The organism is Nostoc sp. FACHB-888 (assembly GCF_014696655.1).
Taxonomy (GTDB): Bacteria; Cyanobacteriota; Cyanobacteriia; order Cyanobacteriales; family Nostocaceae; genus Nostoc.
Genome location: NZ_JACJQM010000041.1, coordinates 1 through 57671 on the forward strand (window position 1 = coordinate 1; position 57671 = coordinate 57671).

The 57671-nt window shown below is 40.5% G+C and carries 49 protein-coding genes, 5 pseudogenes and 1 CRISPR repeat array (1 of these 55 running past the window's edge); of the genes and pseudogenes, 23 read left to right on the forward strand and 31 right to left on the reverse strand.

Going from position 1 to position 57671, the window contains the following annotated elements; genetic code table 11:
• Nucleotides 1-238: 238 nt before the first annotated feature.
• On the reverse strand, nucleotides 239-1621 hold the full coding sequence (hemN, locus tag H6G26_RS22620; protein WP_190731401.1) for an oxygen-independent coproporphyrinogen III oxidase: 1383 nt from the start codon (nucleotides 1619-1621) through the stop codon (nucleotides 239-241).
• Between the two features lie 78 nt (nucleotides 1622-1699).
• Nucleotides 1700-2378: pseudogene (locus H6G26_RS22625) on the reverse strand (heme oxygenase (biliverdin-producing)).
• Nucleotides 2379-2836: 458 nt separating this feature from the next.
• Here H6G26_RS22625 and acsF point away from each other — a divergent pair.
• The 3 genes and pseudogenes from acsF to H6G26_RS22640 all read left to right on the forward strand — a co-directional run bounded on the left by acsF (nucleotide 2837) and on the right by H6G26_RS22640 (nucleotide 5325).
• Nucleotides 2837-3922: a magnesium-protoporphyrin IX monomethyl ester (oxidative) cyclase gene (gene acsF / locus H6G26_RS22630; RefSeq protein WP_190731444.1), complete on the forward strand. Its 1086-nt coding sequence runs from the start codon at nucleotides 2837-2839 to the stop codon at nucleotides 3920-3922.
• Nucleotides 3923-4031: 109 nt separating this feature from the next.
• Nucleotides 4032-4292, forward strand: a pseudogene (locus tag H6G26_RS22635) (IS1 family transposase); the annotation flags it as partial.
• A 364-nt stretch (nucleotides 4293-4656) separates the two neighbouring features.
• A complete protein-coding gene (locus H6G26_RS22640; RefSeq protein WP_190731402.1) occupies nucleotides 4657-5325 on the forward strand; it encodes a peptidoglycan-binding protein in 669 nt (222 codons plus the stop codon).
• 320 nt (nucleotides 5326-5645) lie between these two features.
• On the opposite strand, the gene wecB is transcribed toward H6G26_RS22640, so the two are convergent.
• Nucleotides 5646-6770, reverse strand: a complete 1125-nt coding sequence (gene wecB / locus H6G26_RS22645) for a UDP-N-acetylglucosamine 2-epimerase (non-hydrolyzing) (RefSeq protein ID WP_190731403.1) — start codon at nucleotides 6768-6770, stop codon at nucleotides 5646-5648.
• 512 nt (nucleotides 6771-7282) lie between these two features.
• Nucleotides 7283-7657: a hypothetical protein gene (locus H6G26_RS22650; protein ID WP_190731404.1), complete on the reverse strand. Its 375-nt coding sequence runs from the start codon at nucleotides 7655-7657 to the stop codon at nucleotides 7283-7285.
• A 733-nt stretch (nucleotides 7658-8390) separates the two neighbouring features.
• Here H6G26_RS22650 and H6G26_RS22655 point away from each other — a divergent pair.
• Together H6G26_RS22655 and H6G26_RS22660 are read left to right on the forward strand one after the other, a co-directional pair.
• Complete coding sequence (locus H6G26_RS22655; protein ID WP_190731405.1) at nucleotides 8391-9665, forward strand: type IV pilus twitching motility protein PilT; 1275 nt, start codon at nucleotides 8391-8393, stop codon at nucleotides 9663-9665.
• 162 nt (nucleotides 9666-9827) lie between these two features.
• A complete protein-coding gene (locus tag H6G26_RS22660; protein WP_190731406.1) occupies nucleotides 9828-10595 on the forward strand; it encodes a circadian clock KaiB family protein in 768 nt (255 codons plus the stop codon).
• Between the two features lie 231 nt (nucleotides 10596-10826).
• On the opposite strand, the gene H6G26_RS22665 is transcribed toward H6G26_RS22660, so the two are convergent.
• The 3 genes from H6G26_RS22665 to aroF all read right to left on the reverse strand — a co-directional run bounded on the left by H6G26_RS22665 (nucleotide 10827) and on the right by aroF (nucleotide 13463).
• Entirely contained in the window at nucleotides 10827-11741 is a 915-nt protein-coding gene (locus H6G26_RS22665; protein WP_190731407.1) for a M23 family metallopeptidase, read from the reverse strand.
• A 216-nt stretch (nucleotides 11742-11957) separates the two neighbouring features.
• Complete coding sequence (locus H6G26_RS22670; protein WP_190731408.1) at nucleotides 11958-12395, reverse strand: hypothetical protein; 438 nt, start codon at nucleotides 12393-12395, stop codon at nucleotides 11958-11960.
• 195 nt (nucleotides 12396-12590) lie between these two features.
• A complete protein-coding gene (gene aroF, locus H6G26_RS22675; RefSeq protein WP_190731445.1) occupies nucleotides 12591-13463 on the reverse strand; it encodes a 3-deoxy-7-phosphoheptulonate synthase in 873 nt (290 codons plus the stop codon).
• Between the two features lie 907 nt (nucleotides 13464-14370).
• Here aroF and H6G26_RS22680 point away from each other — a divergent pair.
• From H6G26_RS22680 to H6G26_RS22700, 5 genes are all read left to right on the forward strand, one after another.
• Nucleotides 14371-14865, forward strand: a complete 495-nt coding sequence (locus H6G26_RS22680; RefSeq protein ID WP_190731409.1) for a hypothetical protein — start codon at nucleotides 14371-14373, stop codon at nucleotides 14863-14865.
• A gap of 180 nt (nucleotides 14866-15045) precedes the next feature.
• A complete protein-coding gene (locus H6G26_RS22685) occupies nucleotides 15046-15738 on the forward strand; it encodes a pentapeptide repeat-containing protein (RefSeq protein WP_190731410.1) in 693 nt (230 codons plus the stop codon).
• A gap of 446 nt (nucleotides 15739-16184) precedes the next feature.
• Nucleotides 16185-17042, forward strand: coding sequence for a DUF72 domain-containing protein (locus tag H6G26_RS22690; RefSeq protein WP_190731411.1), 858 nt, complete (start codon nucleotides 16185-16187; stop codon nucleotides 17040-17042).
• Between the two features lie 359 nt (nucleotides 17043-17401).
• Nucleotides 17402-17842: a hypothetical protein gene (locus tag H6G26_RS22695; protein WP_190731412.1), complete on the forward strand. Its 441-nt coding sequence runs from the start codon at nucleotides 17402-17404 to the stop codon at nucleotides 17840-17842.
• Between the two features lie 394 nt (nucleotides 17843-18236).
• A complete protein-coding gene (locus H6G26_RS22700; protein WP_190731413.1) occupies nucleotides 18237-19484 on the forward strand; it encodes a bifunctional sterol desaturase/short chain dehydrogenase in 1248 nt (415 codons plus the stop codon).
• 120 nt (nucleotides 19485-19604) lie between these two features.
• Here the strand turns inward: H6G26_RS22700 and H6G26_RS22705 are convergent.
• From H6G26_RS22705 to ahcY, 4 genes and pseudogenes are all read right to left on the reverse strand, one after another.
• A pseudogene (locus H6G26_RS22705) lies at nucleotides 19605-19814 on the reverse strand (XisI protein); the annotation flags it as partial.
• Between the two features lie 78 nt (nucleotides 19815-19892).
• Nucleotides 19893-20224: pseudogene (locus tag H6G26_RS22710) on the reverse strand (XisI protein).
• 152 nt (nucleotides 20225-20376) lie between these two features.
• Nucleotides 20377-20706: a XisI protein gene (locus tag H6G26_RS22715; protein WP_190731414.1), complete on the reverse strand. Its 330-nt coding sequence runs from the start codon at nucleotides 20704-20706 to the stop codon at nucleotides 20377-20379.
• A gap of 189 nt (nucleotides 20707-20895) precedes the next feature.
• Nucleotides 20896-22173: an adenosylhomocysteinase gene (ahcY, locus tag H6G26_RS22720; protein ID WP_190731415.1), complete on the reverse strand. Its 1278-nt coding sequence runs from the start codon at nucleotides 22171-22173 to the stop codon at nucleotides 20896-20898.
• 390 nt (nucleotides 22174-22563) lie between these two features.
• Between ahcY and H6G26_RS22725 the strand changes: the two genes are divergently transcribed.
• On the forward strand, nucleotides 22564-24216 hold the full coding sequence (locus H6G26_RS22725; protein ID WP_190731416.1) for a mechanosensitive ion channel domain-containing protein: 1653 nt from the start codon (nucleotides 22564-22566) through the stop codon (nucleotides 24214-24216).
• A gap of 229 nt (nucleotides 24217-24445) precedes the next feature.
• Nucleotides 24446-24989: direct repeats of the CRISPR family, unit length 37 nt; unit sequence GTTTCAATCCCTAATAGGGATTTTGATGAATTGCAAT.
• Between the two features lie 268 nt (nucleotides 24990-25257).
• Here the strand turns inward: H6G26_RS22725 and cas2 are convergent.
• From cas2 to H6G26_RS22750, 5 genes and pseudogenes are all read right to left on the reverse strand, one after another.
• Entirely contained in the window at nucleotides 25258-25548 is a 291-nt protein-coding gene (gene cas2 / locus H6G26_RS22730) for a CRISPR-associated endonuclease Cas2 (RefSeq protein ID WP_190731417.1), read from the reverse strand.
• A gap of 14 nt (nucleotides 25549-25562) precedes the next feature.
• Entirely contained in the window at nucleotides 25563-26567 is a 1005-nt protein-coding gene (gene cas1d, locus H6G26_RS22735) for a type I-D CRISPR-associated endonuclease Cas1d (RefSeq protein WP_190731418.1), read from the reverse strand.
• A 182-nt stretch (nucleotides 26568-26749) separates the two neighbouring features.
• Nucleotides 26750-27342 (reverse strand): annotated as a pseudogene (gene cas4 / locus H6G26_RS22740) (CRISPR-associated protein Cas4).
• 31 nt (nucleotides 27343-27373) lie between these two features.
• On the reverse strand, nucleotides 27374-28219 hold the full coding sequence (cas6, locus tag H6G26_RS22745; RefSeq protein ID WP_190731419.1) for a CRISPR-associated endoribonuclease Cas6: 846 nt from the start codon (nucleotides 28217-28219) through the stop codon (nucleotides 27374-27376).
• On the reverse strand, nucleotides 28209-28829 hold the full coding sequence (locus H6G26_RS22750) for a 2OG-Fe(II) oxygenase (RefSeq protein ID WP_190731420.1): 621 nt from the start codon (nucleotides 28827-28829) through the stop codon (nucleotides 28209-28211). The genes cas6 and H6G26_RS22750 overlap by 11 nt, the downstream gene beginning before the upstream one ends.
• Before the next feature lie 120 nt (nucleotides 28830-28949).
• Here H6G26_RS22750 and H6G26_RS22755 point away from each other — a divergent pair, with 120 nt between their 5' ends.
• Entirely contained in the window at nucleotides 28950-29360 is a 411-nt protein-coding gene (locus H6G26_RS22755) for a hypothetical protein (protein WP_190731421.1), read from the forward strand.
• Here the strand turns inward: H6G26_RS22755 and cas5d are convergent, their stop codons facing one another.
• The 9 genes from cas5d to H6G26_RS22800 form a co-directional block, all read right to left on the reverse strand.
• A complete protein-coding gene (gene cas5d / locus H6G26_RS22760) occupies nucleotides 29361-30068 on the reverse strand; it encodes a type I-D CRISPR-associated protein Cas5/Csc1 (protein WP_190731422.1) in 708 nt (235 codons plus the stop codon).
• A complete protein-coding gene (gene cas7d, locus H6G26_RS22765; RefSeq protein ID WP_190731423.1) occupies nucleotides 30068-31084 on the reverse strand; it encodes a type I-D CRISPR-associated protein Cas7/Csc2 in 1017 nt (338 codons plus the stop codon). Before cas7d ends, cas5d begins: the two co-directional genes overlap by 1 nt.
• A gap of 66 nt (nucleotides 31085-31150) precedes the next feature.
• Nucleotides 31151-34435 (reverse strand): type I-D CRISPR-associated protein Cas10d/Csc3, encoded by a 3285-nt coding sequence (cas10d, locus tag H6G26_RS22770; protein ID WP_190731424.1) that lies wholly within the window; start codon nucleotides 34433-34435, stop codon nucleotides 31151-31153.
• A gap of 17 nt (nucleotides 34436-34452) precedes the next feature.
• On the reverse strand, nucleotides 34453-35472 hold the full coding sequence (locus H6G26_RS22775; RefSeq protein WP_190731425.1) for a PDDEXK nuclease domain-containing protein: 1020 nt from the start codon (nucleotides 35470-35472) through the stop codon (nucleotides 34453-34455).
• The gene (locus H6G26_RS22780; protein WP_190731426.1) at nucleotides 35469-35708 is read right to left on the reverse strand and encodes a DUF433 domain-containing protein; all 240 of its coding nucleotides are present in this window, start codon (nucleotides 35706-35708) and stop codon (nucleotides 35469-35471) included. The genes H6G26_RS22775 and H6G26_RS22780 overlap by 4 nt, the downstream gene beginning before the upstream one ends.
• Before the next feature lie 60 nt (nucleotides 35709-35768).
• Nucleotides 35769-35993: a hypothetical protein gene (locus H6G26_RS22785; protein WP_190731427.1), complete on the reverse strand. Its 225-nt coding sequence runs from the start codon at nucleotides 35991-35993 to the stop codon at nucleotides 35769-35771.
• A gap of 276 nt (nucleotides 35994-36269) precedes the next feature.
• Nucleotides 36270-38438: a type I-D CRISPR-associated helicase Cas3' gene (cas3, locus tag H6G26_RS22790; RefSeq protein ID WP_190731428.1), complete on the reverse strand. Its 2169-nt coding sequence runs from the start codon at nucleotides 38436-38438 to the stop codon at nucleotides 36270-36272.
• Nucleotides 38435-38821 carry a DUF5615 family PIN-like protein gene (locus H6G26_RS22795; RefSeq protein ID WP_190731429.1) on the reverse strand — a complete coding sequence of 129 codons (387 nt, stop codon included), beginning with the start codon at nucleotides 38819-38821 and terminating at the stop codon, nucleotides 38435-38437. Before H6G26_RS22795 ends, cas3 begins: the two co-directional genes overlap by 4 nt.
• Nucleotides 38818-39078 (reverse strand): DUF433 domain-containing protein, encoded by a 261-nt coding sequence (locus H6G26_RS22800; protein WP_190731430.1) that lies wholly within the window; start codon nucleotides 39076-39078, stop codon nucleotides 38818-38820. Before H6G26_RS22800 ends, H6G26_RS22795 begins: the two co-directional genes overlap by 4 nt.
• Before the next feature lie 169 nt (nucleotides 39079-39247).
• Here H6G26_RS22800 and H6G26_RS22805 point away from each other — a divergent pair, with 169 nt between their 5' ends.
• The 5 genes from H6G26_RS22805 (at nucleotide 39248) to H6G26_RS22825 (ending at nucleotide 43834) form a co-directional block, all read left to right on the forward strand.
• Nucleotides 39248-40114: a WYL domain-containing protein gene (locus tag H6G26_RS22805; RefSeq protein WP_190731431.1), complete on the forward strand. Its 867-nt coding sequence runs from the start codon at nucleotides 39248-39250 to the stop codon at nucleotides 40112-40114.
• Nucleotides 40115-40118: 4 nt separating this feature from the next.
• Nucleotides 40119-40307 (forward strand): DUF4160 domain-containing protein, encoded by a 189-nt coding sequence (locus H6G26_RS22810; protein ID WP_242053833.1) that lies wholly within the window; start codon nucleotides 40119-40121, stop codon nucleotides 40305-40307.
• Between the two features lie 75 nt (nucleotides 40308-40382).
• Nucleotides 40383-40676 carry a DUF2442 domain-containing protein gene (locus H6G26_RS22815; RefSeq protein ID WP_190731432.1) on the forward strand — a complete coding sequence of 98 codons (294 nt, stop codon included), beginning with the start codon at nucleotides 40383-40385 and terminating at the stop codon, nucleotides 40674-40676.
• A 746-nt stretch (nucleotides 40677-41422) separates the two neighbouring features.
• Nucleotides 41423-42664 carry an aminoglycoside phosphotransferase family protein gene (locus tag H6G26_RS22820; protein WP_190731433.1) on the forward strand — a complete coding sequence of 414 codons (1242 nt, stop codon included), beginning with the start codon at nucleotides 41423-41425 and terminating at the stop codon, nucleotides 42662-42664.
• Between the two features lie 81 nt (nucleotides 42665-42745).
• Nucleotides 42746-43834 carry a T3SS effector HopA1 family protein gene (locus H6G26_RS22825; RefSeq protein ID WP_190731434.1) on the forward strand — a complete coding sequence of 363 codons (1089 nt, stop codon included), beginning with the start codon at nucleotides 42746-42748 and terminating at the stop codon, nucleotides 43832-43834.
• A 208-nt stretch (nucleotides 43835-44042) separates the two neighbouring features.
• On the opposite strand, the gene H6G26_RS22830 is transcribed toward H6G26_RS22825, so the two are convergent.
• On the reverse strand, nucleotides 44043-44582 hold the full coding sequence (locus tag H6G26_RS22830; RefSeq protein WP_190731435.1) for a hypothetical protein: 540 nt from the start codon (nucleotides 44580-44582) through the stop codon (nucleotides 44043-44045).
• Between the two features lie 227 nt (nucleotides 44583-44809).
• Complete coding sequence (gene xth, locus H6G26_RS22835; RefSeq protein ID WP_190731436.1) at nucleotides 44810-45592, reverse strand: exodeoxyribonuclease III; 783 nt, start codon at nucleotides 45590-45592, stop codon at nucleotides 44810-44812.
• A gap of 457 nt (nucleotides 45593-46049) precedes the next feature.
• Here xth and H6G26_RS22840 point away from each other — a divergent pair, with 457 nt between their 5' ends.
• The 4 genes from H6G26_RS22840 (at nucleotide 46050) to H6G26_RS44295 (ending at nucleotide 48650) form a co-directional block, all read left to right on the forward strand.
• Nucleotides 46050-47120, forward strand: a complete 1071-nt coding sequence (locus H6G26_RS22840) for a glycosyltransferase family 4 protein (protein WP_190731437.1) — start codon at nucleotides 46050-46052, stop codon at nucleotides 47118-47120.
• A 54-nt stretch (nucleotides 47121-47174) separates the two neighbouring features.
• Complete coding sequence (locus H6G26_RS22845) at nucleotides 47175-47360, forward strand: hypothetical protein (RefSeq protein WP_104909358.1); 186 nt, start codon at nucleotides 47175-47177, stop codon at nucleotides 47358-47360.
• Nucleotides 47361-47479: 119 nt separating this feature from the next.
• Complete coding sequence (locus H6G26_RS22850) at nucleotides 47480-48502, forward strand: alcohol dehydrogenase catalytic domain-containing protein (RefSeq protein WP_190731446.1); 1023 nt, start codon at nucleotides 47480-47482, stop codon at nucleotides 48500-48502.
• 43 nt (nucleotides 48503-48545) lie between these two features.
• Nucleotides 48546-48650 (forward strand): hypothetical protein, encoded by a 105-nt coding sequence (locus H6G26_RS44295; RefSeq protein ID WP_347242494.1) that lies wholly within the window; start codon nucleotides 48546-48548, stop codon nucleotides 48648-48650.
• On the opposite strand, the gene H6G26_RS22855 is transcribed toward H6G26_RS44295, so the two are convergent.
• The 3 genes from H6G26_RS22855 to H6G26_RS22865 form a co-directional block, all read right to left on the reverse strand.
• Complete coding sequence (locus H6G26_RS22855; RefSeq protein ID WP_190731438.1) at nucleotides 48637-50256, reverse strand: glycosyltransferase family 39 protein; 1620 nt, start codon at nucleotides 50254-50256, stop codon at nucleotides 48637-48639. The two genes, H6G26_RS44295 and H6G26_RS22855, sit on opposite strands and share 14 nt — an antisense overlap.
• 584 nt (nucleotides 50257-50840) lie before the next feature.
• Entirely contained in the window at nucleotides 50841-52157 is a 1317-nt protein-coding gene (locus H6G26_RS22860) for a recombinase family protein (protein WP_190731439.1), read from the reverse strand.
• A 97-nt stretch (nucleotides 52158-52254) separates the two neighbouring features.
• Complete coding sequence (locus tag H6G26_RS22865) at nucleotides 52255-52614, reverse strand: VOC family protein (RefSeq protein WP_190731440.1); 360 nt, start codon at nucleotides 52612-52614, stop codon at nucleotides 52255-52257.
• 1132 nt (nucleotides 52615-53746) lie between these two features.
• On the opposite strand from H6G26_RS22865, the gene H6G26_RS22870 reads away from it, so the two are divergent.
• Complete coding sequence (locus H6G26_RS22870) at nucleotides 53747-55654, forward strand: adenylate/guanylate cyclase domain-containing protein (RefSeq protein WP_190731441.1); 1908 nt, start codon at nucleotides 53747-53749, stop codon at nucleotides 55652-55654.
• A gap of 160 nt (nucleotides 55655-55814) precedes the next feature.
• On the opposite strand, the gene speY is transcribed toward H6G26_RS22870, so the two are convergent.
• Entirely contained in the window at nucleotides 55815-56987 is a 1173-nt protein-coding gene (gene speY / locus H6G26_RS22875) for a deoxyhypusine synthase (protein WP_190731442.1), read from the reverse strand.
• A gap of 258 nt (nucleotides 56988-57245) precedes the next feature.
• Between speY and H6G26_RS22880 the strand changes: the two genes are divergently transcribed.
• Nucleotides 57246-57671: the 5' end (the start) of a ParA family protein gene (locus tag H6G26_RS22880; RefSeq protein WP_190731443.1), read on the forward strand. It continues 459 nt past the right edge of the window; the window shows 426 of its 885 coding nt (coding positions 1-426); the start codon lies at nucleotides 57246-57248; its stop codon lies beyond the right edge, outside the window.

Genomic DNA, 57671 nt, shown 5'->3' on the forward strand with positions numbered 1-57671 from the left:
GTCTTGCTCAGTCGTCAAGTCTATTTTTTATACAATCTTTTATGCTGATTTTCTGGAATTTGTCAAGTTTTATTTATACCAAATTAGATGAGCTTACCCTGCTTTTTAAAGGGGGTTAGGGGATCTTCCGCAGCAAAATATCACTGACACTAAGCGTATTGAGAAACTACATCCCCTCACCGTTATTTTTAAAGTAGATTGAGGGACTAATCTGTAACGAAGATTTGCAAAACTGATATCAAATAGCGCGGGAAAATTTTGTCTCTCGCGTTCTTGTGTGAGTATCAAAGATGACAGCAATATTTCTTACTAGTAGTCTACCAATATCTGTAATCTGGATATGGTTATTTGATAAAGTGACTAGACCATCGGTTTCTAGTGGTTTTAACGCCTCTAGTTCCTCAAAAAAATATTCATCAAAATTGATATCATATTTGTTTTCAATATCATGCTTATGCAATTGAAAGTGAGACATAATCCCCATAATTACATCCCGTCTAATTATGTCATTTTTAGTAAGCTTGATACCTTTGCTAACAGGTAAATTACTCGTTGCAATTGTCTGATAATAATCCTTTAATTCCTTGTGGTTTTGAGCATAAGCATCTTCTAGCATACTGATGGATGTAGCACCAAAACCAAATAGTTCTGTCTGGGCGTGGGTAGTGTAGCCCTGGAAATTGCGTTTTAGAGTGCCATTGCGTTGAGCGATCGCTAGTTCGTCATTAGTTTTAGCAAAATGATCCATCCCAATAAATAGATATTGATTATTCGTCAATTCTTCAATAGTCATTTTCAGAATTTCTAACTTTTCCTCTGCTGCGGGTAGCGCCTCTTGAGGAATATTTTTTTGTGTAGGTTTGATCCACGGTATATATGCAAAGTTAAAGACAACAATTCTGTCAGGGTCTAACTCAACAGTCTTTTTCAACGTCTCCCGAAATGTTTCGCGGGTTTGATAAGGTAAACCATAAATAAGGTCTACATTCACACTTTCAAACTTAGCTTCTTTAACCCAACTCATGACATCAAATAGCATTTCTTCTGGCTGGACACGATTTATAGCTACTTGAACTTGGCTATTGAAATCTTGAATGCCAAAACTAATACGGTTAAATCCAATTTTTCTCAGAAAGAAAATGTAATTTTTATCAATATAGCGAGGATTAATCTCAATTGAGATTTCTGCTTGTGGATCGATGTTGAAATGGCGATTGATGTTTTTCCATAAAAATTCTATTTGGTCACGATCCAAGTAATTAGGAGTACCGCCTCCCCAGTGGATTTGCAGCACTTTTCTGTCTGGTTCGATTAAAGCTGCGGTGTTTTTAATATCTTGAGCCAAAGACTCCACGTAAGGTTTGGCAATATTCTTGTTGTTGGAAATTACCGTGTTACAGCCGCAGAAGTAGCAAGCACTTTGGCAAAAGGGGATATGGAAATATAAACTCATAGGAGTTTTACGTTGATTCGATGCTGCGATCGCGGCTTTAAAATCACTTTCAGTAAATCTTTCGCTCAACTCTGTAGCAGGCGGGTAACTGGTGTATCTAGGTGCGCGAGTGTCGTACTTTTGAATCAAATCCAGATCAAACTTGACACCAGGTAATAGAAAAACCATTGAGTTGCTTTCCAATGAATGAGTGAGGAGTGGGGAGTGGGGAGTAGGGAGTGGGGAAAAATGACAAATGACTAATGACTAAAGAGTTAGGCTATTAAACATAACTTGACCGAGTGCTTTAATTAAATTTCCTTCTAACTCTTGAGCCATCTGTAAATTGAACCCAAAGGCATTATTAGCTTCTGCAACAATCCGTTCTGCTGTTATATCATCAACGGGCAATTCATTTAATGCCTGACGATACTTATCCTTAAATGCCTTTTTGTCAGGAATTTGCTCAAAATTATAAAAGGATGTGCCTTCATAGCCAGAAAGCTTCAGGGCTGACTGAGCAACTTTTTGTAGCATTTGACCCCCAGAAAGATCGCCCATGTAGCGAGTGTAGGCATGACCTAGCAATAAGACTGGTTCACTAATAGAAATTTCCCGAATGCGGTCAATGTACTTTTGGGCAGCAGGTGAAGGTGTAACTTGCTCTCTCCAATTATCTCCATAATAGAACACCATGTCTTTTTCGAGCGAAGATTGGCGATTAAGTTCGGGGAAATAAACCGCACTAATCACAGGATGCTCTAAATGGCTCTTTAATGCTACTTCTAGTTCGCTGTAGACGTAATACAAGTTGCTTAAGAACTTGGGCGTTGCAGTCTCTATCCACAACTCCTTTCAGAAAACATTTCATAAATCCCACATTTTCTGCTGAGGTGTGGGCTTGTTGAGTTCCAGAGCGCAGTTTGATGGCTAGATTACTACTCATTGTTGCTTCCTTCATGTTCAAGGGCAAGGCTTCTGGGGAGTCATCGACTCAGGATGCCTGCCAGTACCAGCTAAAAGATTGTTATTCTAGGTTTAGAGAGGATCTGCATCGCTCTATGGGAGCAAGTACGACTGCCGATGTAGATCCCAGCTATTTTTATTTCTCCTAAAATTATTTAACTATTAATTTATATATAACTATAAAGATATTAGTATTTATTTAGGTTTTTCTGATTTTCACCTTTAGGCACATCCTACTTGAGTAGTAATAAAACTGATCGCGAAATAGGCATTTAAACTCTCCTAAAACAACAGGTAATAAGTTTATTTCTCACAATTTACTCTCAATAATTTAACTGATGTCTACAAACAACTATTTATGCTTAGATAACTTTTAAAGGATGAAATAATCAAAGGATTCTTATGGTTAAGTCTCTGGAAACCCAACGCCAGTCGCTCATGGGGGAAACCCCCAAGACCGCGCTGGCTCCCGAACCTGAGTTGCTAAAACCAGGTGTAAAAGCGCCTGTTCAAGAAACATTATTAACACCCCGATTTTATACTACTGACTTTGACGCTGCGGCGCAATTGGATATTTCGTCCCAGGAAGCTGAGTTATTGGCAATTGTAGAGGAGTTACGAGCTGACTATAACCGTCATCACTTTATCCGTGATGAAGAATTTCAGCAGTGTTGGGATCACATTGATGGAGAAACACGCGTCGCCTTTATTGACTTTTTGGAACGTTCCTGTACCTCAGAGTTTTCTGGGTTTCTGCTGTTCAAAGAATTATCACGCCGTCTGAAAAACCGCAATCCGATTTTGGCGGATGCTTTTAATTTTATGGCGCGGGATGAAGCACGCCATGCGGGATTTTTAAATAAGTCAATGGCAGATTTTAATCTTTCCCTCGACTTAAGTTATTTAACCAAAAATCGCACTTATACCTTCTTTCCGCCAGAGTGGATTATTTACACAGTCTACCTGTCTGAAAAAATTGGCTACTGGCGCTACATCTTGGTGTATCGCCACATGGAAAAACATCCAGAACACCAAATTTATCCACTATTCCGTAAGTTTGAGAGTTGGTGTCAGGATGAAAATCGACATGGAGATTTTTTCAAAGCGCTGCTGCGATCGCAACCTCAACTATGGAACAATTGGAGAGCTAGATTATGGGTGCGTTTCTTTTTACTGAGTGTTTTTGCTACTCACACATTGACAGTATTTGAACGCGCCACATTTTATCAATCCATTGGGATAGATCCGCGCGAATATAATACCAGAGTCATTCAAGAGACGAATAACACTGCTGCACGGGCATTTCCCCTGATTTTGAATACAAATCATCCAGAGTTCTTCCGGCGGTTGGAAAAGTGTTCTGACCTTAATTTGAAACTAGCAGAGATTAACAACAGCAATCGCTCACCAGTTGTCAAATTCTGTCAAAAATTACCCTTGCTCGCTTCCATTGTTGGGCATCTATTGCAGACTTACCTAATCAAACCCGTTGATGCTGAATCATTGAGAGGGACAGTTCATTAACTAGTAACTGCATACATTAACTGAATCTACAAGTTTTATTTGGGAATCTCTTCACTTGAATTCTATAATCGGCATTGCATAATAGAGGGATGAATTGAGGTATTATACTGTGCAATGTCCATACTGTGCGTCTACTGAGATTAGAAAAAATGGTAAACGAAGAGGTAAACAAAATCACATCTGTGTCAACTGTGGTCGTCCATTTATCGATGTCTATAGCCCAGCAAAAGGATATTCGGATCAGATCAAACAAGAATGTTTAAGATCATATGTGAATGGGATGGGATTGCGAGCAATTGAGCGTGATAAGAGGGTTCATCATACAACGATTATTTATTGGCTAAAACAAATTGGTGAACAACTCCCAGATACGCCACCAATCAACAAGATGTCCTCCAGACTACCGGGAAATGGTGCTAATAATGTTTGAGGATTCGTACAATTGCCGTATTCCTTTCTCCTCAAGGCATTAATTCTTCTTGTCATCCTCAAATGAGCGAACCGACAGTTAGGGGGGATCAAAAGTGCCTAAAGTCACAGCGAAATACTTTTCAAACAACCTCTAAAGGCAGGGAGAGGTTTATCGAACTCACGTTGATTTTATTTTTTCTTAATTTCGCTACCAGCAAAAACCTTTTGACAACACAGGGATATAAAATATACTAAGAGTAAATACAGAGAAAACTGAAATAGTTATCTTTGATTACTCATTTTTTCATATAAAGGGGTGCATTATGGAATATCTTGCTTATTCTCAGATGTTTATTGCTCAAGAAGAGGCATCTCGAAACACCAAATATAATCCGTCTAAATCTCAATTAGATAGCAAAAAACCTCTTACATCTTCTGACATAGTTATTACTAAAGAAAAGACATTTGGAATCACTCAAGCTAAATTCAATTGCAAAAAGCTTCTTAAATCTTCAGCTTGGCTAGCTTTAGCTGGTGTTGGTGTATTACTTATTGCTGCTGCCCAAATTCAAATGAGTTCGGCTGCATTTGTCAGAACTAACGGCAGTTGTTTGCGTATCCGTACAGGCCCAAGCACTAACTACTCATATGTAGGCTGTGTACCAAATGGCACAACACTTCCAGCGATTGAAAGGTATGAAAACGGTTTTGCTAGGCTTTCTACAGGTAGATACGTTTTTGCTCGATGGGTTGGTGATAGACCTTACTATGCTCCTGTGACTAGACCTGGTGGTGTTGGTGGTTCAGTCATTCTTACTCGTGGTTCTAGAGGTCAGCTTGTAAGAAACGTTCAAACAGTTTTAGGTAATCTCAGAGTTGATGGAGTTTACGGCCCAGAAACTGCTAGCCAAGTCCGAAACTTTCAAGCAAGTAGAGGTCTACTTGTAGATGGTGTGGTGGGCCCTCAAACTCGATTGGCTCTAGGTATTTAGTTAAAAGCTACCCTTTGAAAATCTTGTTTCTGAATTCTACATTTTCTTGTGGATGGAGAGAAATTTAAGCTATAGCAATTCTCAGTTGAGTGAAGGTACACCCCCAACCCCCTCCCCGCTCTTGGAGAGGGGGCTATGATCTTATTTGATACGGTTGAGGAAGGGGAATTACGCGATATCGTTAAAACTTCGGAGCGTCTGTCCCGTCTTAAGGCGGACAAAATACACGTCCTATAAGATTTTGAGAAAGGCTAAAAAAAGAAAAACCGGGGCAAAACCCGGTTTTATGCACCCTGAAAAACAGAAATTTTGCATTTTGTTTAAGTTTCTGATGAAAGACCCAGGTAATTTTGTACAATCTGCAAAATGCGCTCTGCTGCATGACCATCCCCAAAGGGATTAATTGCATTTGCCATTGCTGCATAAGCATCTGGATCGCTAAGTAACTCAGCAGCATTTGCAAAAATATTCTCACTCGTAGTGCCTACGAGTTTAGCTGTACCGGCTGTAACAGCCTCTGGTCTTTCGGTGGTGTCTCTTAAAACCAGTACTGGTTTTCCCAAGCTGGGGGCTTCTTCTTGCAAGCCACCAGAATCAGTGAGCAAAAGATGCGATCGCCCAATTGCACCCACTAATTCTCCATAATCTAGAGGATCTGTCAAGAAAATTCGGGGATGATTCCCTAAAAGCTCTTGTAATGGAACTCGCACTGTGGGATTGCGGTGTAATGGTAGCAGCAAAGCAGTATCAGGAAACTTGTCTAAGATTTGTAAAAAGCCTTGAGCGATCGCTAACAGAGGTTCTCCCCAATTCTCCCGACGATGAACTGTTGCTAACAAAACGCGATATGAATCCCAGTCTAAGCCTGGTACATTACAAACGGCTTGGGTTGCAGCTACATTCAACAGCGCATCAATTACCGTGTTACCCGTCATGTGAATTTCACCCAAAACACCAGAACGGTGCAAGTTTTCCACAGCCCAAGGAGTCGGCGCAAAGTGCAACTGAGTAATTTGAGAAATCAACCGCCGATTAGCTTCTTCTGGGTAAGGATTGAAGATATCATCAGTTCTTAACCCTGCTTCTACATGACCAATAGGGATTTTTTGATAAAAAGCTGCCAAAGCTGCGGCGAAAGCCGTGGTAGTGTCTCCCTGCACCACCACTAAATCTGGTTTTTTCTCCTTAAATAATGCTTCTAATCCTTGTAAACTACGGCAGGTAATATCATTTAGAGATTGCTGAACCTGCATAATTTCCAAATCATAATCTGCCTTGATGTTGAACAGCTGCATAACTTGTTCAACCATCTCTCGATGCTGTCCAGTTAAAATTACTTGCGACTCAAAACTTGAAGATTTTTGAAAAACCTGAATCACTGGAGCTAGTTTAATCGCTTCTGGACGAGTACCCAAGATAATGCAAACGCGTTTTTTATTAGTCATTTGTCATTAAGTCATCTGTCATTTGCCAATGGTTATAGTCAATGTTCTATGGTCAATAGTCAATAGTTAGTGATCAATCATCACACAAATCATAAATAGAAGTAATATTATGTCCGCATAATTGGTTATGCTAACCACAGTCATTACACCCCTCCCCGCAAGCGGGGAGGGGAGACAAAGCGTAGCTTTGGCGGGGTGGGGTTCTTCGGGTTTAATAAGCAATCAAGCGGACATGATATAAGTCAACGTAAATAATTATCGTTGGGATAAAGCAGGACGAAAAAGGGTTTGAGTCTTTTCTTCACACAGTTTGTTTTTATTGTGCCGACTTCCTTGAAAGGATAAATCACACAATAAGCATAAAAAAACCCGGCTTAATCGGGCAGATGCACTGTTTATCAAATTTCATCTCTAATGATTACATTTTAATCTCACAAGTAAAATCGCAAAAAGCATGAAAAAACCCGGCTTAACCGGGCAGACGCACTGTTTGTCGTATTCACCTGTAATGACTACATTTTAATCTCACAAGTTAAAGGGCAAGCAGCGTAGACACTCGTCTGCATTTGGTCTGCCTCTCCATGCAGCCAGCTTAACCATTTGATTTCACTAGGATGAACTCCTTTAAGAGTTAGTACACCCGCAGCTAATACAACTGCCATGACATTAAACATTATTAAAGCACCTGCTACAAGCAAAACAGCACTAACAGGCATTACAGATTGCAAGATGATCGACAACAGACATCCGACCGTAGCCATCAATACAACTAGTGGAAAGCCCACAACCAACAAGCATACTGCTAATGTAAAAGTCCATATTAAAAAGCTTTTAATCATCAACAAGGAGTAGGTCTTTCCTTGATTAGAGCTTTGAGCAGAAACCATGACTTTTCCTCCCAAAAATACACAGTGAATTTTAATTTTTCAGTTATATTTCGCTTTTTGCGAGTAAACTGAATCCTTTCTCAGTGAAATTAAGTATATAAAAACTAATTGGGAAAATGAGCATTTAGTTACTAAAGTTTACAGTTAATTTTTTGTAATCGTGAATATAAACTCAAGTTTCTATCTATTAAAAAAACCTGCTTTCTGCATCTATCTTCAGGTATATCAACTCAAAACTATAAGCTTTTAACTTTGATCCCCAGGACATTACTCCTATTCAACTTAACATTTCTTATAAAAAGTAGGAGTCGTTCTCATAATTTATAGATGGGCTGAATAAATGATCTGCTAGTGTTTGTGCTGTTAATTGCTGGCAATTCGTGTCTATGCATGAGAGAAATTTCTCATCTAAAGGCTTAGAATATTTATCTTTTATCAAAAGTACTATAAATCACTAAACAATCTATGTATTTTTTCCGAGGGGTTTTGAGTACTTGCGTGTGTTAAACCATGTTAGATAGGTTAAATAATTTCTCTCAATATTCTGAGTAGTGGAATTTCAGGAAAAAAAGATACAAATTGAGGTGGATGAAATGAATTGACCGTGGTTCTAGAGTTTCAATCGCCTGCCATTACCGCTAGAGCTAGCACGCAAGCATTCTGCAAAAGTCATTGAAGCAAGTGACTTGACTTCTCGTTAATTCAACTTTTTAACTACCAAATGTGAAGATATATGACAGAATCACAGTCTCCATTAAATTCTAACTCTGCTGCCGGACGTAACCTGCCACCAATGCCGCCACCCCCGCCAACCTCTAGTACGCAACGGCAGATGACACAAACATTGGATATGTCAATGGATAGAAGCACCAATGCGCCTGTTGCTGGTCATCGTCCGGGTAGTCCACCGCCAATTCCTAGTTCAGTTCACCCTAAAAACAGCATTCCGCAAATCACTTTAGCGAAGTTAATCAAGGAAGCTTACGATCAGGGATATTCTGACTTGCACTTGGGTGTAGGCGAAGCACCCCGCTTCCGCAACCGAGGAGAAATTCAAACAACGGATTATCCAGAAACAGATAAAGAAACTTTTATGAATTGGTTGCGGGAGGTGATGACTGAGGGGGAAATTCAACGCTTTGAAGAACACTTAGAATTTGACGGAGCAACTCAATACGACTTTGCTCGCGTGCGGATTAATATTTTTGGCTCCCTCAAAGGGCCTGCAATGGTGTTGCGGTTGATTCCGTTGAAAATCTTAACTATGGAACAGTTGAACTTACCCCCAATTTTCCGGGATATTTGCCATCACCATAAAGGTTTAATTTTGGTGACTGGCCCCACTGGTTCGGGTAAGTCCACCACAATGGCAGCGATGATTGACTATATCAATAAGGAGATGGCCAAGCATATCATCACTATTGAAGACCCGATAGAATTTGTTCATCAAAGTCGCAAGTCTTTAGTCAAACAGCGCGAAGTGGGAATGCACACCCGGAAATTTGACAATGCTTTGAAAGCAGCTTTGCGGGAAGACCCAGATTTGATTCTGGTGGGTGAAATGCGGGATAAGGAAACAGTCAACACCGCCCTAAAAGCCGCTCAGACTGGTCACTTAGTTATGGGTACCCTGCACACCAATAGCGCTGTTAAAACCATTGAGCGGATTCTCAACCTCTACTCTGGTGAAGAACAGGATGCAATGCGGGTGGCAATTTCTGAGTCTTTAGTGGCAGTCATTGCCCAAGGTTTATGCCGCACAACTGACGGGAAGCGGGCTGCTTTCCACGATGTCTTGATTAACACTGAGGCTATTAAAGAATGGATCAAAGATGGTAAATATGATGAAATTAGCGAGTTGATGAAACAAGCTGGTTTTGACGGCATGATTACGATGAATCAGTCGTTGCTAAATCTTTATCAAGACGGTCGCATCACTGAAGAAACTGCTTTAGAAATGTCGCCAACTCCTAACGAAATGGCACAGTTTCTCCGAGGTCGAGTTTAAAATTGGGCATTGGGCATTGGGCATTGATTATTCTCCTCTGCTCTTCCCCTGCCCCCTGCCCCCTCATTCCCCAGTCCCAAATATTTTTCTGATCCTGGTTGCGGTTATAGCTAAGGTAAAAGGTAAAAGAGAGAATTTTTTACTTTTAGCTTCCTAGCCTCTGTGAATAACTTAACGACAAACAAACTATCTACACCCCAGTTGTTTAAAGGCATCGCCCTATTTACACCTGGAGGAGATTTAATTTATTGCATCGACCCTAGCAAGCAGGGTCGATGGCACTTGCATTTGTGCTCGGCTTTGCAAGAAATCTTAGATTTGCCAGAGCCACCGCACTTTTTAGTACCTTGTTATACTGCAACTATTGATAACTGGTTAGATCCACGTACTCAAAAAGTCCGAACTTTCGCTGAAGCTTATCCGGCTGTAATTAGAAATCAAGCTTTGCTTAATGCCATTTTTGGCACGGGGGAGTTAGTATGGCAAGCAGCTCCTTGGCAGGATGGGTTGTGCGATCGCATGGTGTTAACAACTTATCGTTCGTCATTCCCGCAGCTTTGGGAGGATCACGATTTAATTGTCCGTCTAGACCTCTCTGAACCTGTACCAAAATACCACCAACCAGTAATAGTACAAAAAAAGGAAGTCATGACACAAGGCTATGTTCTGCGATTGTTTGTTGCAGGACATAGCAGTACCACCGAACGCATTCTCAAAAATTTACACGAATTATTGGAGCGATCGCTAGGACATCCTTATACTCTGAAAGTGATTGATGTTTTAAGTCATCCAGAACAAGCAGAACTCAATCAGGTTTCTGCAACTCCTACCCTTGTCAAGGTTTGGCCTCACCCAATTCGGCGAATCGTTGGAGAGTTGGATCATGTAGAAAAGATTTTACAGATGTTATCTGTTAAAGAGAATTTTTAAGTTTGGACTGGGTTTCAGCTATTTTCGTCTAGCACAATTGCCACTTTTTATATTATCAGAGGTAGCTAAAATTACCCAGAGTGAGTTATTTGGAGAGCTAGAGGCATAAGCTGAATTCCTGCGATCGCATCACAATTCATAATCGGCATAGCAAGATAATTATGGATTCACTTAGCAAATTGATCAACTCAAGCGATCGCTTACAATACAGTCAAATATTAGATGGTAACATTATGGCGATTTTGTTAAATTATAAAATCTATCAGAACGCATCTGAGTGCCATTTCGCCAAACTTCGACTTTCTCAGGACTGACTAAATAATAAAAACTACCATTATCTGCTCGATATCTGCCTTTGCCAATATTCAAAGCCGCTATTTTTATAGGCTTGCTTGGATCTTGTTTCAACTGCCCAATATAAAATAACTCACCCTTTTCTTCGCAAACTTTTACACGAATACTTGCAGTCTCACCCTCAATGATGGTAACTCCATTGCATTTAGTATCAGTGCTAACAGGTGCAAAACTTATTGGAATTGGCTGTGAAGCTGAAACTGGCTTGGCTACTAAAGGTGTTGAGACTGGGGGGTTCGGGTTATCCACTTGCTGGACTTTTGAAGGAGAATTAACACTTGCAGTTAAGGATGTTAACAGACCAAGGGGATCGACTGCTATTCGACCATTTGGATGAACTTCAAAATGCAGATGAGGTGCTGTACTATTGCCTGTAGATCCCATCTGGGCAATAATTTGACTTTGAATGATCTGTTGACCCTTGCTCACCAACAAACGACGATTGTGACCATAAACAGTGGTACTGCCGTCAATATGTTTAATAGCTATGGCATTGCCTAATCCCCAATCATCCCAACCCGCTTTGATAACTGTACCAGACGCAGCAGCAACAATAGGAGTTCCAGATGCCCCTGCAATATCAATTCCTTCATGTTGATATTTGCGGAAGCCTTGAGAAATAAACCCTTGAGTCGGCCAGATTAAGTTAGAAGCAGGAATAGGAGTTTGCCCAATTGGGGAATCGCCTGCTAACTGTGTTAAGGCAGATGTAGTTGTACTTAATACGGTGGTTAAAGATATTAACCCAATTAGTCCATAAGTGCGATATCGATAAACGGTAACTTTTTTCATAAGTTGAAAGTTTATTCAAACAATAATTCAGATAGTTTCTGATTATTTGCTGTTTCAAGCTGACTCGGAAAATATCAGGAAATTTAGTGGATATGGCATCTCCAAACCCCTCGCAAAAACCTTGACCCTACAAGTATATTTATTATCTGTCCCGTATGCCAGCCACCGACGCATCGAACGGTGGCATACGTTATATTGTGATTCTTATCTTCTAGCTCAAGATTTAGTGTAATTATCGATTACTTTGGCTAAGTCTGGCACTGCTTCTTCTACGTGCTTTTTAGCTGAACCGCGAAATTTTTCATAGGTTCCTCGCACGATTTGGCGCTTGGCATTTTTGACTCTAGCATCGGTGACACCTAGTAGCGCGTCTGCTGTCTGAGAGCGATTTGCATTCAGGTATTCAATTGGATCGCCTTTCTGTACGCCTTCACTCCAGATAGGATCAAGCGCTGTGAAGCACTGCGGCAAAATCTGCTCAACGACGTAGGGAATATACCCTGGTTTGACCCCCTTGAGGGCGGCGAAAGCGGTTTTCAAAGCAATACCGCTCATACCTGACTTGGATGCAAGCTGTCCTTCTATCATGTTGCAACAGTCATTTATGACCATAGCTTTTTTGGTCGGGTTCAAAAGTCCCTCACTCAGTCCCATTTTACTTTTCCTTATCTAAGTACTTAATTCTATTCGACTAATTTTTTTAGCAAGCAGGAAATTACAGAAAATGGTATCAGAGTTAGAGGATGTTATGAACATAAGGAATATAGCCCTTTTGTAGAAGGCTACGAAGGCGATCGCTTATATCTTTTGACTGAGACATTTAAGCGATGCCTACGTCTCAACTGAAATTTAAGCAGCACAAAAAATCGGGGCAGGTGACAAACCCGCCCCGATCGCTTCTGGTATACTGCGCCCAACGGCTGTTGCTACAGGCTTTAAACTATCAACTAAATGCACCATATCTTCTAAAGAAAGTGCTTGACGGGCATCAGAAACAGATTTTTCTGGTTCTGGGTGACACTCAATAATTAATCCATCTGCACCGCAAGCGATCGCAGCCCTAGCTACAGGTGCAACTAACTCCCGTTTACCTACGGCATGGGAAGGATCTACAATCACAGGCAGGTGAGTTATTTGCTTGAGTGCCGCTACAGCCCCTAAATCCAAGACGTTGCGGGTGTAATCATCGAAGCTGCGAATACCGCGTTCACACAACACCACATCAGGATTTCCGTGGCTAAGAATGTATTCAGCAGCCATAACGAATTCTTCAATTGTCGCTGCTAATCCACGCTTGAGCAGTATTGGTTTACCAGCTTGTCCCAAAGCTTTGAGCAAGTCGAAGTTTTGCATATTGCGACTACCAACTTGAAGCATATCAGCGTGGGCAGCAACTACTTCAATTTGAGAAATTGACATAACTTCGGTGATAACTGGCATATTGTAATGCGATCGCACCCTTGCCAAAATCTTCAATCCTTCTTCTCCCATACCCTGGAAAGCGTAAGGAGATGTGCGCGGTTTGTAGACACCGCCACGCAACCCTTGCACGGATGCAGTAGATAGCTTTTGGGCGACTATCTCCATTTGTTCTAAGCTTTCGACGGTGCAGGGGCCGCCGATAATTACTAATTTTTCGCCCCCGAAAGCCACTTTTTCTGAAATTTTAACAATTGTTTGGTGGTTGTGATGAGATTGTGCGGCAAGTTTGGCATTAATCATGGCAAGTTTGGCATTAATCATGGTTTTATTCTCCTGAAAATTAAGTATTGGGCACTATTTTGCGATAACAAAAAAGCCCGGAACCTTTGAGAGTTCCGGGCGCGTTCTGATTCATCGACATGACGCTATTTACCCGGAACTTACTCTGGGCCAAAAGTAAAAGCCATAAAACCAGCTACTTAAATAAGTCATGACGATGAAATTCTCCTTAAAACAACAAAAACCGCAGAGTTCGCTCTGCGGTTCACCGGGCGGTTTCCATTAGGAAACTCAATTCACCCCCGGTGAACCACCCTAAACCAAAAATATAAGTAGGAATTTGTGTTAAGCATTTGCGAGGCTTTTGCTGGAAAACTTAATAACTATACCTATGTAATCTAACATTAACAGGAAGAGTAAGCGGTGTCAAGACCCCCACAAACCATAAAAAAGCGATAGACTCAGTACAATTATAGAAGTTAAGACTAGTAACGCTTTGCAAAATTCTAAATTACGCTCTTTTCTGATTGTGTGATGAACTGCTAGTTGCTTGTTTGCGTAAACAACAAAAGCAGCTTGTCATTAAATATCAGCATACTTAATAAGTTTAAAAATATTGTTGTGTCATTAATAATGGGTATCACAGATGATCAAAAATCAATGGTGAAAAATCTAAAAGTTCAGAATATGGCAATTATCTAAAGGAATAGAATACAGCCAAATCAAGGTAATTAGAGAGAACTCTAACACAGTGGCTTCCATCTCTCGGAAGTTTAAGGAGCCAGGATTGAAAAGTTAAAATATATAATTCTCCTGACTTGTGATCTCACCTTGCGAAAGGTGATTACAGACAATTGACGCTCGCCTACATTGTTATTACCCAAGCCCTGATTGACCAAATTAACTTTTTAGCATCATCACTTTCATTATGCCCAGTCCCAAAATCTTAGCCCAATCTTTCGACTATTATGGAGTTTACCCCTGCCCAGTCTGTCGGATAGGTAAGATTTCTCATATGCCATTAATGGAAACTATGGCTTGTGACTTTTGCCAAGAGATTTTTACAGTCAACTTAGAACTACAGCAAATCAAGATGCCTTCTAGGCAACCACCCTTAATTTGGCGTTGGAATGGCTTTAGTTGGGCAGAAGGCCAATTGGAAGGTGTGGAATTAGGTTGGGGTTATGGACTAGCAGCAGCGATTTTTGTGATTCTTCCAACTACTTTAATTGGCATAGTAGCTTACTATTTTCCTGCTGATCTCAAAGAACCCATTACCTGGACGCCATATATTTGGACGATATTAACTTTCTTATCACATTTATCAATTATTGTTTGGATTGTGATTGAAATTTATCAGATTCCAGTTACAGCATATTTGAGAGCGATCGCTCGATGGAGAAATAGGGAAATGAGAAGATGAGAGAGCAGGAGAGGCAGGGAGCAGGGGGACAAGGGGACTTGTGAGAACTTGCAACAAGTCTTTCCCCTTGTCCCCAAGTCCTCTTTCCAATGCCCAATGGCCAATGATCAATAACAAATGATGCAGCGAATAGATAGCTCCATCACTCATAATTAAGTTGATTGTCCACCAAAATATCGTATGAGCGATCTGGAGCACTACTATAGAGTTTTGGAATTAGAGCCTGGGGCGACACTTGACGAAGTGAACCAGGCTTACAAAGATTTAGTCTTTGTTTGGCATCCCGATCGCATTCCCAAAGACAATCTCCGTTTACAGCAGAAAGCACAAGACAAGCTGAAAGCCATAAATGAAGCTCGTGAAAAATTGCGCTCTTTAAAAACCAAACATCAAACCACACATCACTCACCGCCACCTAAACAGGAAAAACCATCTCAAACCACATATTATTCACCCGCACCTAAACAGGAAAAACCATCTCAAACAACCCAGAAACCACCAAAGCAAAATTCAGACTTGAGTGGCAAAGACTACAGCCGGGCAAATTTGAGCAATAAAGACTTATCTGGCAGAAATCTGAGTTATGCCAATTTGAGCGGTGCTAATCTCAGCGATACTTTTATGCACAAAGTCAACCTTAGAGGTGCGAATTTATCTGAAGCAAATTTATTTCGAGCAAATTTACTTTTAGCGGATCTGCGGGAGGCGAATTTACGCGCTGCTAATTTGATTGGAGCGGATCTCAGTGGGGCCGACTTGCGAGGAGCCGACTTGACAGGAGCGCGGATTCGCTCTGGTGAGCGCCTTCTGGTTAAACTAATCGGTACTAACTTAGCAGGGGCAATTATGCCTGATGGTTCAATTTATCAATAACTGAGGCTGCGCTATGACACAGAGTGTATGAATTACTTAAATGAAAAAGCAATCAAGCAGTTCTTGTTTGAATGCAACAGATGGTAAGGGCACAGCATTGCTGTGCCCTTACAAGTGAAGTGATCTGTATTCCAGGCAATTGAAACCGCTATATGCCTGTTTACTTGCCCAAAACACCAAAACGAATACGCGATCTACTGAAATGAGAAAGCAATATGCCTTTTTGCTTGCTGAATCTACTGAAATGAGTAAGCAATCAAGCATTTTGAGAAAGCAATATTCCTTTTTGCTTGCTGAATCTACTGAAATGAGTAAGCAATCAAGCATTTTGAATACAGCCAGAAAGCCCAAAATTAAATCCTTTTGAATTTTGACACTTCGACTCCTTTCGACCCTTACAACCTGACTGTAAAATTGAAGATGATACATTTAGGCTTTTAGGCACTGTGGACTTTTTTATCGGTTGTGCTGTTTGGGCATATAAAGGTTGGGTGGGCGAACTCTATCCCCAAGGCACTCGCACTGCTGATTTTCTGCATCTCTACAGTCGTCGCTTCACCACTGTAGAAGGTAACACCACCTTTTATGCTGTGCCTAATCAAGAAACTGTAACCCGTTGGGTTGCCGAAACCCCAGCAGGTTTTGAATTTTGTTTAAAATTACCGCGAGATATTACCCATCAAGGATTGTTGAAACCTTATATTCCGGCTGCATTAAAATTTCTGGGAGGGATGCGCCCTTTAGGTAAGCGTCTTGGCCCGATATTTGCCCAGTTACCACCCAGTTATACACCTGCATTGTTTGACGATTTGACCAACTTTCTGGAAGCTTGGCCGCGTACAGAAGCACCCCTAGCGTTAGAAGTTCGGCATCCCGACTGGTTCAAGGAACCCCATGCTAGTAATTTGACGACACTTTTAGAAAAGCTAGGTGTGGGAAGGGTACTGTTAGACTCGCGCCCCATCTATACTGGAGATGATGACCCCCAGTTGCAATCAGAACGACGTAAACCCAAATTACCGTTGCAATTGAGTGTTACAGCACCCTTTACTCTGATTCGGTTTATTTCTCATCCAAATTTATCAGTGAATCAGCCGTTTATGGAAGAGTGGGTGAAGCAAATTCAGCAATGGTTACAGACGGGAGTGCGAATTTATTTCTTTGTCCATTGTCCAATAGAAGCGCGATCGCCCAGCACAGCCCGTCACTTTCAACAGCTATTGGAACAAAGTCACACACCAGTTCCACCCCTACCTTGGAATAACCTTGAGCATCCTCCCAATCAACTCAGTCTATGGCCTTGAAAAGCAGGACGCGAGGAGTAGGGGAACTAAGCCTACAGAATGAGATTTCTAATTTTTTAAATTTTACAAAACATCTCATGTTTAGTAATAAAAAAAGAGCGATAATTAGTGTTACGATACTTTTTTGTTAAAGCTTGATATTCCTTTTTGCTTGACAAAAGCGTCCGAGGAAAGCAATCGCATTCCCAATGGATGTAAAGAAACATTTCTGTTTCTTAGAAGAGGTAATAGCCCTCTTTGTAAAATGGCAATGAGGCTTTAGGTGATACATAGATATATCTAACAAAAAATTATTGATTTTTAATGTGAATGTGATTTAAGCGAATTTTTTGAGAGCAGTTACACCAAAGGAGGTTGAAATGAGTCGTCTTCTTTATGAAAATTCAGTCTCTTACAAAGGATTTCTCATCATTCCATTTGTTTTTGGGAAGCTTGATAATTACGAGATTTATTCGTATAAATTGCTATCTGAGGTTGGACACACAAGCCAATTTCATAAAGCAGAGAACCCAGCAGGAATTTATGGAAGTAGCGTTAGTAATATCGTTGATATTGCTAAAGAACATATTGATAAAAATTCAGAGTTTGTTAGCGGTAAGGATAATTTTAAGTCTCGCTACATTTACCGAAATAATTTGATAATTATTTTTCAAGAAGGCGACAAATATTTTTATGATCATTATCCACCAGAGTTATTGAATAATATTGCAGCTCCAAAATTATTCAAATCCGAATATGAATGTCTGAGTTGGATTAAGCAAGGGCTTAATGGAGAATATGTGTGGCAAAGAGCTATTTGAATCAGCAGGAGTTAGTCCTTAAAACAAACTTAATTCTGGTTTTAAGAAGTAACTTCTGTACCTAACTAAGTTAAAATATGTTATGGATTTTCCATTTGTGCCAGAAGCAGCACGAGCCGAAGTTATTTGCTCTATACATTGGCAATTAAGTATTTATGCTGCTGCGATCGCTATCTCAATTACAGTTGGTTAACCTTGGTTTTTGCTCTATTGAACTGGGATATTGTAGCTAAATTAGGACGGTTGGGAGTATGAGCGAGCAAGGGGCATTGAATATTGCTTTTTCCTACTCCCTACTCCCTATTCCCTTTAATTTTTATTTGCTCTAGACTCGACCTTAACGCACCTTTATCAGATCATGAAGAATGATTAAGAAAAACGAGTATAGACAAATATGATAAAAATGCTAGCTGAAAACTTGATTGGGATTGAAGCAAGATTACAAATTAATTGGGTTTGGCTAAATGCCAGCTTACAGTTTGCTAGTTGGGCACTTTTCTCAATTTTACTCGCTGAGGTCTTGAGAGACAGCTACCATGCTTTGTGTCACCAAGTCAATTGGCTTGCTAAATGGCACAACAAGCACCACATGGCTTATCGCCGAGATTTATCTATAGTTTCCCTGAAAGTTTACCAAGAATCGCAACTATATCACGACATTTTAGAGTCGAGTCTACTGCTGGTGGTATTAGTAGTCATTGCCTTAATTGTCCAGCAAATGGGGTTATGGCTGGGAGTAGCTTATGGTTGCACCTTCTTGTATGGCGCGTCTATACGATATTTCCAGGGAAAAATTGATACAGACTACAACCACTTACCCGGCCCTTTAGAGACAATACCATCCCTTTGGTGGGTGAATCGGTCTTACCATTGGCGGCATCATTTTGATGATGTCAACGCTTACTACAGTGGTGTCTTTCCCCTAGTGGATAAAATTCTTGGTACAGGACTGTCTCTCAAAGGTAAAACCATCGCTTTAACCGGAGCATCAGGAGCGTTGGGACAAGCATTAGCTGCTGAACTTGTAAAGAATAATGCTAAAGTTGTCGCATTAACCACTAATCCAGAAAAATTAGTAGAGCAAGTTGGGGTGAAAGTGGTTTCCTGGCAGTTGGGTAACGAAGCCGAACTGAGGAATAGTTTAGAGAAAGTAGATATTTTAATTATCAACCACGGAATCAATGTCTACGCCAGCCGCACATCAGAGGGTATCAATACCTCCTATGAAGTAAATACCTTTTCAGCATTGCGGTTGATGGATATATTTTTGACAACTGTAACAGGGCCACAAGCAAAAGCAACTAAGGAAATCTGGGTAAACACTTCTGAAGCTGAGGTTTCTCCAGCACTGAGTCCGCTTTATGAACTCAGCAAAAGAGCGCTAGGAGATATTGTTACCCTAAAGCGTTTGGACGGGGATTGTGTAATTCGCAAGCTAATTCTTGGCCCGTTCAAGAGTCAACTGAATCCTTATGGAGTGATGTCTGCACAGCAAGTTGCTCGTGCCATCTTGTTTTTCGCTCGGCGAGACTTCCGAAATATTATTGTGGCAATAAATCCTCTTACCTATCTGCTGTTTCCCTTAAAAGAAATTAGTACGTCGCTATACTATCGAGTCTTCAGCCGGGCAGCGAAAAGTTAATAATTGCCAGATTATAAGCCAGTGACTATTTCAAATAGTTTAGGATCTTAGACTTGAGAACCTACAACTTTTGTAGGGTGCGTTAGCGACAGCGTAACGCACCTACTAAATTACACTTAATTAAATAACTGCAAATTCAGTGTACTGTCTGATATCGACTGGTTGGAAAGCGAGAACAATTTGATTTTTAGGAATACCAGCGTTAACAAGTTCGTTGGCTATACCGTATTCTGTACCGTCTCTTTGAATCCAGATTTTATCGTTAATGATGTCAATATGGACTAAGCAACCATGCACCCGTTGATTATTTTCCCAACCTAATGTTAGTAGACTCATCAATTATCAGGTTCCCGAAGTCCAAGTATTGATCTACTCAACTTTCAACAATTGGGATAAAATGCAAAAAATTTAAACAGATGCAAAACCAGTAAATTGCCGGACATAAGGCGATCTAAAACCTAAAACAATATCTGTTGTCGGCACACCTAATTCTACTAATTGATTAGCTATTCCTTCTTCAGTAAAATCGCGCTGAATCCAAATTTTATCATCCTTAATACTAATATGAATGGGGCATCCATACACTCTTTCTTCATCATGCCATCCCACATATAATAATAAATAGCGATCGCGTTCTGTATCAAAGACAATTTCAGTATTTTCTAAATCTTCTTTTGGTTGTTCATTTACATATTTATAGATGATTTTTTCACTAATTCCTGATAATTTAATTTTTCCATAATACTATCTCCTGTTTCTGAATATGAAAAAAATAATTTGATTATCGTTCTAATAGAGTTTTAATAAAAGAATCTATAAAAAACTATTGGTAGATATCTTGAGATATTGCCAACATTATGGAAAATATCTATTGCTGACATATAAAAAATGATTAAACAGATGCAAAACCAGTAAACTGTCTCACATGAGGTGATCTAAAACCCAAAACAATATCTGTTTTCGGCACACCTATTTCTACTAATTCATTAGCTACACCTTCCTCTGTAAAATCGCACTGAATCCAGATTTTTCCATCCTTAATATCTATATGAATCACCGAACCATAAGTCCGTTTTTCACCTTCCCAACCTAGATGAATTACTAAATAGTGATTTTTTTGATTATCGAATATTAATTGTATTTCCGTTCCCTTGGCTAAATGACTTTCTGTATGTCTTGCTAATACTGTTTGTACTAATTCAGGATAATTCATTCCTTCCATAAAATAATCCTTTCTCTAAAGCTAACTTAACAGTATTATAAAAAAAATCTTTTGCTGACATACAAACTTACAATAACACCCTCCATCCTATTATATTCTCTCTCTGTGCCTCTGAATGTCTGCGAGAGAAACACAAAAAAAGGGATAAGCCCAAAAGCCTATCCCCCAAAAAATCAATTAATCAATGTATCAAGTTCCCGATGTCCAAGAATTGATGTACTCAATTTGATCGGGTGTCAAACTATCAATCGTGATACCAATAGCCTGCAACTTCAACCGAGCAATTTCTTGATCGACTTCAACAGGAATTGAGTGCAAACCAGGTTGCAACTTACCTTTATTCTTCACCAGGAATTCACAAGCTAAAGCTTGGTTGGCAAAACTCATATCCATTACCGCGCTGGGGTGTCCTTCAGCCGCAGCTAGGTTAATCAAGCGTCCTTGTCCGAGAACGACAACTGATTTACCATTTTTCAACTTGTACTCTTCGGTGAAAGGACGAACTTCTTTGATTTCCTTAGCTTGTGCAGCCAAGTATTTCAAATCAAGTTCCAAGTCAAAGTGACCGGAGTTACAAACGATCGCACCGTCTTTCATGACATCGAAATGTTCACCGCGAACGACGTGCTTATTACCAGTCACAGTGATAAATATATCACCTTGGGGTGCAGCTTCAGCCATTGGAAGGACCCGGAAGCCATCCATTACGGCTTCAATTGCCTTGATGGGGTCGATTTCGGTGACGATGACGTTAGCACCCATCCCACGGGCGCGGAGGGCTGTACCTTTACCACACCAGCCATAACCGACGACGACAATGTTTTTACCAGCCAACAAAATGTTTGTGGCGCGGATAATGCCATCTAGGGTTGATTGCCCAGTACCATAGCGATTATCAAAGAAGTGCTTGGTATCAGCATCGTTGACGTTGACTGCGGGGAAGGTAAGAACGCCTTCTCTAAACATGGCGCGTAACCGCACGATACCGGTGGTGGTTTCTTCGGTGCTACCAATCAAATCAGCGATTTGGTGTTGGCGTTCTTGTACCAAAGTTGCAACCACATCGCTACCGTCATCAACAATAATGTTGGGGCGATGATCTAAAGCTATTTGAACGTGGCGGTTATAAGTTTCGTTATCTTCGCCTTTTTGAGCAAAGACAGGAATTTCATGATCCAAGACGAGGCTAGCGGCTACGTCATCTTGCGTTGATAAAGGATTGCTAGCAATTAAAAGCGCGTCTGCACCACCGGCTTTCAGAGCGATCGCCAAATGTGCTGTTTCTGTTGTAATGTGGGCGCAAGCTACAAGACGTAAACCAGCGAAGGGTTTCTCGATAGCAAAGCGATCGCGGATTTGCCGCAAAACTGGCATTTCGCGTCCAGCCCATTCAATACGCTGTCTTCCCAAGGCAGCTAGGCCGAGGTCTTTAACCTCGTGCTTTAATCGGGGAGAAGTTGCGGTCATCAAAAGTTACCTCAAAATATAAAAAAAGCTACGTAAATTTTACGCACTCTACTAGGTTATTCTACGACTGGCGATTTTTGCTTGTAAGAAAAGCAAACTACTAGTCAATAGCCCTCAAAACTAGCTTGACGTTTGATCAGCATAATGTCAACTTCATCCCCAGGTTCTTCTTTTTTGTTTTATCTTTGGCAAGAGTGAGACTTTTCTAGGCTTTGGTCGATCATTCTAAGTACATTGTCACCTCTCTAAAGATAGAAGATGGTCAAAAAAACATTAAAATTTCATCATTTTAAGGGAAAACCTCAACTTTAGATAGGTACATCTACCCAAAGTAATTACGCACGATAGTTGAAGTAGTGATTAATAGATTTTACTCAAGGAGGTGTTTGAGTGCGCTTTCAATTTTTGGCGATCGCTAGTTCAATGGCTATAGCCGTTGTATCTATGCCAAAAGCCACAGCCCAGATTCCTTCTTTACCGCAGATGCAAGCTCCTAGCAGTGTGAGTAATGATGCAAATAATCGACTTGTTACAGGCTGGATTTATTTAGATGGTCGTCGGTTATTTCAGATAGCGGCATCAAGAAGCAACTTCCCTGAGCGTTCAGAAGATATCCAAAAGAAGTTAGAGAAAATTGCCCAAAATTACTTCCAGTCACCAGCAAAAACAGCAGTCAAGGTAGAAGTTCGCAAAGTAAACGACTTACCAGTAATTTATATCAATGGTCAATACCTGATGACCATCACTTCTGAGGATGCTGGATTGCGAGAGGTAGATATGTTGACATCAGCAAATCAAATCGCCGAATCGTTACAAGAAGACTTGCAACAAGCAAAGCAAGAAAGACAAACTCAATTTTTAATCGACCAAGGCAAAATTGCTGCGGGCATCGGACTGGCAATGATTGTGATGAGTTGGGGAGTATATAGCTGGCAAAGACGTTCTAAAAACGATGTAGTATACCCCCTTGCCTCCCAACCCCCCAGAGGGGCCCTAAACTCCCCAATTTCACCAGCAGCAACCCAACCAATTACAACCCAACTGAATCAACAACAACATCGACATATCCAAGAAGTCAAAAGACGATTGTTTCAGCTAGCCCAAGCAGGAATTTGGGGAGGTGGAAGTTTCTTTATCTTGGGGCTATTTCCGTACACCCGACCATTCCAGGTAGCGATTATCATGGTAGCTCAATTTCCTTTGCGATTAGGTGTTGTGTTCCTGGTAAGTTACGTAGCAATCCGTCTCATTTACGCCCTCATTGACCGCTTCACCACTACTCTGATTAGCAGTGGTGCTTTATTGACTCCAGAAAGTTCTGAACGGCTGAGACTAAGAGTTTCCACATTTTCTGGTGTGACTAAAAGCATCGCTACTGGTATCTGTGTAGGAGTAGGCTTCTTGCTAGCGCTGGTGTCATTGGGTATAGATATCGTTCCCTTGCTAGCGGGTGCCAGTTTAGTTGGTGTTGCCGTTTCTCTAGCCTCGCAAAACTTAATTAAAGATGCGATTAACGGTTTCTTGATCATTTTAGAAGACCAGTACGCTTTAGGCGATGTGATTACTGTGGGAGACGTGGGAGGCTTAGTAGAAAATCTGAATCTACGGATGACTCAACTGCGAGATTCGGAAGGGCGCTTGATCACGATTCCCAATAGCGAAATTAAAGTTGTAGCCAATCTTTCTAGCCGTTGGTCACGAGCCGATTTAACGATCCCGATCGCCTACCAAGCCGATGTTGAAAAGGCTTTGAAGTTGATTGAAAATATTGGCTTTGAGATGGACAAAGATCCGCAATGGGAGCGTCAAATTCTGGAACCGCCACAAGTTTTGGGAATAGATCAATTTGGCGATCGCGGTTTGATTGTTCGCGTCTGGATTAAAACACAGCCCCTCAAACAATGGGATGTAGCACGGGAGTTTCGCCGTCGGCTGAAAGTTGCTCTAGACCAAGCCGGAATTTCTATTTCTGTGCCTCAACAAGCAATTTGGGTCAATGATGAGCAGTTGTTAAATTTTCAGGGTAATGGCAAAGCTAATTAGAAACAGGGCTTACGCACTCAAAACCTGAAATCTCGATCCTCGTAACTCCACGGTGAGGCTATTTAAGATTTATCGGCTAGCCTCTGAGAGGATGTTTGAAAAGTCCTCATCTTGGTAGCAAAACGTTTTAGATCCCCCTAAATCCCCCTTAAAAAGGGGGACTCTGATTCCGGTTCCCCCCTTTTTAAGGGGGATCAATAAGTGCCTAAAATCACAGCCAACCACTTTTCAAACAACCTCTAATAGGGATTTTGATGAATTGCAATAGCAACTAACCTTAGCTGCACAGGATATTATAAATGTTTCAATCCCTAACAGGGATTTTGATGAATTGCAATTGTAGATTAACGAGTTAGTTACAATATATGTGTGCTGTTTCAATCCCTAATAGGGATTTTGATGAATTGCAATTTGAATCCACTTTAGGGGGCCTTCCTCATACGCTACGTTTCAATCCCTAATAGGGATTTTGATGAATTGCAATATAAAAACGGCTTAATAGCAGCATATCGCTTTTCATTGTTTCAATCCCTAATAGGGATTTTGATGAATTGCAATGAAAGCCAAGTAGATGAATTTAGCCGTATCGAAGTTTCAATCCCTAATAGGGATTTTGATGAATTGCAATCTGCTTCTCCTCTGGGCAGTAAATTGTATTTATAAGTTTCAATCCCTAATAGGGATTTTGATGAATTGCAATAATGGGTGATTTTACAATAGAAGGTTGGATTTATTTGTTTCAATCCCTAATAGGGATTTTGATGAATTGCAATGGCGGGAGCCTAAAACCCAAGCTGTATTTAGTTTTCAAGGTACAGTTGCGCGATTTAAGGGCAATCATAGCATTAGAGAATTCGTTTGGGAAGAGTGCCAGAAAAGTTTAAAGGCTGAAATTGTATTTTGGTAAGCCTTTCAGAGATTGCGCGGATGAGGATTAGACGACTAATGGGTTGAAAGCCTTATTATAGTTGGGATATAAGCACTTTTTTGGGGCTGTGGAATTTGTACACCTACCCTTCCGCGCATTTGAGATGCAGTAACCTAGCCAGAAGAGGACTCAGCAAAAAAAATTGTTTCGTCTCGTGGCTGTTCTCCGCCAATACGTTCGATTTTTCCCTGACAACAGCCACACAGAAAATAAAAGCGCACGCTATCAGTGTCGGGTTTTATCAATTTAGCTAAACGTGATCGCAGTTTAGCATACTGAGTAGAAGTGATATTGCACTCAAACACACTCAGTTGCATCCATTGTCCGTAAGACTTGAGAACGGAATGAATTTTAGTTCGACGTTTATCTTCTGGAATGTCGTAGCTGACAACAATATAATACATGGGTTAATGGGGAGTTATTTGAGAACTAAGGGGGGATATTTATCGATTTCGTTCATGAGGTATTTACTTAATAACCTTGCCTGAATTTCAAAGGATTTTTGATAGGTGCATTTGTTTCCCATAACTGGATGTTTGAACTCCGATTGTTTCTTTTGTTCGTAGGCGCGAAGAAATGTATGCAGTCCTTCTTTGGTTAAAGACACGGCACCACTAAGCGGTTCGGTGGTAAAGTCAGTTAGGGTTAGCGATCGCTTGTTAATAAGCGACAACACTACAGCATCCACTATTAAAGGACGAAATTCTTCCATCAAGTCTAAGGCTAGGGAAGGTCTACCATAACGCTCGATATGTAAGTATCCTAAATAGGGATCGAAGCCAACAATATTTAAAGCACTTTGCACGTCATGACGTAGTAATGAATACCCAAAACTCAGTAGGGCATTAACTGGATCGGTTGGTGGGCGGCGGCGTCTGGCTTCAAAGCGAAATTCTGGGGTTTTGATTAGCTGTTGAAAACAACCAAAATAGGCTGCACTACCAGCACCTTCTAAGCCTCTAAGAGAATCAATACTGCTAGTTTTTTCGATTGGTGCGATCGCGTTTTCCAATCGAGTGATGTTATTATTCAGGTCAGTATCAGGATGTTCTCGCTGAGTGCGAAGTAAGCTATGGCGGTAATTTTTCAATTTACCCCGCACAAAACCTCTGACTAAATGTATTGCTGGTTCTGATTCTCCCACAGCTTGCCATTGGGCTTTGCGAACAAAGAGATTTTTAGTAACTTCTGGTTCTAAACGCCCTAAATATCGTCCGTTTTGTGTGAGAAATGTTAAACAAATGTGACGTTCTAAAAGTTCACTGACGACGGCGGGAGAAATAGTAGCCCGACCTAATATTACAATTCCTTCTATTTTAATTAAAGGGATATCCAAGATTGTTTTTTGTTCAGCTTTGACGGTGAGACGTTCGTCAACTTTACCGATAAAAGCATCGGCTTGTGTTACGTAAAGTGTTCCCATTTTTGATGATTCCTAGTAATAATTGGTGCTGAAGAAAAGTATTAGGCGAATAGAATTCGCTACTACACAAGCAAAGTCCACCTCCGTGGACTAATAATCAAGGATTTTCTAACCCACGGAGGTGGGTTTTGTCTGTGTAGCCGCGACTTCCAGTCGCCAAGGCTAGTAATAAATTGGATGATTTAATTTACTTCTTGATAACTTTTGACTTTATCAGTTGCTTTGGGCAAACATTGCGAATAAAGACTGCATCCTTGGCAGCGTTTGCTGTAAACTGTTTTGGCATTGCTCCTGTTTCTAGGAGATTTGCGACAGATTGAATAGTCGCGATCGCACTTTGCCGTAACTCTGCATTAATCTCTACTAATTGCCGTTGATGGGAGTGAGCATAATAAATATATCCAGTAGTAACAGGTTGTCCTGTCATCTCTTCTAAACATAAAGCTTGGGCACAAACTTGTAACTCATCGTTATCCCATTCACCTTTACGTCCTCGTTTGTATTCCACTGGATAAACTTGACCAGATTCGGCTTCAATTAAGTCAGATTTGCCAATGAGTTTGTATTGCTCAGAGTTTAGCCAAATTGCTCGAATCTGCCAAGTTTCTCCTCGCTGTACATCGCTTGTCGTGTGGACACGATCGTGTAAAGTTGTACCTTCAATTGTGTATTGGTTATCGGTGAATTCTCCTGCACAAAACATCCGCCAACAGCGATGCGGACAATAGGCATATTGATTCAATGCCGCAATGGAAATATATTCAGTTTGATTCATAACTTAGGGGGTTTTTAAATGATTATTGAAATTAGGGAGAATACAGCCGTCGCGTCATTCCCATACCCATTGTTGTTTTTCTGCCGACACCAGTATATAAAGCAAAGTCAGCTAAAGCGTTAATTTGCTTAATTTGTATTGGTTCAACTGCCCCTAAAATCTTGTAGGTAAGTTCGCCAATAATGCCAATAAATTTGCTGCGAGAGTCGGCTAAAATTTCTGTGTGAATGTTGACAAAAGAAGGGAAAATAGACTCGAACGCAATATGATTTAATTCTATACCACTGTACTTATTCCACCGCGAAAGTAGGGAATTGAAAACAGATTCTCTGGTAGGAAGGGTAGTATCATACTGTCCTTGACGGAAGGCGGTAGGCGTGGAAAAGGTAAGATAAATGGAAGAGTTGCGATCGCTAGCTTCTTCGTATAATTGAGCGTAAGTAGTGGCATTTGCCCAAGGTTGAATAGATTGGGGTGTGCCTTGAATGCTGGTAATATACAAGTCAGCCGGGCCAAGATGCCAAGGGCGATTGGGATTCAGATTTAGCCAGAGTTGGGTAAGTTTGCCAAATAGAGTGTCATCTAATAAAGAGATGCGCCACCAACAAGGAGTTCCGGCGGGAATGGGTTGTTGATGTGAGTATTGCAATTTAGATCCTCCCTTACCACCCTTCAAAAGGGGAGAGTTTGTATTACTAATTTGTAAAGGGGAAAGGGTGAAAGCTTTATCAGCAGTGGAATCGTGCAAGCGATCGCCCAATGTGCTATCTACAGAGCTAACGAGGGTTAAAAATAGGGCGTGGAGATGTCTACCTGTAAGAAACTGTGGTGGAATGGGCGATTCAGGTAGCAAATTCAACACTAAACTATGAGGCATACTTTCTCTTTTTGGTTGTAGACTGAGTGATTCTTGACTCTACAGTAAACTCAGGGATTTCCTGGAGTTCAGCTTCACTCAAACTATACTGTTCACAAACTAGACTCAGACGATTTCCTGGAGTTTTGACAGCGTTAACCGAATGGGTTAAATCACCTTGAAAGTAAACTAAAGTATTGAATTGGGGCTTAATTTGCCCAAGTTGGCGTTTGTGCGATCGCAATACCAGTTCTCCCCCTTCCATATCCGCAGGTACTCGCACATAAAGAACACTGACAACCGCAGGTGGTTCAATGCTTTTGGAGTAGGAACGTAAGGAGCGATCGATATGCGGATCGACGCGGGAGCCTTCTTTGAGTTGTAAAGGATTGAGGTAAAAAGCATTACAACTCGGCTGGAGAGCTAAATCGAGGTAAGGCTTGAAGTAGGGAAACTGCTGTTCTACTTTTGCTAGTCCAGAACGCTGAAATACTACAGAAAATCCTTTAGTAGCGACAAAATCGCGGTTGAGGTTGTTGATAGCAAAGTAAGGACAAGCTTGGATTTCTCCCCACAAGTTGTTTAGGTAATCGCTGGGGAAGGCGTTGTTTTGTTGTTGATAGTGTTTCACGGTGGATGTGGGGAGCGTACAGAACTAACAGGGGTTAAAGATTGTAGCGTAATTTGTAGCTGGGGAAAAGGTTAAAGACTATAGTAAAATCCTTTTGAACTGAAATAAAGAGCTAAAGCGATGAGAATTGATGATTACAATGCAGCAAAGGCACTTACTGAAAAACTAAAAGAGAACTTACCAATTAAAACACGGGCTGGAAAGGAGTTTTTGAAGACATTAAAACAAAAAGGAGTAAACGCCGATCCAGACAGAGAATTTGAAATTGATTTCGTTGGCTATTCAGGAGACGAAGGAGGGATTATGTGCGGACTAAAAGATCCAAATAATCCCGAAAGCAAAGAAAAATATGTTTCTTCTATTACTCACCTCAAAATTGACCCTAATCATCCCCTAGCTGCTGAGGTACAGGCTTACCAACGCCAGCGAATTCGTAAGTTGATGTTGCAAGACTCTAGAGGTTTTAAAGCAGAGTTAATGACAATAGAACCTCGAAAAGCTAAAAAACATGGGAAAGGGTTTGGAAGTTAGTTAACTCCGAAAACGATATTCCATCCTAACTGGAATTTTTAAGCTTTGAATGCCATCAAATTGATAGTGTTGACCTCGCATTTGGACATTCTGAATTAAGCTAACTGGAGGCATATTTACCACATCATAGCTCATCACTTGATTGGTGAACATCACATCTAAAGGATTTAATGGATGTGTACAAGTGAATATACCTTCAGCAATTTTAGGTTTCGGTAATTGTTCAACGGTGACTTCAGCCTTACTCATCCATTTACCCAAGCGAATCCACTTTGGTAGTTTTAGTTCTTTTTGGGAGATGACAAAAAACTCAAATTTACTTTCTGCTGCTATTTCTTTCGCTCTCCCAAAACTGGGGATATTTTTCTGTGTTTTCTCCATTTCAACATGGTAGTTATTATTAGCATATTTCCAGGTATTGAGGATGGAAGAATGAGTGAGCGATCGCGCCGGAGTTACGTAAATTTCCTGTTGATTGAGTGGCGTTAAATGCTCCTCATATTTTGGCACTTGTTCGGGGCAAAAATAGCGATAGGAATGTTCTTCAGCAACGGTAGTAGAGTAAGTTTTGCTATCAACTAAACCCAGTGCATAACAGAGAGCGTAATTGTGAATTATTGGCTCTGTTTCATACAATCGCCCAATTTCACGAGTTGCATAATAAAGGCTGTCATGAAGTTCTATTTGACAGCGATAAATAATAGCCATTACTTTTGTCCCGCCTTAGCAGCCGTTTTCTTTTTGCTAATGTGCTTGTTTGCATACTCTTTAGCTTCAGCATCAGCTTTTTGCAAAATTGCCTGAATTCCTTTTTCACTTCCTGTTAAAGTCTTGACTTCATTAATTAGGGATACAAAAGCATCACCAATTAAATCTTTATGAACAATAAACTCATCAGCCATTAACCCCTCAATAGCATTTTTAGCAGCAGTAATCACATCATCTTCATCTAGCGGATCGGGAGGATTTAGGGTATTATTAGATTTCATTTGGTCATATATTGCCTGAGTCCAACGCAGGTTACTAGTAATTTCTCCATCAGCAAATACAACACCAATTAACTCATTTCTGACGTGACCTGTACGGGTTGTTTGCGCCCCATAGTGGCGAGTTCGCAGAATGTTATTAAAAACGTAAAGAAAGCTAGCTTCAGTGGGGTCTTTCAAGGTGACAATACTAGGGAAGAAAACTTGCGGTCTAATATGGTCTTGTTGATTAATTCGACTGGTAACTTCACCAGGTTTAGAACCATTTTCCCCTTTAGAAGCCATCGTGCCATTTTCATAAGGAGCGTTGAGGGTAAATGTTTCGTGCGATTCATCAAAAGCTGTAATTGAAAATGCCGTATCTACCACAACTTTCGATTTTTCTGAGCCAGAGTCACCAATAGCGAAACCGTAAATGATGCAATCAGGATTATCCATTGCAAAATTCACGTTGTATTCGCATTCTTCAGCAGTCATTAAGCCATAATTACGCAGCAATTCCCGACCAACTAAACGCTCTGGAGTAGACTGTTTGCGCTTGAACATTGACAAACGGCTAATTGTGGTCTTGTCTTTAACTCCTGCTCGTACCCGTGCTTTATTCAATTCTGCATCTGTCTGGAATAATGGATAAGATTCGGTAATACGGATGGTCAAAAAATGAGCATATTTACCCATTGGTTTGTATGGGATTTCAGCTTGAAAGAATTTAGGTTCAACAGTTTTTAAAAGTGCCATGATTATTTTCCAAAGAATTATTTACTACTTGTTTACGTTTCCAGCAAAAATGGGAAGGGTAAATCCCTACTCATTCTCATTATCTATTTCCGCAGATTTTTCATTTTTACCTGCATTTTCTTTATCATCTTCTAGGCGATAAATAAATTCGCAAGTATCACGAATTAAGTTGAGTTGACGACCAGCTAAACGAGCGCGATCGCCTGCAAATGATTTATCAAATACCTCTACTACAAAATACTTTGCAAAATCTAGAACAGCTTGCCGTTCTTCTTCTGGTTTGCTCATGATCCAGCGTCCTTCAGCAGTAGAAGAATGGACGCGATCCATGAGTTTAAAAACTTCTGCTGCAACAGCCACAACTAATGTTTCTCCCTGAAATACACTTGACTCAGCTTTGAGTATAGTTTCAGCCGCAATATCAACTGGTTTCAACACAGCATTAGACTTGGGATTATAACGCTTATTAGCTCGGTAAAATCTACGGTATAAATCTGTTAATTTCTTAGGATGATTCAGACTTGATGGTTCTCCCACAATTAATTGCTCCATATTAGTGTCATATTTCACATAAGGGTCAAAACAAGGATAAAAATGATAGGCATAAAGCCGGATTTTTTCAATTCGTGCTGTTTCCGATCCCTGATTACGAACCCAGCGATTGAGATAAGAAAAGACGTACAGAGGACTGGTTTCAAAATCTTTAGCCAGTTCTGTGAATCTCCCCCAGTTGGCATCGTAACCAGACTTACCTTGTCGCACATTCACATCTAAATGAATGGCATAAGCGGCGGTAAGCACATTTAAAGGCGCTGGGTATTGAATACCGTTTTCATTCCAACCTTCGAGAATGTAGTCAAGACGGAAGCGATCGCGCCTTACTAAAGCACGGAAAGCATGAGGCGCACTATCAAGGAAAACGCTTTCCTCAAATTTAGCCCCATCATTAAAAGGTGGAATTGGCGACTCTGAAACCACAGTTTTAACATCTAAAATCATCGGGAAAGCAAAGGCTAACCAAGTTGGCATTACCCATGATTCGGTATCGGTGCTGTCTCTTCCTGGCGGAAGCGCCATGAAGTAAAATGTTAAAGGCTGGTCTTCAGGATAGGAAAGCTTAAAGGTGCGGTCTTTATCACGCGGGAGGTTTTCATCAATTAAGAAACTATCTACACTTTGGTAGCGATCGCGCCCCAAATCCACTTGTAAATCTTTACTGATAAAATGATTGCGAATGCTGGTATCAAAGCGAGTTTGAGCAATACCATTGTATGCTTTCTGCAAAAACTTATTAGTCTCTGGAGTAAAGTAATAAGTAGGATAAAAATAGAGATAGCGATATTTCCCATCTTCAAATCGCTTACCTACAGCTTGAGTTTGATTCATCAAGATTTGCCTCAGCATCATCTCTACACCTGCAATACTGGAGATATTGCGTTTAGCGTTAGAACCTCCTAACATTTGCTTGTTTGTATAAACTTGAGGCGTAAATAAAACTGCTGATTCCATTTGCTCAGTAACCGTGTAAGCAGAATGAGAAATTGAGCAGATTAATTGTTTCCCTCGCCCTGCTTTTTTAGCAGCATTGTAATTACTTAACTCATTTAGAAATGTTTCAACTTGAGTTTTAACAGATGGCTCTTGATTAGTGCCTGGTAACATCACCACTCGTTTTACCCAAAGCCTTAAATCATCCCAACCATCAGGTAATTCATATTGAGAAATTATCGGAGAAATTAAGCTTGTCAAGTAATCAATGACTTGCTGACAAGCTTCGCGTACATCTTCAATTCCTGGATGATGTTCTAAATATTTAGCCGCCAGATAATACCATTCATAAGGTACTCCTCCGGTATTTCCCTTTAACTTGTTTTCTTTGAGACTTTCATTAATGCGTTGAATTTTCCTAATTTGGGGTAAACATTCTGTTAAATTCCAAAATTCTGCAACCTTGTGAGTTAAATCAAAATCGGGAACTGCTGGCAGCTTTTTATCTTTCTTCCGAGCCGAATCAATGCGATTAACTGTCTCTTCCCAAATCTTCCGGCTAACTAAATCACCAAATTCTGCTATTTGGTCAATACGGATATCGTCTTCAAATTTGAAGTCATAATCAGCAGATAAAACATTTTGTTGCTGAAACTTATTCAGATTTTCACTGCGACTTTTAGCAACAGAGCCTTTATTAGGGTTTAAGATGCGTAATGTAGCATCTAAGGCTACTTTCATCAAGCCTATATCATCAAAAAATAAGTTGTAATATTCGGCATATTTCATGCCTTTGCCATCTCTACCAAATCCTGTTTGTCTGAGGCGTAATTGTCCAGCACAAAGCGATTTAATACTGTTAACTACACGGTTTGGTAAATCTTCCGGCAAGATAGCTGGAGCATTGCGCGAAGCCAAGTAAATCACACCTGTTGGTAGATATAACAAAGGTTCATAGTAAATATCTCCATCAGTATTCAGACTGATATGAGCCTCAATTAAAGCATTATTCACCACATTAGTTAAAACACCACGATTCTCAGCAATGCTGTGATAGGTAAATTTCAATTGTCCATCACTGAGGCTGTGGATGATTTCTTTGAGTCTAGGATGTTCTGCATCCTGGGGATGTTTAACAATTGATGCGAGAGAATCAGCCAAACAAGTTAAATCAGATAAACTGCGAAGGGTGCGGTCTTTGAGAAGAGGATTCAAGCCAAATTCAGAAAAATTCCAGTTAGTATCCCAGCGACGTTGAGCATTATAAGCCATGCATAACAAATCATCTAGATATTCTCGATAAGCTTCAGGATTTTCTGGATTTATAAAATTATCAAGTCCTAACTGGTGAACTTTTTTATCAATAATTTCACGATGTTCTGTTAACGGTAGCCTGCGGCAGTTTTCAGGTACATCAGGAAACTTTTCAAAATCATGTAAAATAAATCCAGCAATTACTAAACGCCGTTCTCGCTCTTTCACCACTCGCTGCACTGTGGTATTGAGTTTTTCTAAACGTTTCTCAATTAAATTAGCTGGGAATAATCCATTGAGTAAGTGAGTATTCAGCGATTGGTCAGCAGCATTATCTCGTCTAACTTTAGTTTTTCCTTCAGCTTCTCGCTGTTTGTCAATTTCATCAAAAAACTTACCGCCTTTCGCCGTTACACCAATTGCTATCCGCAACAGATTTGGTAAGACATACTCGGCAAAGTCTACCATTACCTTATCATCTGGATTTTGAGATTGAATAGCTTCACGCAATAGTTTAAGTGTTAATAATTCGCCTTTGGTTTCAATAGTACGGTCTGAAGAATCGCCATCAAAACCAAAATCACCTGATAACCAATCATCATTAGACATATTTAAACTCCATTTTTTTACTCCACGCCTTCTAACAACTTGGCAACTTGCTCTGGAGCCGGAAGCTGATTTTTTAGTTCTTGAGGCAACGTAGAAAATAGTTTATAAGTTGCTATACCAATTGGTTTATTCGATTCTCTCAGTGCATACTCAACAATAGTTTTATCCTTAGATTTGCAAAGAATAATTCCGATTGAGAGATTTTCGTCTGGGAATCGAGATAAATCATCTAAAGCGACCAGATAAAATTGCATTTTTCCCACATACTCAGGTAGGAACTCTCCAGTTTTTAACTCAATCGCAACTAGACATTTTAATTGGCGGTGATACAGCAACAGGTCAATAAAAAATTCTTTATCGCTAACTTCTAAGCGATACTGACTACCAACAAAAGTAAACCGCCCACCCATTTCTTGCAAAAATGGTTCAACTCTTGCCAAAATCGCCTGCTCTAGCTGTCGTTCACTGTGTTCATCTGCTAGTTCCAAGAAATCAAAAGTATATTCATCTTTAACAGCTAGTTTTAATTGGTTACGGATCTCTGCTGGAACAGTTTTATCAAAGTTAGTCTGATTCAACAGAGTCTTTTCATAGGTTTGATTTTCAATTTGGTGAATCAAAACATTCTTTGTCCAGCCAAATTTACGAGTCATTCTAATATAAAACTCTCGTTCCAGGTCATCTTTGCACTTCTCTACAATGACCAGATTGTGAGTCCATCCAATTTCTCGCACCATTGGTGCGAGTTTTTCATTGTTGACGTATGATTCATAAAAAAGCCTCATCCGCCAGAGGTTAGCAGCAGAAAATCCGCTAATTCCTGGAAACTCTGCTTGTAAGTCTTTTGCTAACTGTTCTACTACGGATTTTCCCCAGCTAGCGCCCTGCTGTTGAGTAACAATTATCTGTCCAATGTCCCAGTATAGGTTAATCATTTCCCGATTAACTGCTTTTAGTGCTTCGTACTGGGCTGAACGAATACGCTGTTTTATTTCCATTAGCAAATGTCTGTAGTTGTCTGAAATGGGATTACTCATAAAGAAAAAGGTTCAACTCGCTCATGACTAACTAGCCGACGCGCATAAACCAAACAGGCTTGTACATCTTCCCGTTCTAACCAGGGATAACCTTCTAGCAAAGTTTCGATAGTATCTCCTGCTGCAAGCATCCCCAAAATATGTTCAACAGCTAGGCGACGACCTCGAATAATTGGTTTACCACCAAAAATTTGGGGGTTGATTGTGATTCTTTCTAGCAGTTGTTGTTCATTCATGGTTTACCTACGTGGTAGTAACATTAGATTGTTTTATCGTGTGTACACTGCAAATAGCACCTAGTCTGGTGGGTAATGAAAATCTACGAGATTCTGTAAATCCTCATTTCGACAAACTTGGTGTCCGAAATTTGTCTCTAAAAAACTGATGCGATGCTCAAGGTCAGCTAGCTGATTATCTTGAATGACATTGTGCTGTCGTACTGCTTCCATTGCGTCAACTAAATAATGAAGTTGCTTAAGTACCGAGCGGATCAGGTAGAGATCGGCATTCTGATTCAGCATCTGAGCTTGTCCTTTTGAAGCTAGTTGCTCTCAGTTTATACTGCCCACTTACATAAGACCAGTTAAATTATGAATAAATGTTCTGCTTTTTTGTACAATCTGCGAATTATGATTGCGTAACTAAAAAACTCAGATGCTTTATTTATGGTATCTTAATTATGTGGGGTAATAGAATCCCTATCAGGGATTGAAACACGCAGTCATAATTCGCGGATGTTTAACTCTCTACCCTATCACTGTGCCACTTTCAACAAATCCCTATCAGGGCTTAAAATTTTAAGCAATCCATATCTCATCTCTTTTGCTCTTGAACCAGTGGGCAAGGGAATCCAGCAATAGCGCAGATTGACCAAAACTGATTGCATACGGTGCAGTAGCATCATGAAGGCTGTAATAGTCGCTAATTGGGTAAATCTGAAAATACATTGGTAAACGTAGCCTCATCCGCACGTCAGTTTTAACTACTTGATGACGAATCACATAGCATACTAATGCCTGCTTTTTTAAGTGTTTATTGATTTCACCTACCCAACTATTATCTGGTTGCCAAATTTCCACACCAGTCAAAACCTGAACTTTCCAAGCGTCAGCAATTGGCTGCAAGTTCCCAGAATAGGTAAACTTCCAGTTTAACCGTTCCTCTCGGTAGGAACGCAACTTCATAAATGCTAGACAATGAGCAAATCTACCTTTAGCAATGGGTTGTCCCGTGCGTTCTGTGGTTTCTTTGAGTGTCCGTATAAACGCCGCTTCCGTCCACATTTCAATTTCTAAATTGCCCAAAATACCCGGTAAATCGTAGGTTTTAAACCTATCTGCCTCGTTTTCTTCCGTTAAGTCATATAAACCACATTGCAAAGGACTTGATCCTCGAAAACTAGCAGCATCCTCAGCAATAGGATTTCCTGATTTACCAGAAAGCGCTTGCCAATCTTTCGCCCATCCTTGAATACGTCCGGCTTGTGACTTCAGACTTGTTTCAAATACTTGTTCACAGGCTTCTCGAAACTTGTCTCGGCTTTGGGCATACTGTTGTTTAATTGTGCGATCGCTCAACTGATAAAACAGCCAAAATGATTGTACAGCCCCCCATCGACGATAATAATCACGAAAATCGTTGATTTGTCGATAATTCTCGGTAATTATATTGTGAAAAGTGGGGCGATCACAAATACTATTTACTTCTAAAGATGGATTATCTACCTTAAATAAACGCTCCACTAAGAAGTTAGGAACTAGAGCAAAAGCTGTAAAATTCTCAAACTTAACTATCTGACCATCTTTCTCATATTCATCATGTCTTCCTAAGCGTCCTAAACGTTGAATAAAGTTACCTGCATCGGACGATTCAAAAATTAAGAAGTTGATTTTGAAATCAACCCCAACATCAATTGTGCTAGTACCAATCACCAAGTCAGCAGAAAGACTTCGCTCCTTTTCTCCTTTTCCCGATAACCCTGTATTCTCTCCAACTTTCAATCCGTAAGGCTGTAATATTTCTCGAAAAAACTGAGTTAGACGTTTGACTGCTGCAATTGAGTTAAGGATGATTGCACCTTTACTTCCTGGATACTGGTGAAACTGAGCCAAAATTAACTCACTATTTTCTTTTAACCAGGTTTCCGAAGCTTTAAAGGATGGTTCCAAAGGAATAAATTTCAACAAAATTGTCCGTGCTACCTGCCGCCATTTCTGTCCTTGTTCTGGTGTATCGGGAAATTGATATTTATTTTGTTTTAGAGGATCAATTTCTTTACAACGAAATCCTGCTTTTTCTAATCGCCCAATTAAGTTAGTATCTGGTGTAGCTGAGAGAAACATAAATTTTTTACGGCGATTTGTACAGCGAATTAACAACATTGTGTTAATCACGCTAGCAATTTGGGGAGCAGCAAAAACATGAAATTCATCAAAAATAAATAAGTCAAAATCTTTATTAATTCTATTCCATAGTTTATCAGGGCTATCATTCTCAGTTAGATTAGCTCCTTGATGAAGGTAGTGGAGAATATCAGGATTTGTTAAAAATATTTCGGACTGCCCAGCAAGAGTTAGTAGTGCAGCTCCTTTTTTCAATCCCTCATTTTCTGCATAAATTTCTAAATCAGCCCCACTCAGACGCACTACACGCGGCTGATTCTCTGGCTGGAATTTCTCAACATATCCTTTAATCTGCGTTTCTTGATCGCGGGCGAGTTCGTTGGTTGGGTAAAGTCCGATCGCAGAAAATTCGCCCTGTAGAACTTCTAGGTAAGCCGCTAAACTTTTACCATCGCCAGTCATCGCAGTGTTGAACACTACATCAATATTTGGATCGCGCAACGCTTCTAAAGTTGCGGCTTGATGCCAAGAAAGCGACCAATCTTTAGGTAATTTCACCCCGTCAGGTGTTGGGACGGTTTGGGAGTAAACAGGCTTGAGAGTAATTTTGTATGCTTCCGTCATTTGTCTTTTTCCTCTACTCCAATATCCTGATATTCCTGAATAGTTCCTTGTCGAATTATCCATAATTTACCATTCACATCTGCTACTTCAAGTCCAGCAATTAGAGTTTCTGTAACTATACGGTAAGCTTCAAAAGTAGGACGGGGTGGTAAACAAATGATTATAATTCCTGTATAGTTAGAAGGCCGATATTTAAGACGATTGCCAAATCCTCTATCTATCGTTGCGAAACATCTATTTTCACTGCGACAAATATCAATTAATTCTTCATCAGGAGTTGAAATTAAACCTTGTTCTCGGACAGTGGCAACATCATGCCCTGCAAGACGCAATAATGTAGCTACTCGCAGACTACCAAGATTTTCATCAAGTTTAATATTCACTTTTTTGATTCCTTTTGCAATCCTAAAGGAATTTCTACATAACTATCTCTTGTCATTTCCGCAGCGTATGCAATACAGGCCAGAATATCTTCTTGTTCTAAACCGGGATATTCTTCCAAAATTGCCTCTATTTTTTCTCCACTTGCAAGAAGGTCAAGAATTAAGCTAACCCATATACGATGACCTTTAATACAAGGTTTACCGAAACAAATATTTGGATCAATGGAAATTCGGGATAGTAAATCATTCTTAGTCATTGCAGTTTCTCCAAATTTGTCGTGATTCTTCTCAATGAATCCTTTTCTCCTAATTCTATATTCGGATATACACTTAAATAGTGTCCGTAACTGGTTGTTAAAAACTATATTGGCACGCAAAATAGAAGTTAGCAAGAGAGTATACATATAAAGTACACGGACATTTTTAATGAGTCGAAAAGGTCAATCTATTACACTGTCGATATCAGAACGTGATAAAGCGGAGCTAGAAGCGATCGCTCGTGAATTCGGTATGATGTGGGGAGAGGAGCCTAACATCTCTAAGTTAATTAAAGCGATCGCTCAACGTAAGTTACTCATTGGTAACAATAACAATTGGAAAGAACCACGAATTAGGGCATTACATAGATGTATCAATGCGTTGACAGACATCGGGCAAATTGAACAAGCCCAAATCATTGCAAACTTACTTCTCGAACGCAGCGAACTATCATTACCGTTGCGAGGCGAAATCGAACGTTTCTTAGAGAATTTGCCTCCAGGTTGGCGTTTACAAATAGATAACTACATCTTGCGAAACCAACCATTTCAGCTTTCTTATCAAGATGCAACCGGACGCTTATTAAACTTCACGGTTCGCCACGCCAAAGTTACACCCCACGAAAAGCGACAATATCTTGATTGCTGGTGCGAAGAGACAGAAGGAAACTTTGATATCCCAGAACTGGTTCACAACTGGAGTTTACGATTAGACAGGATTACGGATGCTGCTGTGACTTCAATTTCTGGTGAGTGGCGAACTAATTTGGCTGAGATAGAAGTGGAAATGCATCTATTTTCTGGCTTGGCTTTTGCCTATCAAGCAAAACCAGAAGACAATATTAATGAGTGGCTACCAGATAAAACGCGAGTCCGGCGAGTTGTCAGGCGAGTATCTAGTACATTTTGGTTTATGCGCGAGGTCATGCAGTATGCGCCAGATTGTGTAGTGATATTACCTGAGAATGTGCGCGATCGCGTCAAACAAAAACTCCTCATCCTCTGCCAGTTATACGATATCGAAACCAGAGGATAAAAGAATGCCAGAAATTAGCCGTTTTTTTGGAATTATCATCACGATGTACTATAACGACCATCCACCGCCACACTTTCACGTTCGCTACAATAACCAGAAACCCATAGTCAGCATTCAAACCCTAGAAATTTTAGAAGGAGAACTGACTGCCAGACTCTTTAAACTAGTAACAGAATGGGCAACTTTGCATTAAGCCGAACTGATGGAAGACTGGGAACTCGCTAGAGACAATCAAACCTTAGAGAAAATTTCCCCATTAGAGTAAATCATGCTCAACGATATCATTGCAGTTGAACCAAGAGAAAACTATCAGCTTCATATCCGTTTTGAAGATGACGTTGAAGGAGTAATTGATATTAGTAAAATCGTTAAATTTACAGGTGTATTTGCGCCTCTGCAAGATAAAGAATACTTTACTACAGTTTGCGTCAACCCTGAATACGGAACAATTCAATGGGAATCGGGAGCCGACTTAGACCCAGATGTTATTTATGCTTTGATTACAAAACAGCCGATTCCACAATATCAACTAAGTGCTGTTTCAGCTAATTCTACCGATTGACATTACAAAACCCTTAGTTGGATTTTCTTTGGTAGACATCTTGTCAACCAAACTTCATTATCAGCCTGATTCAAATCATAGATATTCTTTTCTTTCCCTCTCCGAGTCGGAGAGGGACGGTTTTACTATGTAAAACCTTCTTAGAGGCCTTATCACCCTTGACAAAAGTACACTTCCATAAGACGCACTCATGTAGCCGTAATTTGCGATCGCCTATAGCCATCTACAATACGTAAGTAAGAAAAATGACGTAATAACAAGGCTTACAGACATAAATTCTAAAAATTAAAGAAAAAAATAATTACTAATTGCTTAAAAATTCCGGTTTTTATGGCTTTGGGATGATAAATAAAAATAATAGCGTTGAATGTCATGCTTCCTAGCACGAAGGATTACTGAAATTCTTCGCTGCTTTCAGGATGACTACTGAACATTAAACAACACCTATCGCCAATCAGTTTTGCTGGAGATGCAGCCACATCAATGGTCTTCTACCACAAAATTTGCTCTAGATATATCTAAGTAAATATGCTGTCGAAATGTAAAAATATCACCTTATCTAGGAGCAAATTTTAAAGCAATTGTAAAGGACTTCGTACCATTTTGGCAGGTTTTGATCGGAAAGATGGGATATTAGTAAATTGTACAAATCTTTATTGTTATTCACTATCTACCGAAAACTGCTAAGTACAAGCAAATACCGACACAGATAAGTTTAAGTAATTTAATGAAGTAGGAAATAATACATGGTATTATCACTGTCTTCTCATAACGTTATCCAGTATCTGCTAGAAGCGGGGCTGTGTAGCTCAGAAGATGACGCATCAGATAAATCTGAGTTGCCAGGAAGTAGTAAGAACAATTTCGATTTACTCGTGACTCTAGCAGATAATCGTAAACTGCTCGTTAAACAAGAACGTAACGTTAAAAACAATGACGGCGCTCCTCGTGAATTGTTTCAGGAGTGGCTATTTCATCAGTTGCTCCAGCAGTTTCCAGTTCTCGGCAATATTTCGGCGATCGCACCATTGTTAGTCCATTTTGACGAAGAAAATTCTATCCTCGTCCGCAACTACTTAAGTGAATATCTGGAGTTTGCGACATTATACCACAATAATGAGATTTGTCCACAAGAAATTGCCACTGCGATCGGTACTACTTTAGCCGGACTCCATCGCACAACCTATAACCGCCGAGAATATAAGGATTTTATGGCAACTGCTCCCCAAGGAGAGTTTCGCTATGGCTTTTACAATCCAGCGCAAGGGGTAGAGTCAATTGGGCCGGAGATTTTTGGCACGGTTCCCACGGATGCGCTGAAATTCTATTTATTATACCAGCAGTCGGAGAGTTTGGAATCTGCGATCGCAGATTTGGCGTATGACTGGAATCCTTGTTGCTTGACTCACAACGACTTGAAATTGAACAACATTTTGGTTCATTCCAGGTGGGAGAAACTAGACAATTGCCTAGTACGACTAATTAATTGGGAATCTTGTTCTTGGGGAGATCCAGCTTTTGATTTGGGAACTTTACTAGCAAGCTATTTAGGAATTTGGCTCAAGAGCCTCGTTGTAGACCCCACCATTGAGTTAGAAGAATCTCTACATCTGGCGTTGACACCATTGGAGAGTTTACAACCTTCAATCATTGCCCTAATTAGGGCTTATCTAAATGCTTTCCCCATGATTTTGGAATACCGCAGTGACTTTATTGTGCGCGTTATCCAGTTTGCGGCGCTGGCATTGATTCATCAAATTCAGGATATCATTACCCGCCGAAAATCCTTTAATAATGCTGACATTTGTATGCTGCAAGTGGCTAAAAGCTTACTCACTATGCCGCAGCAAGCTGTACTAACAATTTTTGGAATATCAGAGTCAGAGATTCTTAATCCTGTGGGAAAAATCCATAAGCTTCCTCAACCGATAAAAGAGCCGCAACTACTTCGGATTTATTACGAAAAAACTCAGCTTCGCGGTTGTTAATAGCAGGAAAAAGAACAATTATCAACTCCGACTCCTGACTTCTGAATTCTGTTTTTTTAAGTTTGAGTTATAAATAGATTAATGCCAAATTACTCTACCAATCAACCGCTAACTTCTCTATTCGACATTGCTAAGAATATTCAGATTGAGTCAAATTTTTGTATTTATCATCCTAATTATCAACCCTTTGCTCTACCGACTAAAGTAGCCGATAGATTTCAGCAGAACTCGGCAGATTTACAACAGAAATATCTTACTCTACTGCTGCGAAACTTTCTTTACGGTATCTATTACAATGGCTCTCTACAAAGTACTTTAGCAGTCAATACTGATAATACTAATCGTCCGCCAAAGCAGAATTTAACAGATAATTCCATCTTGGAAGTTGATTGGAACTTTTACGAGCAATTGCACGCCAGTAATCACGGCATAGGTTACTTTGACCCCCGATGGCAGGTGTTGCGGAAAGAACCTGATGGTACTATGGCAGTGACTAAAGGCGGTTTAACACTTTATGTTGAGCCAGATTGCCATTTAAAATCCAGCAAGAAATCTACCAAAGTGGGTGACATGGTAGCAATCTGGATGCCCAAAAATCGATTGCAAAATGGCTGTTACTTGGCAGTTAGTAATGTTGGACAGGAACGCCAAAGTAATCCCGATGCTGATTTAGGAGCAGGGCGAATTTACTTTAACTTTACGGCATCTGGTGCGATCGCTCTTATGGAAAGCCTGACACTGCAATTAAATGCAGCCTCGATTCCCTTTAGCTTTCAGGTTCTCCACAATCCCAGTGCATACGGACGCTATGATTCGGGGCTACTTTACTTTGAACTCCCTGACTATCCAGCAATCCGCACAATCCTTCAGGCTATTTATCCAGAAAATCAATCGCATTTCCAGCCCGAAATTCCCTTGTTTACAAAATTTTTAGCACCAGGATTAGGTTTAGCTGAAGAACCAACCCAAAAATTTGCAGCACAAGAAAGTTTTGGGATGAACCGTTGCCAAATCGTCGCTAATGCTTTGTTAGAAGCTTGGCAAAAAGGTAAAAATGCAATGGAAGAACGGATGAGGACGATTGACCAACACTTTGCGCGACACCTAATAGATTTACAACGTCCTTATCTCAATCCCAGCTCTGAGGATATATATAAGCCGTTAAATTAATTGATAGAAAATGGCGAGGCACAGAGGCAGAGAAGAATAATTTCTAACTATCCAATAAAGTCAATAACACTTTTAGGTTTTGGATGAATAGCAACCAAATTAAAATAAAATGTTGTATCCAAAAATTTACCTCTCTACAGTGCTGAGATAAAAAATTATTAATTCAGGTTTCTCAGAATTCCTCGCTCTAAAAAACCTGAAAAAACCTCTATGAATTAGAAAGTGTAAACAAAGATCCACCGTGAGCGGTAGGAATACTGTAGGCAATTTGATCAAGTCTTGGATCGGCAGCCTTTAAATCTCCAAAGAACGTCCCTCGTTGCTCTGGTGTCACCAGAATGTCCGCAGAATTACGCCCTGAAAGCGAAGATACAAATATCTCTACGAAACCACGAACCTCAAGGCTTTGTTTTTCATCCGTCAGTAGTTCTGGCTTCTTAATAATATCTGGCTGCAAGAGGAATAAGCCCGTGTCATTTGCAGGAAGCCTCAACTGGAATCTTACCTTTGGAGGGATTGGATCTGGAACCAAGGGACCTCCAACATTTACTCCAGTTACATCAAGCAAGGGAATAACGTCGTTTAAAGACGGTGTAACAGCTGTAAATACAAGAGACAATACTACAGAGAAGGGATTGAGATTAGAAAGAGTTAAGAAATAGCCTTGGATGACTTTGCGAGAAAGGGGACTCTTCAACTCTGGTGGTAATTGTGATTTAACGAGAATTTCAAAGGTTGAAACAAGCATTATGTTTACCTTGTTTTATGTTGACAATGAGTTTACTTAAGTACCTACTAGGGGCAACTCAGAAATTTCTTAATAATTCAGTTATTTGAAACATTTCTACACAAACCATTAGGTAGGCGTGAAACTCCATATCGGCAATCCAGAAAACTACACAAAAACCTTGAGCGCCGACCGCCAGCACTCAAGGTTTGCAAAAGAGAGGTCTTAAACCTGTCTCCATATCCAATTCAAAATTCCACAATTACTGGCGTATGGTCGCTGGGTTGGGTTAATTTTCTGGGTGCGGCATCGATGATGCAACTTGTAGCACGCTCATATAGCACGGGTGTGAGATAGTGATGGTCAATCCGCCAACCTAAGTTGCGACGGAAGGCGGCGGCGCGATAATCCCACCAGCTATAATTTCCGCCTTCTGCGGTGAATTTGCGAAAAGCATCGGCAAATCCTAGTTTCAGAATATCGCGTAAGGCTTGACGCTCGGTTTCCGTTGCCATAATGTGATTTTCTGTACTCACTTGCTCGTGAATATCCTTGTCTTCTAGGGCGATGTTGAAGTCACCGCACACACAAATTGCAGGTTCCGACAGCACCAGCAATCGTAAATACTCGTGTAGCGCTGCCAACCAACGCAATTTATATTCATATTTTTCAGTTCCTACTGCTGCACCGTTGGGAACATATAAGTTAACAATCCGAACACCATCAGTTACACCTGTAATCACCCGCTTTTGCTCATCCCATTCGTGGTGTAAATCTGGCAAAATCGCCCTAAAACCGCTACTTACGTCTACGAGCGGCTGGCGGCTAATTAGGGCTACGCCGTTATAAGATTTTTGTCCTGACATATAAAGGTTATAGCCTAACTGCTCAAAAGGCGATCGCGGGAACTCGGCATCTATAACCTTGGTTTCTTGCAAGCAGAGAACATCAACGGGATTGTTAGTTAACCAATCAGTAACCTGTTCTAGACGAGTGCGAATTGAGTTGACGTTCCAAGTAGCGATTTTCATTAGTTATCAGAATTTTTTGGAAGATTAATAATTACAAATTGTGTAATTATTGTACAGTTACTTAATATTTATAATTTCTGTTATATTTCCCAATTACGTTTAAACGAAGCTTTAATAACTTGATCCCATTAAATATTTTAGTATTGTCAGAGACAAAATATTCAATTTTGTAAGTTCTGCTACAAAATATTCTACCTTATTATGATCCCCAAGGCAGATGTAACAAGTAATTGATTTGCTATAAGTTAGAAGTCTAGCTCAGGGTTGAGTTTTGCCGAGAGTGCGTTTGATTTGTCGGTAGGAAATTTGCGACATGGTTAACCATTATTGCGTTTTTCGTAGCCTGTTAGGTCTAATTTAAATGTCAAAAGAGTAAGTACAAATGCTCTGTTCTCATACAATAATGATGCAACTCATTATATTGAGGACAATTTCATAGACTGAACCAATAAAACTTATGAAAATCGCTCAAGTTGCACCCTTATGGGAAAGGGTTCCACCTCCTAGTTATGGAGGAATAGAATTGGTAGTAAGTTCCTTGACTGATGAACTTGTTCGTCGCGGTCATGAGGTAACTTTATTTGCTTCTGGCGATTCTCAAACTTTGGCTCATTTAGAAGCAGTTTATCCGCGTGCATTGCGCTTAGACCCAAATGTAAAAGAGTATGCAGTGTATGAAATGCTGGAACTGAGCCAAGTTTACGAACGTGCTACCCAATTCGATATTATCCATTCTCATGTAGGAATTTCGGCGCTACCTTTAGCGAGTTTGATAACAGCAACTTCTACAGTGCATACCCTGCACAATGATTTTACAAGAGACAAGTGTTACGCATTTAGCTACCACCAAAAGCAACCTTATGTCAGCATTAGTAACTCACAGCGTCAAATCGATCTCAATTATATTGACACGGTTTATAATGGAATTGAAGTAGCACATTATCCATTTGTAGCCCAACCTTTAGAACCTCCCTATTTGACGTTTTTAGGTCGTTTTTCGCCAGAGAAAGGGCCACAACATGCGATCGCTATTGCTAAACAGAGTGGTTGGCGCTTGAAGATGGCAGGAAAGGTTGATGTCGGAGACTCTAAATTTTTTGAACAAGAGATTGCCCCCCTCATAGATGGTCAGCAAATTGAATATCTAGGCGAAATTAACCACGCCGAAAAGATTGAACTTCTGGGCAATGCTGCAATAACTCTTTTCCCCATTAGCTGGCAAGAACCTTTTGGGTTAGTAATGATTGAATCAATGGCAACTGGTACACCAGTAATTGCCATGAATTTTGGTTCCGTACCTGAAGTGATTGCCCACGGTAAAACAGGTTTTATCTGCAAAACCTATTCAGAAATGGCGGCAATGATTCCACTAGCTTTGGAACTCAATCGTCAAACCTGTAGAAAACACGTAGAAAACAACTTTAGCGTTAGCCAAATGGTTAACGGATATGAAGCTGTTTACAGACAAATTATTAAAGACCGCATAGAATCGAATGGCTGCATTTGTGCCGCTAACATTCAGTTTTAATCAACTGTTTTTTTATCCAGTTTAAACAATAACTTTTTTAAGGAGGACATTGGTATGAGTACGAGAGCCAACACCTGCCCATGCTGCGGTGGTTCCCTCCTGCGCCATGCCCGACATGGTGAACTATATTGGTTTTGCTTGTCGTGCCGACAAGAAGTACCGCTATTAACTGCTACTCGCTTGCCGAATGTGGAAACCCGGAACACCGGGGTGGTTCCCCAGCCAGCAGTGAATACCTAATTTTTCACCATTTTTTAGATTAATAAAAGCTGACTATAAAATCAAGCTAATTTACTTTAAACCTATCGACTAGCTTCAACTGGTAAAATCGGATGGAGCTAATTGATAGGTTAAAAGCTTTGTTAGTAGCGTTACTTTATGGGCAAGAAGATTTACGCTTAGAGCAAGTTCCTGACCCCACTCCGGCGGCTGGTGAAGTTGTGATCCAAGTGGAGGCAGCAACAACTTGTGGTACAGATTTAAAAGTCTGGCGGCGTGGTGGTCATGCCAAAATGCTAATACTGCCGACGCTGTTTGGTCACGAAGGTGCTGGGCGAATTGTTGCCTTGGGAGCAGGCGTTACAAATTGGCAAGTGGGCGATCGCATTGTCGCTAATAATTCTGCCCCCTGCATGAAGTGCTTTTTTTGTCAACGACAAGAGTATTCTTTATGTCCAAATCTGACTTGGAATAATGGTACTTTTGCCCAATACTTGAAAATTCCTGCACCGATAGTACAGCATAACTTGTTGCAGATACCCGATGAGTTGCCGTGGGAATTGGCAGCCATGACGGAACCCTTAGCTTGTGTGTTGCACGGTATAGCCCGTTCTAATATCAAAGCCAAAGATCAAGTAGTCGTCTTAGGAGATGGGGCGATCGGGCTGATGTTTGTGGCGGCGTTGAGTGAGAAAGCTGAGGTGTTGCTATGGGGAGGTAATGATCACAGGCTAGAAATTGGTCAAAAATTGGGTGCAGCCCAGACTTTTAATTATCACCAAATCTCGGATATTCCCAGTGTGGTGAAAGAACTCACCCAAGGATGGGGCGCAGATGTGGTGATTGAAGCAACTGGTGTACCAAGTGTTTGGGAAACTGCGATCGCCTGCGCCCGTCCTGGTGCAACAGTCAACTTATTCGGTGGATGTCCACGCGATACCAGCATTAGCGTCAATACAGAGCAGCTACACTACAGCGAACTTACTATCAAAGGCGTATTTCATAATACACCAAAGTATGTGCAGGAGGCGCTGGCACTGATTGCTAGTCGTAAAATCCCCTTTGAGTTACTTATTAGTGAACAGCGGCCATTAAAAGATTTAGAACAGGTCTTTTGTGAGATGAAGGCGCGACAGGTAATTAAGGTAGCGATGATTCCTTAGATCGTCTTAGTTACAGTGTGAGGAAGAACACAAAATGTTATTTATGGTGGTTGAGCGATTTAAGGACGGCAAGACTAAAAAGATATACCGCCGATTTCAAGAGAAAGGGCGCATGAATGCCCAATCCCCCACACTTACAGGCGATTAGTTTCTTTTGTAACTAACTTCCAGCCTTCAGCTTGGTCAACTAGCTTCATCGACTCTAGTTCGAGATTGTTGAAAGCAGATGCATGAAGCAGGAAATAGGGTTGCCCGTTGTAGCGCCAATAATATTGCAGTTCGCCAACAGAAGCAGGAATGATGGTGCGATCGCTATAATAATCCAACGAGGGACGATGGTAAGAAAAAGATGTGTAAATCTTCTTCGTCGCTGGATTTGCCCGCACGATCATGGCGGCGACTGGTTTAACTGGATAGGCTTCAGATAATTCCCAAACCCAGTAGTTAGATTTCATTAATAGGAGCAGCGAAAGATAACTTCCCCAAAACAAAATCTTCAAAAATTGCCCGTCGCCTCGCTCTGCCAAAATAGCTGCTAAGGTCATAGTTAAAGCTACTGCTGCAAAAATCAGTTGTAAGTCTGTTTTTGGTGTTGTACCCCAACTGAAATAAATACTACCAGCAGAAGCGGCTACAGCAAGCATCGCTAAACCAGCAACCCAAGCACGGGGATAGGATGAGAGTAAAGGCGAATCTTCTGTCTCTGATAATTGGATACCAAAAGCTAAAGCTAAACTAGGGTAAATGGGGAATAAATACCAGGGAACTTTGGTAATCATGAAAGAAATTACCAACAGATAAACACCACTCCACGCCATTACCAGTTTTGCCCAGCTAAGGTTGCGATTTTCCCAGGTTAAGCGGACAGTTTGCGGTAAGAATAATAGCCACGGCCATGTGTACTTGAGAAGTTCAATAACATAGTACCAAGGTGGTTCAGGATTACTTTCTACAAATGAGCCAATTCGGCCTAGTGATGGGTTTACAAGCCCAATTTGGGCGAAAGTGTAACCATAGTGAATTAGTTGGGCACTATACCAAGCAGCTACAGGCAGAATGCCAATGAAGATTGCTATCCATAGATAGTAGCAAGTGAGTAGTCGTGGTGTATCCCAAAATAGAAATACGATCGCGATCGCACCTAGTAATGCGCCTAATAGCCCTTGAGTCAGGCAAATCAGCCCAAAACTAATACCAACACCAAGGCAATAACGTAAATCTCGGCGCGATCGCAACACGCACAACATCATTACCATCAAAAAACTCACCATCGCCCCATCCAACATTGCCAGCCGCCCATGACGCACCACAGGTAGCATTGTTAGATAAATCAAGGCGCTATAAATCGCTGCCCAACGCTGGCGAAATATTTCTCTAGCAATGCAATACAGTAAAGGTACAGATGTCGCTGTTAAAATTGCTCCAGGCAGGCGCGTTGTCAACTCATTTTCGCCTCCTAAAGAATAAGCCCCAGCAATTAACAAATGCATTAAAGGCGGCTTGTTATGATATGGTTCGCCTCCTAGCGTTGGGTAAAGCCAACGCATTGAACCTGCTGGAGCGTGCCAAATTTCACGAGCAACCTGTGCCACAGTCCCTTCATCCCAATCTCGCAACGGCAATCCTCCCAGATTGATGCTAAACAGTAAGACTGCTGCCAACAGCAATACTATTAGCCATACCCAATCAATCCATTTGCCAACCGTGCGATGCTGTCTTTCTAGATGACTCCAAATAAAGCTTCCTTCTTGCATATTCTATGGTAATCATTTTACTTGCTGGTTTGATTACATAGAGACCAGAGCGAATCTCCAATGTTGCCACCCAGTAGCAACCTATATTCTTAACAATTGCTAGTTTCCAACATTAACTCAAATTTCTCTAATTAGCGCTATTTTTTGAAAAAATTATATTGGTGATTTAAATAACATTTTAGCGATAAATTATTTATTACCTGTTGGTTAATCCGTAAATAAACTTGTATTTTATTTTGAGTATGAAGCTCACTTTAATTTTTATCTATTTAGTTTTTATCTAGCTAGATTCAGAAATACACGAAATATTTGTTACAGGGTTTTAATGATGTGCTGAACACTTAAAATAATTATTTATCATCTTTTTAGGTAGTAATTACCAACACTTTCTAAATCTTCCGGTTCGTTACCATCTCGCCTTGAAATCTATTAATAACCTCGTTTCTAGCCTCTGCCTGGAAATGTTCATCATTGGGCTGCTGCCGCTAGTCTTGAGGCAAAGCCTCACATTAGGCATTCCCAGCCGATTGGTTTAGCTATCACTATGACTGCGCCTTCTGGCTTTAATATTTTTAATATTGGGATTAAAAAATAAAAATTATTTGTAGTTCTAATTCTTTATTCTGAAAAGTAATATTTATTTGCCTGATAAATTCCCGGAAGTAAAATCGTCGCTCTGTTTCCGACAAATCTAACCAAAATTGCGGTATTGAAACAGCTTGAGCAACAGAACGCAAGTTAACTGGGGGAAGAGTCGCCAACTTTGCTTCAAGTGCAGAAATTTCTGTGCGGAGTTTGTAAGCTCTTAACTTTGCTGTTTCAACATCTAAAATTCCAGTTTCAATTAAAGCGGGTAACTGAGCAAGTATTTCTTGCTGACGAGCGATCGCTTGTCCTAAACTATTCTTGACTGCATCCAATTGGGGAAAGTTCATCCCTGCTACAGCTAAGGGTAAGTCACGGCAAACGGTTTCAATTGTATGTTCTAAAACCTCTTGGTAGGGAATAGCCTTACACTTGGGGCGTTGAGGACAACTAGTAGAACGTAAATAAAGATACTCTTTATCTTGATTGCGTTGGGTGACACGAGTAACTGTCAGATGTGATTGACACTCAGCACAGACAACCAACCCAGCTAAAGAACGCCTAGCACTAGCAGTTCGGGGTGGTAAACGGCTGTTACGGCGTAAAAGTCGGTCAACTTGGGCAGCTTCTTCTTTAGAAATTATTGGAATATGGGTATTAGAGATAATTTCACCATTTTGGTAAGCTGTATTGCCGCGATAAACTGGATTAGTCAGCCAGCGTCTTCCTGTGGTAACAGAGATTTTTTTGCCGTATTTTTTCGCCAAGTAACGAACTGAACCCCGCAGGGAACCATAGAGTAAGAAGTGTTCAAAAAAATCTTTGACTACTGGTGAAGTACTGCGATCAACAGTATATTTTCCCTTACCTCTGCGATAACCGTAGGGAACTTTGCCCGGTGGCGGTGCAACCTCAAGACGATTACGGGCGTGTCCTTGACGGATGCGACGGCTACGTTGCTGACGTTGGATTGCGTGTAATAAATTTAGTAAGTCAGCGCCCAGAGGGTAATTTTCGGAAGTATAGGGCTGTTCTGTAGCGATTATCGCTACTCCCATTGCTTCGAGTTTATGTAAGCGATCGCTAATTTCCTCTATAGTATCCCCTAATTCTTCTAACCGCCGAATCAACAGATAATCTGCTGGTTCAGTTTCGCAATCGGTAAATAATTGTTGTAATTGCGTTCTCGTAGCCTGTGCAGAAGACTCTGGCTTACCCAAATCTTCATAAACCCGATCCACCTCCCATCCCCAATCAGCTTGATCGGGAGAAGATTCTAAAAGCGGATTGGTGTAAGAGTAGGCAATTATTTTCATTTGTCATTGGGAAAGAGGAGGCAAATCGCGCAGCGTGTCGTAGACAAGGCAGAAGTTCTTGAATTTTTAATTTTTAATTTTTAATTTGATTTCCCCCTCACTCCTGACTTAACTCGATAATATTTCCATCAGGATCTTGAGTGAATAGAGCAGGGCGACCAGAAGCGCTGGGTTGAATGGAATAATTATGATTGAGCAAATCTTGTTTGGCAGCGTCTAAGTTAGCGACTGAAAAAGCGACATGAGGGTTGCGTCCCCATTTTTCGTTTGGGTTTTCGGTGGGGACAGTAGGTGCAACTATCAGGTGAATTTGATAGTTGCCGACTTGATACCATGCACCAGCATATTTTAGGGAACGATCTATTTTAGATAATCCCAATACTGTGCCATAAAAGTGTTCAGAGCGTTCTAAGTCAGTCACAAGAATTGCTGTATGGAGACTTTGGGTAATCTGCATTATCGGTGGGTGCGATCGCGTTTATTTAAATTTTGACGTAGTTTGATCAAAATAAACTCAGCCCATCACTCTGATAATCTCTCTAACGCCTCCCGTGCGATCGCCCCCCAATATTCATCCTTATACTCAACATATATCTCTAACGCTGTCTCTAAATAAACCCTCGCCTCTGCGTCGTTTTCTTCTGCTTCTGTATTGAGGATAACTTATTTGTAAAAACTATAGCTATGCCTAATTGTCAATCTACCAAAAGATACAAAAGATAGTATTGGCGTTCACTTACTTAATTTTGCTCGACTAAATCAAAAGGTTGTTCATGGCCGTTTTCACTCAATAAAACTGGGTTGATATAGAAAAACAGCACACTTAATCAATTAATATCAATTTCAGTAAGAAAACTGAGTATTAGTAACTTTTACAAATTTTACCCAAACAGGCTTGTATATTGCTCAAACATTTGAAAGAATAACTAAAATAATCATCTGTGGTACTAAATGATTAATTGTTACTTCTAATTACTAAATTGTTAATTTTCAGCGTGATGGTTGGTAATCTGGCAAAAACTTGAGGTTTTTTGTTACTATCCCTTAAAATCTCCTTTTTCCTCTAAATACTCATTGTCAAAATAAATTTCAAGCCTGTTTTTACAAAACCATGAAAAACCAAGTACTAGATCGGATTTTAAAAACCCTTCATTCCCAAATAAGTTTAAACGGTTGGAACTGGATAATAAATTCCGCATCTATAGATACATACGAGCAAGTGCTATAGCGTTTCCTAATCACATAAGGTACATCATAGTTTCTTCCTCACTTGCGGGTTGGAGGTGGGGTTATCGTACCTTACAAGGGTCGAGAACCGCTATAAGCTGTTACGCATTTAACTTGAACATTTACATGAAGGCTGATGATCGATGACTGATGATTGATGACTGATAACCGTTAACCGTCAACAGTTAACAATTAACAACCGTAAAGAGTGTTTATACTTTTTTAGCGCGCATCAGCTTAACAGCATGAAAATAAATTATCCTATTTGAGGATGTTAGCAAAAAACTAGTTTTAAAAAATTAGCACAGCGAGCTAATGAAACTAATCTGCTATCAAGTGCTTTAATTTTATATAAAAATTACATGGCTCAAGTAATTAATGCAATAACAGATGCTTTGTTTATAACTAGTAATTTAGGGAAAATAAAAAAGGTAAATCTTGCGGCTCAACAATTATTTGGTTTTAGCGAAGAAGAATTAATTAATCAACCAATATCATTGATAATTGATGAGGAACAAGTCTTGAGAAAAGCCATTCATCAGTATCATGCTTTTCAAAAAAATATTCAGAATTTAGAGTTAGTTTGTCGAACAAAGACTAGGGAAAAGCGGTTGATTGCTTTTTCTTGTTCAGTAATTCCGAAAAAAAGAAAAGGATTAGAAGATATTGTCTACATTGGTCGAGATATTACTGCAAGGCAGCGCCGGGAACAGCTTACAAGTGCCCAGTATGCTATCACTCGTATATTATCAGAATCCCAAAATGTAAAACAGGTAATTCCGCAAATTTTGCAGTCGATTTGCCAAAACTTAGGATGGGATTTAGGTGAGCTTTGGACACCAAGCCAATATATTGGTACTTCCGTACAAGTACATAGCCTCAATGCAGTACTAAGGTGTGTGGAAATTTGGTCAAGTCGAATAATTTCGGCGCGAGAGTTTAAAGCAATTACCTGGCAAACTACCTATACATCCGGTGTTGGCTTACCTGGTCGAATTTGGATCAGGCGTTTGCCTCTGTGGATTCAAGATATTACAGAAGATGGAGACACTCGGCGATCGCAACCTGCTGCTGAAGCGGGATTGCACGCAGCTTTTGGCTTCCCCATCTTAGACGATAGTGAAATTTTAGGAGTGATGGTTTTCTTTAGCCGGGATGTACAACCAAAGGATAAAGAACTATTGCAAATGATGGCTTCTATTGGTAGTCAAATAGCCCAGTTTATTAAACGCAAACAAGCAGAAGATGCTCTTGTGGAAAGTGAAGAACGGTATCGGGATTTATTTGAAAATGCTAATGACCTGATTCAATGCGTCAATGCCTATGGTCGTTTTTTGTATGTCAATCGTGCATGGCAAGAAGCTTTGGGATATAGCGAAGCTGAAATTGTAAATATGAATGTTTTTGATATTATCCATCCAGACTTTAAACAAGAGTGTTTACAAAGATTTTATCGTGTGCTGTCAGGAGAAAAGATCGGACAAGTAAAAGCCGCATTCGTTACTAAAGATGGTCAAACAATCTTTTTAGAAGGTAATATTAACTGTAAATTTGTCGAAGGTCATCCAGTTGCAACTCGCGGCATTTTTCGCAATGTCACCCAGCAAATAGCAGCAGCAGAAGCGCTGCGCCATCAGCAGGAAGAAACCGAACGTTTATTGCTGAATATTTTGCCAGCAGCAATCTCCAAACCTTTGAAAGAAGCAGCAACTAACATTGCCGAAGAGGTTGCTTATGTCACAGTTTTATTTGCAGATATTGTCGGCTTTAGCGAAATTGCTGCTTCTATGAGTGCAATTCAACTGCTAAACTTACTCAAATCGATTTTCTCAACTTTTGATCGCCTCACCGAACAATATGGTTTAGAGAGAATCAAAAGCATTGACGATGTTTATATGGTAGTTGGTGGTTTGCCCACACACCGTCCAGATCATGCTCAAGCGATCGCTCAAATGGCACTCCAGATGCAAACTGCGATCGCTCTATTTAATACTGAGAATAACCAAAACTTTAGCATCTGTATCGGCATCCATAGCGGTTCCGCAGTGGCGGGAGTAATTGATCTCAACAACTTTACTTATGATCTCTGTAAAGACACGATAAACATCGCTAGCTGCATGGAATCCGAAGGTATTGTTGGTAAAATCCAGGTTACAGAAGATACTTATAAGTCTTTGTGTGATGAATTCTTATTTGAAAAGCGGACCGAAATCGAAGTTCAAGACAAAGGAAAAATGACAACTTATTTATTGATTGGGCAAAAGGGATGAGGGGCATTGAGAAGAGGACTTGTTGCAAGTTCTCACAAGTTCCCTTGTCCCCCTGCTCCCTGCTCCCTGCCCCCTGCCCCCTGCCCCCTGCTCCCTGCTTCCTGCTCCCTGCCCCCTGCTCCCTGCTCCCTGCCCCCTGCTCCCCTGCCTCCTCTACTCCCTACGTATTCGGAATCAACCTACCACAGGGATAAGTCGCTGTTTGCTTTTGGGCACTGTCAGCCACTGCTGCTCTAACCTGATCAGATGGTTGAGTTTTGGCTGCTAAATAGTCTTTTTGCAGTTTATCCAAAATAGCTTCTCGCTTGTCATACACACGCTTCAGGGGACGAGGCTGGCACTTGTTCAAAACGTATGCTGTCACCAATGGTAAAGCGATCGTGCTATCGGTATAACAAACAATAGTGTTAGGTAACTCTTCCGGGTCAATCTTACCCCAGCTAACGGCTTCCGATGGGGTTGCTCCAGACAAACCGCCTGTATCTGGACGCGCATCGGTAAACTGTATAAAGTAATCGTGTCCTCGTTCTTCTAATCCCAATACTTCGTGAAGTTGCGGTTGAGTCTGTAGCAAAAAGTTCTTAGGACTACCGCCACCGAGAATTACAGCCGCACTTTTACCTCCTGATTCACGGGCATTATATGCGATCGCAGCCGTTTCATTTACGTCAATTGATGGATCTATCACCAGCTGCGAACCTTCCAAAGCCAAAGCCGCCACGTTCATCCCAATTGAACTATCTCCTGGAGAAGACGTATATATAGGCACGCCATACTCATAAGCTGTAGCAAGCAAGCAGGAATTCTGCACACCCAACTGCTTTTCTACTTCCCGAACATATTTACCCAGTAAATGGTGAAACTCAGCAGTTCCCATTCGCTTCTGAAACGCCTCTCCTTGCAGAATCTTGCGGATGAACGCATCAGTTTCTAGCAGCACATCGTAACCAAAAATAATGTCATAAATGCGAATAGTGCCTTCTTGGCGCAGTTTCACATCATCCAAAAACGGATTACCAGCAAAGAGTTCAAAACCTAAACCGTAGTGCATATCGTGGTAAAGATTTGCACCAGTGCTAATCATCCAGTCAATAAAACCGTTGCGAATTAAGGGTGCAAGCGCTGAAACCCCAAATCCTGCTGGTGTCATCGCACCGGAAAGGCTAACTCCCACCGTGACACCTTCCGTTAACACATCACGACTCAGTAATTGGCAGATTTCTCGCAACCGCGCTGAGTTGTAAGCGGTGAAGTATTGATCAATCAAATCCACCACACTAATATCATTTGATATGGGTGTAGGTGCGATTTTTTGACCCAGCTGTTTAGACATTTTGGCACTCCCGAACAGTAAACACGCCGAATCTAATCGTATCTAGCTTTCAACCAAAGTGACAGCAATTTTACCAACTCATTTCATCAAAAAACGGTACGACGGCTGAGATTAAATCGTGTCACCTACCTCAACGCCTACAGTTGAGGCAATCTCACCTTTTGAGTTTCCGAAAATATTAAATTTAATGGAAGATTTAATAGATTGATAGAGGTGTACGCTACCTAGATGGAAATGCGTCAACAGAGGACTCAACCAATGGGATATATAATTGCTACTGCAAATATGAAAGGTGGCGTTGGTAAAACCACCCTCACCGTCAACTTAGCTACCTGTTTAGCTAAAAATCATGGCAAGCGGGTGCTTGTCCTTGATTTAGACAGCCAAATTAGCGCTACACTCAGTTTGATGTCGCCTTTAGATTTTGCCAAGCGTCGGAAACAAAGTAAGACATTTAGGTATCTAATAGACGAAGTTATTAATCCAGAGCCACAAGCAAAACTTACAATTCAGGACATCATTCAATCCCAGGTTTGTAATCTTCCTGGGCTGGATTTATTACCAGGGGATATCGATTTATATGATGAATTTGTTGTTTCAGAAATGCTACATCAGCAAGCAACTGCTTTAGGTGAACAGGACTTTGAAACAATTTGGAATCGCTTTGAAAGAGTCCTGATCAAT

What these genes read in the sequence shown, in the direction of transcription:
- H6G26_RS22695 (WP_190731412.1), top strand. Translation starts at nt 17,402, where the DNA reads ATGAGTCGTCTTCTTTATGAAAATTCAGTCTCTTACAAAGGATTTCTC.
- H6G26_RS22775 (WP_190731425.1), bottom strand. Translation starts at nt 35,472, where the DNA reads ATGAGTAATCCCATTTCAGACAACTACAGACATTTGCTAATGGAAATA.
- H6G26_RS22715 (WP_190731414.1), bottom strand. Translation starts at nt 20,706, where the DNA reads ATGGAAGGAATGAATTATCCTGAATTAGTACAAACAGTATTAGCAAGA.
- xth (WP_190731436.1), bottom strand. Translation starts at nt 45,592, where the DNA reads ATGAAAATCGCTACTTGGAACGTCAACTCAATTCGCACTCGTCTAGAA.
- H6G26_RS22825 (WP_190731434.1), top strand. Translation starts at nt 42,746, where the DNA reads ATGCCAAATTACTCTACCAATCAACCGCTAACTTCTCTATTCGACATT.
- speY (WP_190731442.1), bottom strand. Translation starts at nt 56,987, where the DNA reads ATGTCTAAACAGCTGGGTCAAAAAATCGCACCTACACCCATATCAAAT.
- H6G26_RS22820 (WP_190731433.1), top strand. Translation starts at nt 41,423, where the DNA reads ATGGTATTATCACTGTCTTCTCATAACGTTATCCAGTATCTGCTAGAA.
- wecB (WP_190731403.1), bottom strand. Translation starts at nt 6,770, where the DNA reads ATGACTAATAAAAAACGCGTTTGCATTATCTTGGGTACTCGTCCAGAA.
- cas2 (WP_190731417.1), bottom strand. Translation starts at nt 25,548, where the DNA reads ATGTATTATATTGTTGTCAGCTACGACATTCCAGAAGATAAACGTCGA.
- H6G26_RS22650 (WP_190731404.1), bottom strand. Translation starts at nt 7,657, where the DNA reads ATGGTTTCTGCTCAAAGCTCTAATCAAGGAAAGACCTACTCCTTGTTG.
- cas6 (WP_190731419.1), bottom strand. Translation starts at nt 28,219, where the DNA reads ATGCCTCATAGTTTAGTGTTGAATTTGCTACCTGAATCGCCCATTCCA.
- H6G26_RS22670 (WP_190731408.1), bottom strand. Translation starts at nt 12,395, where the DNA reads ATGGGACTGAGTGAGGGACTTTTGAACCCGACCAAAAAAGCTATGGTC.
- cas7d (WP_190731423.1), bottom strand. Translation starts at nt 31,084, where the DNA reads ATGGCACTTTTAAAAACTGTTGAACCTAAATTCTTTCAAGCTGAAATC.
- H6G26_RS22870 (WP_190731441.1), top strand. Translation starts at nt 53,747, where the DNA reads ATGGCTCAAGTAATTAATGCAATAACAGATGCTTTGTTTATAACTAGT.
- cas3 (WP_190731428.1), bottom strand. Translation starts at nt 38,438, where the DNA reads ATGACGGAAGCATACAAAATTACTCTCAAGCCTGTTTACTCCCAAACC.
- cas10d (WP_190731424.1), bottom strand. Translation starts at nt 34,435, where the DNA reads ATGTCTAATGATGATTGGTTATCAGGTGATTTTGGTTTTGATGGCGAT.
- H6G26_RS22655 (WP_190731405.1), top strand. Translation starts at nt 8,391, where the DNA reads ATGACAGAATCACAGTCTCCATTAAATTCTAACTCTGCTGCCGGACGT.
- H6G26_RS22830 (WP_190731435.1), bottom strand. Translation starts at nt 44,582, where the DNA reads ATGCTTGTTTCAACCTTTGAAATTCTCGTTAAATCACAATTACCACCA.
- H6G26_RS22805 (WP_190731431.1), top strand. Translation starts at nt 39,248, where the DNA reads ATGAGTCGAAAAGGTCAATCTATTACACTGTCGATATCAGAACGTGAT.
- cas5d (WP_190731422.1), bottom strand. Translation starts at nt 30,068, where the DNA reads ATGGCTATTATTTATCGCTGTCAAATAGAACTTCATGACAGCCTTTAT.
- hemN (WP_190731401.1), bottom strand. Translation starts at nt 1,621, where the DNA reads ATGGTTTTTCTATTACCTGGTGTCAAGTTTGATCTGGATTTGATTCAA.
- H6G26_RS22800 (WP_190731430.1), bottom strand. Translation starts at nt 39,078, where the DNA reads ATGACTAAGAATGATTTACTATCCCGAATTTCCATTGATCCAAATATT.
- H6G26_RS44295 (WP_347242494.1), top strand. Translation starts at nt 48,546, where the DNA reads ATGGTGGTTGAGCGATTTAAGGACGGCAAGACTAAAAAGATATACCGC.
- aroF (WP_190731445.1), bottom strand. Translation starts at nt 13,463, where the DNA reads ATGATTAATGCCAAACTTGCCGCACAATCTCATCACAACCACCAAACA.
- H6G26_RS22855 (WP_190731438.1), bottom strand. Translation starts at nt 50,256, where the DNA reads ATGCAAGAAGGAAGCTTTATTTGGAGTCATCTAGAAAGACAGCATCGC.
- H6G26_RS22845 (WP_104909358.1), top strand. Translation starts at nt 47,175, where the DNA reads ATGAGTACGAGAGCCAACACCTGCCCATGCTGCGGTGGTTCCCTCCTG.
- ahcY (WP_190731415.1), bottom strand. Translation starts at nt 22,173, where the DNA reads ATGACCGCAACTTCTCCCCGATTAAAGCACGAGGTTAAAGACCTCGGC.
- H6G26_RS22640 (WP_190731402.1), top strand. Translation starts at nt 4,657, where the DNA reads ATGGAATATCTTGCTTATTCTCAGATGTTTATTGCTCAAGAAGAGGCA.
- H6G26_RS22780 (WP_190731426.1), bottom strand. Translation starts at nt 35,708, where the DNA reads ATGAATGAACAACAACTGCTAGAAAGAATCACAATCAACCCCCAAATT.
- H6G26_RS22840 (WP_190731437.1), top strand. Translation starts at nt 46,050, where the DNA reads ATGAAAATCGCTCAAGTTGCACCCTTATGGGAAAGGGTTCCACCTCCT.
- acsF (WP_190731444.1), top strand. Translation starts at nt 2,837, where the DNA reads ATGGGGGAAACCCCCAAGACCGCGCTGGCTCCCGAACCTGAGTTGCTA.
- H6G26_RS22860 (WP_190731439.1), bottom strand. Translation starts at nt 52,157, where the DNA reads ATGAAAATAATTGCCTACTCTTACACCAATCCGCTTTTAGAATCTTCT.
- H6G26_RS22810 (WP_242053833.1), top strand. Translation starts at nt 40,119, where the DNA reads ATGCCAGAAATTAGCCGTTTTTTTGGAATTATCATCACGATGTACTAT.
- H6G26_RS22865 (WP_190731440.1), bottom strand. Translation starts at nt 52,614, where the DNA reads ATGCAGATTACCCAAAGTCTCCATACAGCAATTCTTGTGACTGACTTA.
- H6G26_RS22700 (WP_190731413.1), top strand. Translation starts at nt 18,237, where the DNA reads ATGATAAAAATGCTAGCTGAAAACTTGATTGGGATTGAAGCAAGATTA.
- H6G26_RS22815 (WP_190731432.1), top strand. Translation starts at nt 40,383, where the DNA reads ATGCTCAACGATATCATTGCAGTTGAACCAAGAGAAAACTATCAGCTT.
- H6G26_RS22685 (WP_190731410.1), top strand. Translation starts at nt 15,046, where the DNA reads ATGAGCGATCTGGAGCACTACTATAGAGTTTTGGAATTAGAGCCTGGG.
- H6G26_RS22665 (WP_190731407.1), bottom strand. Translation starts at nt 11,741, where the DNA reads ATGAAAAAAGTTACCGTTTATCGATATCGCACTTATGGACTAATTGGG.
- H6G26_RS22785 (WP_190731427.1), bottom strand. Translation starts at nt 35,993, where the DNA reads ATGCTGAATCAGAATGCCGATCTCTACCTGATCCGCTCGGTACTTAAG.
- H6G26_RS22755 (WP_190731421.1), top strand. Translation starts at nt 28,950, where the DNA reads ATGAGAATTGATGATTACAATGCAGCAAAGGCACTTACTGAAAAACTA.
- H6G26_RS22680 (WP_190731409.1), top strand. Translation starts at nt 14,371, where the DNA reads ATGCCCAGTCCCAAAATCTTAGCCCAATCTTTCGACTATTATGGAGTT.
- cas1d (WP_190731418.1), bottom strand. Translation starts at nt 26,567, where the DNA reads ATGGGAACACTTTACGTAACACAAGCCGATGCTTTTATCGGTAAAGTT.